The organism is Arcicella rosea, assembly GCF_014204325.1.
GTDB lineage: Bacteria > Bacteroidota > Bacteroidia > Cytophagales > Spirosomataceae > Arcicella > Arcicella rosea_A.
The window spans coordinates 1-48,559 of sequence record NZ_JACHKT010000038.1 but is presented as its reverse complement, the minus strand read 5'-3'; the positions used below and the strand labels follow the sequence as shown (position 1 = coordinate 48,559).

The 48,559-nt window shown below is 34.7% G+C and carries 47 protein-coding genes; 37 read left to right on the top strand and 10 right to left on the bottom strand.

Annotation, left to right across the window (positions count from 1 at the left end):
* Positions 1–95 precede the first annotated feature (95 nt).
* Positions 96–875, bottom strand: a complete 780-nt coding sequence (locus HNP25_RS19085; protein WP_184136890.1) for a hypothetical protein — start codon at positions 873–875, stop codon at positions 96–98.
* A 203-nt stretch (positions 876–1,078) separates the two neighbouring features.
* On the opposite strand from HNP25_RS19085, the gene HNP25_RS19080 reads away from it, so the two are divergent.
* The gene (locus tag HNP25_RS19080; protein WP_184136888.1) at positions 1,079–1,492 is read left to right on the top strand and encodes an OsmC family protein; all 414 of its coding nucleotides are present in this window, start codon (positions 1,079–1,081) and stop codon (positions 1,490–1,492) included.
* A 98-nt stretch (positions 1,493–1,590) separates the two neighbouring features.
* Here HNP25_RS19080 and ytxJ read toward each other — a convergent pair whose 3' ends face one another.
* A complete protein-coding gene (gene ytxJ / locus HNP25_RS19075) occupies positions 1,591–1,929 on the bottom strand; it encodes a bacillithiol system redox-active protein YtxJ (RefSeq protein ID WP_184136886.1) in 339 nt (112 codons plus the stop codon).
* A 111-nt stretch (positions 1,930–2,040) separates the two neighbouring features.
* On the opposite strand from ytxJ, the gene HNP25_RS19070 reads away from it, so the two are divergent.
* Both HNP25_RS19070 and rsgA read left to right on the top strand, forming a co-directional pair.
* The gene (locus HNP25_RS19070) at positions 2,041–3,315 is read left to right on the top strand and encodes a 3-deoxy-D-manno-octulosonic acid transferase (RefSeq protein WP_184136884.1); all 1,275 of its coding nucleotides are present in this window, start codon (positions 2,041–2,043) and stop codon (positions 3,313–3,315) included.
* A gap of 7 nt (positions 3,316–3,322) precedes the next feature.
* Positions 3,323–4,246, top strand: coding sequence for a ribosome small subunit-dependent GTPase A (gene rsgA / locus HNP25_RS19065; protein ID WP_229202910.1), 924 nt, complete (start codon positions 3,323–3,325; stop codon positions 4,244–4,246).
* A gap of 1 nt (position 4,247) precedes the next feature.
* Here rsgA and HNP25_RS19060 read toward each other — a convergent pair whose 3' ends face one another.
* Both HNP25_RS19060 and HNP25_RS19055 read right to left on the bottom strand, forming a co-directional pair.
* Positions 4,248–5,042 (bottom strand): transglutaminase domain-containing protein, encoded by a 795-nt coding sequence (locus HNP25_RS19060; protein WP_184136882.1) that lies wholly within the window; start codon positions 5,040–5,042, stop codon positions 4,248–4,250.
* A gap of 94 nt (positions 5,043–5,136) precedes the next feature.
* Complete coding sequence (locus tag HNP25_RS19055) at positions 5,137–5,298, bottom strand: DUF1328 domain-containing protein (RefSeq protein WP_184136880.1); 162 nt, start codon at positions 5,296–5,298, stop codon at positions 5,137–5,139.
* Between the two features lie 267 nt (positions 5,299–5,565).
* Between HNP25_RS19055 and HNP25_RS19050 the strand changes: the two genes are divergently transcribed.
* Entirely contained in the window at positions 5,566–6,489 is a 924-nt protein-coding gene (locus tag HNP25_RS19050; protein WP_221432511.1) for an ROK family protein, read from the top strand.
* 104 nt (positions 6,490–6,593) lie between these two features.
* On the opposite strand, the gene HNP25_RS19045 is transcribed toward HNP25_RS19050, so the two are convergent.
* Positions 6,594–7,814, bottom strand: a complete 1,221-nt coding sequence (locus HNP25_RS19045; RefSeq protein WP_184136878.1) for an ABC transporter permease — start codon at positions 7,812–7,814, stop codon at positions 6,594–6,596.
* A 166-nt stretch (positions 7,815–7,980) separates the two neighbouring features.
* Between HNP25_RS19045 and HNP25_RS19040 the strand changes: the two genes are divergently transcribed.
* The 17 genes from HNP25_RS19040 (at position 7,981) to HNP25_RS18960 (ending at position 28,619) form a co-directional block, all read left to right on the top strand.
* Positions 7,981–9,159, top strand: a complete 1,179-nt coding sequence (locus HNP25_RS19040; RefSeq protein WP_184136876.1) for an exo-beta-N-acetylmuramidase NamZ family protein — start codon at positions 7,981–7,983, stop codon at positions 9,157–9,159.
* Positions 9,160–9,208: 49 nt separating this feature from the next.
* A complete protein-coding gene (locus HNP25_RS19035) occupies positions 9,209–10,183 on the top strand; it encodes a hypothetical protein (RefSeq protein WP_184136873.1) in 975 nt (324 codons plus the stop codon).
* A gap of 104 nt (positions 10,184–10,287) precedes the next feature.
* A complete protein-coding gene (locus HNP25_RS19030; protein ID WP_184136871.1) occupies positions 10,288–12,243 on the top strand; it encodes an ArnT family glycosyltransferase in 1,956 nt (651 codons plus the stop codon).
* A gap of 92 nt (positions 12,244–12,335) precedes the next feature.
* Positions 12,336–13,811: an MBOAT family O-acyltransferase gene (locus tag HNP25_RS19025; protein ID WP_184136869.1), complete on the top strand. Its 1,476-nt coding sequence runs from the start codon at positions 12,336–12,338 to the stop codon at positions 13,809–13,811.
* Between the two features lie 140 nt (positions 13,812–13,951).
* Complete coding sequence (gene guaA, locus HNP25_RS19020) at positions 13,952–15,481, top strand: glutamine-hydrolyzing GMP synthase (protein WP_184136868.1); 1,530 nt, start codon at positions 13,952–13,954, stop codon at positions 15,479–15,481.
* Positions 15,482–15,704: 223 nt separating this feature from the next.
* The gene (locus tag HNP25_RS19015; RefSeq protein WP_184136866.1) at positions 15,705–16,286 is read left to right on the top strand and encodes a hypothetical protein; all 582 of its coding nucleotides are present in this window, start codon (positions 15,705–15,707) and stop codon (positions 16,284–16,286) included.
* 109 nt (positions 16,287–16,395) lie between these two features.
* On the top strand, positions 16,396–18,267 hold the full coding sequence (locus HNP25_RS19010; protein WP_184136864.1) for a M61 family metallopeptidase: 1,872 nt from the start codon (positions 16,396–16,398) through the stop codon (positions 18,265–18,267).
* Positions 18,268–18,407: 140 nt separating this feature from the next.
* Complete coding sequence (locus HNP25_RS19005) at positions 18,408–19,109, top strand: hypothetical protein (protein WP_184136862.1); 702 nt, start codon at positions 18,408–18,410, stop codon at positions 19,107–19,109.
* Positions 19,096–20,760 carry a S8/S53 family peptidase gene (locus HNP25_RS19000; protein WP_184136860.1) on the top strand — a complete coding sequence of 555 codons (1,665 nt, stop codon included), beginning with the start codon at positions 19,096–19,098 and terminating at the stop codon, positions 20,758–20,760. The genes HNP25_RS19005 and HNP25_RS19000 overlap by 14 nt, the downstream gene beginning before the upstream one ends.
* Positions 20,761–20,946: 186 nt before the next feature.
* The gene (locus HNP25_RS18995) at positions 20,947–21,318 is read left to right on the top strand and encodes a BlaI/MecI/CopY family transcriptional regulator (RefSeq protein WP_184136858.1); all 372 of its coding nucleotides are present in this window, start codon (positions 20,947–20,949) and stop codon (positions 21,316–21,318) included.
* Positions 21,315–22,742: a M56 family metallopeptidase gene (locus HNP25_RS18990; RefSeq protein WP_184136856.1), complete on the top strand. Its 1,428-nt coding sequence runs from the start codon at positions 21,315–21,317 to the stop codon at positions 22,740–22,742. Before HNP25_RS18995 ends, HNP25_RS18990 begins: the two co-directional genes overlap by 4 nt.
* 243 nt (positions 22,743–22,985) lie before the next feature.
* On the top strand, positions 22,986–25,067 hold the full coding sequence (locus tag HNP25_RS18985) for an alpha-L-fucosidase (protein ID WP_184136854.1): 2,082 nt from the start codon (positions 22,986–22,988) through the stop codon (positions 25,065–25,067).
* A gap of 374 nt (positions 25,068–25,441) precedes the next feature.
* Positions 25,442–26,182: a DUF6597 domain-containing transcriptional factor gene (locus tag HNP25_RS18980; RefSeq protein ID WP_184136852.1), complete on the top strand. Its 741-nt coding sequence runs from the start codon at positions 25,442–25,444 to the stop codon at positions 26,180–26,182.
* Between the two features lie 31 nt (positions 26,183–26,213).
* The gene (locus HNP25_RS18975; protein ID WP_184136850.1) at positions 26,214–26,636 is read left to right on the top strand and encodes a VOC family protein; all 423 of its coding nucleotides are present in this window, start codon (positions 26,214–26,216) and stop codon (positions 26,634–26,636) included.
* Positions 26,637–26,638: 2 nt separating this feature from the next.
* On the top strand, positions 26,639–26,992 hold the full coding sequence (locus HNP25_RS18970; protein WP_184136848.1) for an MmcQ/YjbR family DNA-binding protein: 354 nt from the start codon (positions 26,639–26,641) through the stop codon (positions 26,990–26,992).
* 209 nt (positions 26,993–27,201) lie between these two features.
* A complete protein-coding gene (locus tag HNP25_RS18965; RefSeq protein ID WP_184136846.1) occupies positions 27,202–27,696 on the top strand; it encodes a DUF7000 family protein in 495 nt (164 codons plus the stop codon).
* Positions 27,697–27,854: 158 nt separating this feature from the next.
* Complete coding sequence (locus HNP25_RS18960) at positions 27,855–28,619, top strand: hypothetical protein (RefSeq protein WP_184136844.1); 765 nt, start codon at positions 27,855–27,857, stop codon at positions 28,617–28,619.
* 183 nt (positions 28,620–28,802) lie between these two features.
* Here HNP25_RS18960 and HNP25_RS18955 read toward each other — a convergent pair whose 3' ends face one another.
* Positions 28,803–29,021, bottom strand: a complete 219-nt coding sequence (locus HNP25_RS18955) for a hypothetical protein (protein WP_184136842.1) — start codon at positions 29,019–29,021, stop codon at positions 28,803–28,805.
* 353 nt (positions 29,022–29,374) lie between these two features.
* Between HNP25_RS18955 and HNP25_RS18950 the strand changes: the two genes are divergently transcribed.
* The 8 genes from HNP25_RS18950 to HNP25_RS18915 all read left to right on the top strand — a co-directional run bounded on the left by HNP25_RS18950 (position 29,375) and on the right by HNP25_RS18915 (position 34,855).
* On the top strand, positions 29,375–29,830 hold the full coding sequence (locus HNP25_RS18950) for a hypothetical protein (protein WP_184136840.1): 456 nt from the start codon (positions 29,375–29,377) through the stop codon (positions 29,828–29,830).
* A 598-nt stretch (positions 29,831–30,428) separates the two neighbouring features.
* Complete coding sequence (locus HNP25_RS18945) at positions 30,429–30,887, top strand: hypothetical protein (protein WP_184136838.1); 459 nt, start codon at positions 30,429–30,431, stop codon at positions 30,885–30,887.
* Between the two features lie 139 nt (positions 30,888–31,026).
* A complete protein-coding gene (locus HNP25_RS18940; RefSeq protein WP_184136836.1) occupies positions 31,027–31,539 on the top strand; it encodes a hypothetical protein in 513 nt (170 codons plus the stop codon).
* Positions 31,540–31,722: 183 nt separating this feature from the next.
* Positions 31,723–31,995 (top strand): hypothetical protein, encoded by a 273-nt coding sequence (locus HNP25_RS18935; RefSeq protein ID WP_184136834.1) that lies wholly within the window; start codon positions 31,723–31,725, stop codon positions 31,993–31,995.
* A gap of 121 nt (positions 31,996–32,116) precedes the next feature.
* A complete protein-coding gene (locus HNP25_RS18930; protein WP_184136832.1) occupies positions 32,117–32,308 on the top strand; it encodes a hypothetical protein in 192 nt (63 codons plus the stop codon).
* A gap of 104 nt (positions 32,309–32,412) precedes the next feature.
* Positions 32,413–32,880, top strand: coding sequence for a hypothetical protein (locus HNP25_RS18925; RefSeq protein WP_184136830.1), 468 nt, complete (start codon positions 32,413–32,415; stop codon positions 32,878–32,880).
* Between the two features lie 95 nt (positions 32,881–32,975).
* Positions 32,976–33,707 carry a DUF6882 domain-containing protein gene (locus HNP25_RS18920; protein WP_184136828.1) on the top strand — a complete coding sequence of 244 codons (732 nt, stop codon included), beginning with the start codon at positions 32,976–32,978 and terminating at the stop codon, positions 33,705–33,707.
* A 440-nt stretch (positions 33,708–34,147) separates the two neighbouring features.
* Complete coding sequence (locus tag HNP25_RS18915; RefSeq protein WP_184136826.1) at positions 34,148–34,855, top strand: DUF1444 family protein; 708 nt, start codon at positions 34,148–34,150, stop codon at positions 34,853–34,855.
* 99 nt (positions 34,856–34,954) lie between these two features.
* Here the strand turns inward: HNP25_RS18915 and HNP25_RS18910 are convergent, their stop codons facing one another.
* On the bottom strand, positions 34,955–35,146 hold the full coding sequence (locus HNP25_RS18910; RefSeq protein ID WP_184136824.1) for a hypothetical protein: 192 nt from the start codon (positions 35,144–35,146) through the stop codon (positions 34,955–34,957).
* Positions 35,147–35,268: 122 nt separating this feature from the next.
* On the opposite strand from HNP25_RS18910, the gene clpB reads away from it, so the two are divergent.
* The 5 genes from clpB (at position 35,269) to HNP25_RS18885 (ending at position 42,134) form a co-directional block, all read left to right on the top strand.
* Positions 35,269–37,890 carry an ATP-dependent chaperone ClpB gene (clpB, locus tag HNP25_RS18905; RefSeq protein WP_184136822.1) on the top strand — a complete coding sequence of 874 codons (2,622 nt, stop codon included), beginning with the start codon at positions 35,269–35,271 and terminating at the stop codon, positions 37,888–37,890.
* 121 nt (positions 37,891–38,011) lie between these two features.
* The gene (locus HNP25_RS18900) at positions 38,012–38,584 is read left to right on the top strand and encodes a hypothetical protein (RefSeq protein ID WP_184136820.1); all 573 of its coding nucleotides are present in this window, start codon (positions 38,012–38,014) and stop codon (positions 38,582–38,584) included.
* Positions 38,585–38,603: 19 nt separating this feature from the next.
* Complete coding sequence (locus HNP25_RS18895) at positions 38,604–39,362, top strand: glycoside hydrolase family 75 protein (protein WP_184136818.1); 759 nt, start codon at positions 38,604–38,606, stop codon at positions 39,360–39,362.
* 303 nt (positions 39,363–39,665) lie between these two features.
* Positions 39,666–41,411: a GMC family oxidoreductase gene (locus tag HNP25_RS18890; protein ID WP_184136816.1), complete on the top strand. Its 1,746-nt coding sequence runs from the start codon at positions 39,666–39,668 to the stop codon at positions 41,409–41,411.
* Between the two features lie 66 nt (positions 41,412–41,477).
* Positions 41,478–42,134 (top strand): gluconate 2-dehydrogenase subunit 3 family protein, encoded by a 657-nt coding sequence (locus HNP25_RS18885; RefSeq protein ID WP_184136814.1) that lies wholly within the window; start codon positions 41,478–41,480, stop codon positions 42,132–42,134.
* 64 nt (positions 42,135–42,198) lie between these two features.
* Here the strand turns inward: HNP25_RS18885 and lysA are convergent, their stop codons facing one another.
* Positions 42,199–43,443 carry a diaminopimelate decarboxylase gene (gene lysA, locus HNP25_RS18880; protein ID WP_184136812.1) on the bottom strand — a complete coding sequence of 415 codons (1,245 nt, stop codon included), beginning with the start codon at positions 43,441–43,443 and terminating at the stop codon, positions 42,199–42,201.
* A 260-nt stretch (positions 43,444–43,703) separates the two neighbouring features.
* Between lysA and HNP25_RS18875 the strand changes: the two genes are divergently transcribed.
* From HNP25_RS18875 to HNP25_RS18865, 3 genes are all read left to right on the top strand, one after another.
* Positions 43,704–44,126, top strand: coding sequence for an OsmC family protein (locus tag HNP25_RS18875; RefSeq protein ID WP_184136810.1), 423 nt, complete (start codon positions 43,704–43,706; stop codon positions 44,124–44,126).
* Between the two features lie 138 nt (positions 44,127–44,264).
* Positions 44,265–44,471 (top strand): hypothetical protein, encoded by a 207-nt coding sequence (locus tag HNP25_RS18870; protein WP_184136808.1) that lies wholly within the window; start codon positions 44,265–44,267, stop codon positions 44,469–44,471.
* Positions 44,472–44,630: 159 nt separating this feature from the next.
* Positions 44,631–45,425 (top strand): thymidylate synthase, encoded by a 795-nt coding sequence (locus tag HNP25_RS18865; protein WP_184136806.1) that lies wholly within the window; start codon positions 44,631–44,633, stop codon positions 45,423–45,425.
* A 285-nt stretch (positions 45,426–45,710) separates the two neighbouring features.
* Here HNP25_RS18865 and HNP25_RS18860 read toward each other — a convergent pair whose 3' ends face one another.
* Together HNP25_RS18860 and HNP25_RS18855 are read right to left on the bottom strand one after the other, a co-directional pair.
* The gene (locus HNP25_RS18860; RefSeq protein WP_184136804.1) at positions 45,711–47,876 is read right to left on the bottom strand and encodes a xanthine dehydrogenase family protein molybdopterin-binding subunit; all 2,166 of its coding nucleotides are present in this window, start codon (positions 47,874–47,876) and stop codon (positions 45,711–45,713) included.
* 18 nt (positions 47,877–47,894) lie between these two features.
* Positions 47,895–48,383, bottom strand: coding sequence for a (2Fe-2S)-binding protein (locus tag HNP25_RS18855; protein WP_184136802.1), 489 nt, complete (start codon positions 48,381–48,383; stop codon positions 47,895–47,897).
* Positions 48,384–48,559 lie beyond the last annotated feature (176 nt).

The window sequence follows — 48,559 nt, the reverse complement described above, 5'->3', positions numbered from 1 at the left end:
AAGGCTTTACAAGAAACTTTTCAACTACTTTTAACGCCAGATTTGAGAAATTATCAACAATGTTTAATCATCAGCCCAGTTTAAGGGTTGAGCCATTATTTTTTTCCACCAAAAAAGATGGTTAAATATCCTGATGTAAATACACTTCTATTATCTGCCATCGCCATAATATTTACTTTTTTAGAGTAAGCTTCTGCTAAGAAACCAATCTCTAAGCTAATATTTGATTGGCGAAAAGCATCTAATTCAAAGTTTAAAGCAGCTTTCAAATTTACGCCTGGTACAAGGTTTGCATTCCCTAAGCCTTCAAAGAAACCACCACTTCCATAAATATTATTGTAATTATGTTTGGTTGGGTCGTATGCTTCGTCACGAATATTTCCTCTTCCGTAAAATACTTGTACGTAATAAGGTTTTACTACTCCAATCGTTGGTCCGCCAGCAATAATTCCATTGATATTTACGCCGCCATCCGATGATTTATGAAATAAATTAATTTCACGACCATATTGAGGGCGAATCGCAAAAAGGTAATTCTGTTTGCCATCAACATAACTACTTCCGTTCCCTAAGAAACTAATGGTATTTTCTTTTGGATGATTTACATTCACAATTTCAAGATTGAAGTAATGAAACTGGCGATGTAAAGCATTATTATCAATCACGATTTCTTTACGTGCCATTAAACCGCCTAATAAACCAGAATTCGTATTGGTAGTTAAGCCAAAAGATAAAATAGAATGGTAATTTTCTTCATCGACTACTTCTCTTGTCTGAGTAGTTTTAGTCGAAGTATTTCGGCGTTGTGCCTCAGTAGTATGAAACGACAACGAAGCTAAAATGAAGAATAAGAGTGTATTTAGTAGTTTTTTCACAATGGTTTAATCAAAAATTTTATATGAATGAACTAAACATACAATGAATATTGATATTTATCAGACAATCCACAAGTTTTGTTTCTAAAATTGATAATCAATGTCAACAAATTATATAATTATGATAAAAATACGGAATATGATGCTATTTGTTTAAATTTAGGACAAAAATCATCAAATATTTAACACATAACAACAACATAATGCCAACAGTAAAAACTACCTATTTAGGCGACCTCCGTACCGAATCAACACATTTGCAATCTGGTACACAATTACTTACCGATGCACCTACTGATAATATGGGTAAAGGTGAGGTTTTTTCTCCGACCGATTTATTGGCTACTGCTACAGGAACTTGTATGCTAACCACTATGGCAATTTTTGCACAACGTGATGGAATTGAGTTAGCAGGTTCTGGTGTTGAGGTAACAAAAATTATGTCTCAGACACCCCCAAGAAAAGTAGCTCGTTTAGAAATAAACTTAAAAATGAAGACAAATATTGTCTTGACAGAAGAACAAATTAAGAAACTAGAAAACATCGCACACAAGTGTCCTGTTTCACTAAGTTTACATCCAGACTTGGAACAAGCGGTGAGCTTTGAGTGGAATTAGTATTATTGAGTGATTGAGTGAGTGGTGAATTAGTGATTTTTTTTATTATGAAAATAGAAAAATCACTAATTCACCACTCACTCAATCACAAATATTACCTACGCTACTTTTTCTGCTAATTCAGCAAATGAAATATCAAAATGTGAAGCATCATAAATACATTCACCATTTTGAATTACCAATACTTGCGGAGATTGATGTTCAACATCGAAAGTATTAGCAATTTCGGTTGAAATTGGACGAAATTTCAATAAATCTAAGTAATAAGGTTTTAGATCTCCTACACTTTCTTGTTTCCAATTTCTTTCCAAACGATTTAAGGCAGTAGATGAAATTGAACAAGTAGTACTATGTTTCAAAATCAAAATTGGTTGTTGTTTAGATTCCTCTTTGATAGCCTCTATTTGAGACAAATCTGTTAATTGATTCCAGTTCATTGTAATTATTTAGCGCTTCTTCGCTGATTCAGATTATGTAATTGCTTTGTGTTTGTTTTAATATGAAACTAATTAGCTGTAATTTTGATTCAAAATTAATTCAAATTTCATTTGTCAAAGCTACTTTATCATATTTCAATTTACATTTACCAGTTATTAGTCTGGTTTGTAAGTCCTTTCAACAGTAAAGCTAAACGTTGGATTCAAGGTAGAAAAAACTTTCGCAATCAGGTTTATGCTAGTGATTTCTGGATAAAAAAAAATACTTCCGAAGTACCATTGGCTTGGTTTCATTGTGCTTCATTGGGCGAGTTTGAACAAGCCCGACCAGTGATTGAAAAATACAAAGAGAAATTTCCCACACACCATATTTTACTTACTTTTTTTTCGCCTTCTGGCTACGAGATTCGTAAAAATTATGCTGAGGCTGATTATATCTGTTATTTACCTGCCGATACTTCTGCAAATGCCCTTGAGTTTATCGAAATTTTCAAACCATCTGTAGCCTTTTTTGTGAAGTACGAATTTTGGTATAATTATTTGAGAATACTTTCAGAAAAAGGAATTCCAGTAATTTCTTTCTCGACTATTTTTAGAGATAATCAAGTATTTTTCAAAAACTACGGTGGGTTTTATAGGAGTATGCTCGCTTATTTTACGCATATTTTTGTGCAAAATAAAAAATCTTACGAATTGCTAAAAAGTATTGATATTCAGCAGATTAGTGTAGGAGGAGATACTCGTTTTGATAGAGTAAAACAAATAGCAGACGCCAAGAAAGAAATTGAAGTAGTCGCTCAATTCAAAAATAAAAAACCTTTGTTGATTGTTGGTTCGTGCTGGCAACAAGATTTTGATGTGATTGCGCCAATGTTGAACGATTTTAAGCAAGATTTAAAAGTAATTATTGCACCACATGAAATTCATGAGGAAGAAATTACAGCTTGGCAAAAAGTTTTAAAAGGAAAATCTATCAAGTTTTCTGAAATCCAGCATTTGAAAGCTGGAGAATTAGAAACTGCTCAAACGCTTTTTATTGACAATATTGGGATGCTTTCTTCACTGTATCAATATGCAGAATTTGCATGGATTGGTGGTGCTTATCGAAAAGGTTTGCACAATACTTTGGAGGCAGCAACCTTTGGCTTACCTATCTTTTTTGGCAATAATAATTACCAAAAGTTTCAAGAAGCTATGGATTTGATAAGTATTGGCGGAGCGTTTGTGATTGCAGATACAGCTCAATTTAAAAACAATTTTGAGCAACTATATTTTGATGAAACGTTGAGAAAAGAGAAGTCTGCTACGATATTGAGTTATGTGCAAGAGAATTTAGGAGGGACTGCAAAAATTATAAAATTTATCAAGGAATTATCAATATTCTGATACAATAATGAAAGGATTAGTAATGCGTTCAACGGGTTCGTGGTATGAAGTGCTTGATGAAAACAAGCATGTGTGGCAGTGCCGTTTGAAAGGAAAATTTAAAATTCAAGGATTAAAAACATCAAACCCGATTGCGGTTGGTGATAGAGTAGAATTTGAAATTGAAGATAAATTAGAAAACATGGCGACAATCTTCAAAATTTCGCCTCGTGAAAATTATATTATTCGGAAATCAGTTCATAAAACGGCTCATGGGCATATTTTAGCAGCGAATCTTGACCAAGCGGTGATTATTGTCACTTTAAATTATCCGAGAACTTCATTGGGTTTCTTGGATCGTTTTTTAGTTTCAGCAGAATCTTTCAGAATTCCGACGACCATTGTTTTTAATAAAATAGATTTACTTTCTGAAGAAGAAAAAGATTACTTGGCTGATTTAGCGGCACTTTATGAAAGTATTGGCTATCCATGTGTATTTACTTCTGCGGTTGGCAAAATCGGAATCAAAGCTTTTAATGATATTTTGAAAGATAAAATTTCATTAGTTTCTGGGCATTCAGGCGTTGGAAAATCTACTTTGGTGAATCAGATTGCTCCAGAATTAGATTTGAAGACGATGGAGATTTCAAACTTTGCCAATAAAGGAGTACATACCACTACTTTTGCAACGATGTTTAAAATCGAAGAAAATTCCTTCATTATTGATACCCCCGGCATTAAAGAATTAGGGTTGATTGATATTGAAAAGCAAGAATTATCCCATTTCTTTCCTGAAATGAGAGCACTGTTGGGTCAATGCAAATACCATAATTGTAAACATCTTAACGAACCCAAATGTGCAGTAATGGATGCAGTTGGAAGTGGAGAAATTGCAGAAAGTAGGTATAATAGCTATTTGAGTATGATGGGTGATGATGATAACAGAAGATAGTTTACACTGTTACATCTTCTGCTACCGACACCGAAACTCGCATGTCTAATAAAAAAATGCTGCCAAACTGTGTTGCTAAAGCAACATCAGCTGCATCTCTGCCATAAGCTAATACAACTCTATTCCCTTTTGGATAGTCTTGTGTGGCATCAAAAGTGTACCAACGTCCGCCAACAAAAGCCTCAAACCAAGCATGTAAATCCATCGGGTTTAATTCGTGCAAATAACCCACAACCATCCTAGCAGGAATGCTCAAACTTCTACAAAGGGCAATGCCTAAATGAGAAAAATCCCGACAAACGCCAACTTTAGCATAAGCAGTATCTTTGGCAGAAGTAGAAACATTACTAAAGCCGTATTGATAAATGATGTTATGGTGAATCCATTGTCGGATAAGTTCTACTTGGTCATAGCCTGGATAGGCATTTCCTACAATTTGAAAAGCGAGGTTTCCTAATTGGTCAGATTCGCAATATCTACTTGGCAGTAAATAAATCAATTCTTCGGCGGGTAAATCTTCAATCAATACAAATTCTGCATTGGGTGCAACATCAATTTCATCAGCCGTTTGAACAATTGATGAAGTAAAAACTGTGAATTTACCCTGAGGACTTAATAAACGTTGACATAAATTTCCATAAATATCTGTGTATTCTGTAATTGGAACACTTGGTTCAAGAATGTACTCCTCCTTAATAATCCATTGTCCAGAACCACTTCTTGGTCTGAGCATCAGAATTAATGGAGTAGAAGAGTAAGCTTCGTAATCAAGTTGGCAACTTATTTGAAGTTTCATGATTTAGCTTTTATTTATTCTTGTTTAGATATTTGTGAAAATATTTGATTTTGTTTAATTAAAAGTAATTGAATAAACCCAGTATGATGAAAAATTAGTTGTTTCTTCTGCCTCTAAGAAAACTAAAAACGGCAAATATTAAGGCTACAAAAAATAATATTTTAGCGAAATATGCAGCATTAGCAGCAATACCACCAAAACCAAAAACGGCTGCAACTAAGGCAATAATTAAGAATGTGATTGACCAGCGTATCATAGTAATAAAAGTTTAAGTTGAATAAGAATTTATTATTATAAAACTTAAAATTTTTATACCATCATTGATTATCTCATAAGTATTGCCATTTCCACAAAATAGGGATAAATGACAAATTAAATGAGTAAAAAACTACTCATTTGGGGGAGATTGTTTGAATTACAGGGTAAATAAGTGTAAAAAGTGATTTTCTTCCAAAAGTAAGAATAAATAGTTAATTTGCGGTGGTTAAAATTTGTAAACTATAAATTAAATAAATCCAAAAACTTGAAACCATCAATTACAAATCCTACACATCTTTGGGGTATTGATTTAGGAGGTACAAAAATAGAATGTGCCGTTTTAGATAAAACAAATGAATTGTCTGTAATCTGTAGAAAACGCATTCCTACTGAAGCCGATAAAGGCTACCAACATATTATTAGTCAAATAGTTAAATTAGTTAATTTGGTCATAGAGGAAATCGACGAACAGCCTGCTAAAATTGGTTTTGCAACGCCGGGTGTTTTAGACCCAGCTACTCTAACCATGAAAAACTGTAATACTGTTTGTATGAACGGACAACCAATGCACGAAGATTTAGAAAAAGCATTGGGTATTCCTGTGAAATTAGCTAATGATGCCAATTGTTTTGCACTAGCAGAAGCATTGATGGGAGCAGGGAAAAGCTTTCCAAAAGCTGAATTAGTCTTTGGAGTAATTATGGGAACTGGCGTTGGTGGTGGTTTAGTTGTTCATGGGAAAGTAATTTCTGGGCATCATGGAATTGGTGGCGAATGGGGACATAATATTATCGAAGAAGGTGGCGAGCCATGTTATTGTGGAAAAGCAGGTTGTGTAGAAAAAGTAATTGCTGGCCCAGCCCTTGAGAAATATTACCAAAAAATAAGTGGTGAATCGCTAAAGTTGAAAGAAATACTTGAACGTTATTTAGCCAATACCGACGAGTTTGCTACAGCAACCATTGAACGATTATTGGAATATTACGGAAGAGGGATTTCAACATTAATTAATGTGTTGGATCCAGATTTAATCGTAATTGGTGGAGGTGTCGGAAACATAGATTTACTTTACACGGAAGGCTATGAAAGAATAAAGAAGTATATTTTCAATGATAAAAAGATTTCAACTCCTATCGTGAAGCCATTATTAGGCGATAGTGCTGGCGTTTTTGGAGCAGCACTTTTGTAATAAAATTTTATCAATTTCGGAAATGGGATTTTGAACTTGTTTTGTTCGGAATCCCATTTGCTTTTAGATAACAATCAACTTTTTTACTATGATGAAATCTCAAATTACTTTCTAAAAACAATCGCTTTGACAGGTTCTATACGAGTAATAACAAAGGTAGGAATAATTAGTACAAACAAAACCAATGAAACTGTAGCCAAATTCAGTAAAAGTATTACTGGCCAATCCATCATAATAGGCACAGTATTCATGTAGTAATTCACAGGGTCAAGAGGAATGAGTTTAAATTGTTTTTGTAAAAGACAAAGCCCAACTCCAAGTAAATTTCCATAGATTAATCCTCTGAAAATCATCGAAAAACCACTCCATAAAAATATCTTTCTGATTTGCCAATTACTTCCTCCCAAAGCTTTTAAAACGCCAATCATCGGAGTACGTTCTAACATTAATACCAGTAAAATGGAAATCATATTAAAGGACGCCACAAATAAAATAAGGCTCAGGAAAATCACCATATTTCTGTCCAGCATTCCTAGCCAATCGAACAAACCCATGTACAAAGTCGTTACTTTTTCTAACTTCATATCAGGCTGAATTTTACGCTGAATCTTTTTAGTAACTGCATCCAATTGTTCAAAATCATTGATGTAAATTTCATAACTCCCCACAGAATCTGCACCCCAATTATTCATTTTTTGTATCAAACGAATATCGCCAATGATTAAAGTTTTGTCAAACTCTTCCATTTGGGTTTCATAAATACCTTTTACGATTAATTTTCTTGGTCGGTCTGGGGCGTTTAAGAAGTAAATAATTACATCATTTCCAACGCTTAAATTCAGTTTGTTGGCAATAATATTACTGATTAAAATCTCTTTTGAATACTCATCTTTTGAGAAACTAATTTGCTTGCCTTTGATGATATTTGGTTCAAATCTTTTAAAATCAAAGTCACGATTAATGCCTTTCATTACCACGCCCAAAATATCTTGACGAGTTTTCAAAATGCCTGCTTTTGTAGCCGCAGTTTGAATATGAGCAATTTCTTTGATGCTTTTATGATTTCTGAAAAGGTCGCTTTGCTGAGTAATCGGATTTTCTTCGTAAGATTCATTAGCCGAAAATTTTGAAACTTTGATATGTGGTGTAAGGCTAAATAACTTCTGATGAATGGCATCTTTAAAACCAAATAATACTGCAAAAGCAACAATCATCACCGACAAACCAATTGCTATACTTCCCACACCGATGCGAGTAACCGTTCCCGAAAAAGAAGTAGTTTTAGTATTTTGAATGCGCTGAGAAATGAAATAAGGGAAATTCATGCAGTATTTTGTAATTTTGTTTCTTGACTACAAATTAAGTAGTTTTTACTGGTAAAATAATTGATGAGTCGATTTTCGTTCTGTGTAATTTAGTAAAGTGCTTGCTTTTTTATCTTTTAAAAACTTAAATTTCATCATTCAAAACTCTCAACACAAAGCTTACCTTATGTTTCATACAACAAAAATAATTATCATTTTAACAGGTTTTTTGCTGATTTCTTGTGTTTCTATCCAGAAAAATAATGCTCAGACGCTTAAAACTGGTGCAGAACAAACGGCTTTGTATTTGCCCATGTTGAAAGGTAAAACAGTGGCTTTGGTGGTAAATCATACTTCTGTGATTGGGAAAACGCATTTGGCAGATTCTTTGATTTCATTAGGCGTGAAAGTGAAAACGATTTTTGCCCCAGAACATGGTTTCAGAGGAACAGCAGATGCTGGCGAACACGTAGCCAATGGCATTGACAAAAAAACAGGCTTGCCAATTGTTTCTTTATATGGTTCAAATAAAAAGCCAAGCGTAGCACAATTAGAAGGAATTGATGTTGTGATTTTTGATATTCAAGATGTTGGAGCGAGATTTTATACTTATACTTCTACAATGCACTATGTAATGGAAGCTTGTGCTGAAAATGGCAAAGAAATACTGGTTCTTGACCGACCTAATCCGATGGGTCATCTTGTGGATGGGCCAGTTTTAGATAAAAAATTTGCGTCATTTGTAGGATTGAATCCTGTGCCAGTGGTACATGGTTGCACCGTTGGCGAATTAGCTGAAATGATTAATCAAGAAGGTTGGCTAAAAGATGGCGTGAAAGCCAATTTGAAAGTAGTAAAATGTTTAAATTACAAGCATTCAACGCCTTATACTTTACCAATTGCCCCTTCGCCAAATTTACCAAATTTACAATCTATACTTTTATATCCTTCTATTTGCTTTTTTGAAGGAACAGAAGTAAGCGTTGGACGTGGAACTGATACACAATTTCAAGTAATTGGTTCGCCAAATCCTGCAAATGGGACTTTTACTTTTACCCCTGTAGATAAACCTGGTGCCAAAAATCCACCACAAAAAGATAAACTTTGCTACGGTTTAGATTTAACCAAAGTAGATGCCCGAAAAGAAGGTTTTACTTTAAAATATGTTCTTTATTTCTATCAAAAAGCGACGGATAAAACTAAATTCTTTACCAGTATTTCTTCGTTCGACAGATTAGCAGGTTCAGATGATTTACGCAAACAAATTATTGCAGGAAAAACAGAAGCAGAAATTCGTGCTACTTGGCAAAAAGATTTAGAAGCGTATAAAGTAATCAGAAAAAAGTACTTGCTCTATGCTGAATAAGCCTTTGAGTAATTATGACGATTAATTAACATTAAATAAATCACACATTTTGAAACTCCTAAAGTTCTTCATAAAACTGTTTTTGATTGGTTTTTTGCCATTAATTGCCATTGATGGAGCAAGGAAATTGGATTTACGCCTTGACCCTCGCTCACAAAATGCGTATATCGCAACCATTATAGACAAAACTAAGATGCTGGCTACCGTACCAACTCCTAGATTGGTGTTGATGAGTGGCTCAAGTATGGCATTTGGAATCGATAGCGATTTACTTGAAAACGATTTGAAATTGCCCGTAGTCAATGCCGCTTTGCATTACAATTTCGGTAGTCGCTACATGATGGAAGAGCTGAAAACGTATCTAAAAAAAGGCGATGTCGTATTGTTAAGTTTAGAGTACATGGTTACTTCTGAAGGAAAATATGATGAACAATTAATTGCTGCCGATTTTTATCCGCCTTCAAAAGAGTGGATTCACTTTCTATCCATTACGGAAAAAATGGGAGCTTATGCTGTACACCGGCTGACGGATTGTAGATTAATTATCGGTGAAGCCATCAATCATTCAAGAAGTAAACCAATTAGTATTGCCGATACTACTTCTATTTTTTATAGAAACTGTTTTTCGCCCAAAGGTGATTTACTCTGCCATTTGAATAATCCTAAAACTGAAATTGTCTATCCAATCTTATCATCATCAGATTTTACTGAACAAATTAAAGATTTGAACGATTTTTATGCTTTTGCACAAAAAAAAGGAGCGAAAGTGTATTTTACTTTTCCATGTTTAGCACAAAAAAGCTATGAAGAAAATATGGACACGATTCGTAAAATAAGTCAACAGCTTCAAAAAGAACTAAAAATTCCGATTTTAGGAACAGCAGAAAATGCTTTGATGGACGATGCTTTTTTTTATGATAATGCTTATCACCCAAATGCAAAAGGAAGAGAAATTTTTACAAAAAGACTTTTAGAGCTATTTGAGAATAACGGATTTCCTCAAAAAAATGAGATTCCAGAATAAGTTATTATCACTAACTTCGCATCGAAATCAATGATTGTAGTGAAAAACAGGTACAAACACACCTCCTTACTGCCTTTGTAAAGTACCTTAAAATATTCAAATCAATGCTTAATTTTATTATTTTACTTGCCATTACTTTAGTTTTTTTTGATGGATATTTTACTTCAAAGCAAATCAGGGAATCTTTGATAAAAGCATTGTTACTGAACTCTGTTGCGATGGTTTTTAGTACAGAAATTTTAAATCTTTGCTTCAAAATCAACTTCGCTTATATTTTTGGTTTTTGGATTTTGCTCATAGCTTTCTTACTATTTCGTTTAACAAAACACGTAAATCGAAAAGAGAAAGTAATTGAATTGATTGAAAAGATTAAAAAAGAAAGTGCTGGCGTAAGTCTTTTTTTAATTCCTATTTTTATCATTTTGAGTATCACGCTTTTCTTGGCACTGATTTCTCCAGTCAATAATACAGATTCTCTTACCTATCATTTATCAAGAATTGTGTATTGGCTTCAAAATGAACATCTTACTCATTTTGCAACCAACAATCACCGACAAGTAGCCTACAATATTTTTTCAGAATTTGTTATCCTTCATTTGTATGTTTTGGGTAAATCTGATTTTGCAGCCAATTTGGTACAATGGTTTAGTTTTTTGGGCGGGATTGCAGCTTGTTCATTGTTGATAAAACAACTAGGTGGAAGTATCAAAACCCAATGGTTTGGTGCATTGATTGTAGCAACAATTCCGATGATTGTGCTTCAAGCTACTTCTACACAAAATGATTTAGTCGTTTCGTTTTTTGTAGTTTGTGGAGTTTACTTTTCTTTCAAATATGTTCAAGAATTTTCGCTAGAAAATGCCATTTACTTCGGGTTGAGTTTAGGTTTAGCAGAGTTGACCAAAGGAACGGGTTATATTTTTCTTTTTCCATTTTGTCTTTGGCTGGCTTTTCGTGTTTTGTTGGAAAAAAAATGGTGGAAATCATCTAAGATTTGGATTGGGCTTATCCTAATTGTAATGCTAAGTGTTACGATTAATTTGGGATATTATGCCAGAAATTGGGTGATTTTCCATGACCCACTCGGTCATGCTTCTGACAGAATTTCTTTGGAAAATCACTCTCCAGCGGCTTTAATTTCAAATATTACTCGTCAAATTGCTTTGCATATTGGAATGCACTCACCAGGAAATATTTGGAATAATTTTTGGATGAATATTTTACTGACACTTCATGATTTTTTAGGAATTAGCATTTCAGACCCTCTGACTACTTTTGGCGAAGACAGTGTTTTTAAAATTCCAAGATTCACTACTACCGAAGATTTCTCTGGGAATTTCCTACATTTTTTACTCATCGTATTTGTTTCATTTTTCTATTTTCTGAAAGTAAAAAAACAACAAACACTTAGTTTATTTTGGTGTGCTTGTGTGTTGGGATTTATCATGTTTTGTGCTTTACTGAGATTTCAGCTTTTCGGGAGTCGTTTGCATAGTCCTTTTTTCTTGTTAATTTCATGTTTTTGTGCCTTAGTAATTGGCGAAAGAAAGGTGATAAAACCAATTGCTATCGTATTAAGCTTGGCTACTTTACCTTTTTTACTCTTGAATTTTCAGAAACCAATTCTTTCGTTTCATGGACTGACGATGCTTGCTAAGAAATTTGTACCATTAAACGAAAAATCTGGGGCTTTGTCTTTGTATCAAAAAAAGAGTATTCTTGATGCTACTTACCAAGATGTACTTACGCATGAAGGTCTGGATATTCAAGCTGCAGATTTTTTGGCAACTAATGATATTATCCTGAAAAATCATTTCAAATCGGTTGGCTTAGAATTACTTGAAGACGACAAAGATTATTTAATGCTCAGAGTATTAATTCCCGAAGGCATAGAAGTACGCCAAATTGCTGTGAAAGGCATTTTAGGAAAGTTAGAAAGTAAAACATTCTTGCCAGAAGCCATTGTTTCAAGTAGAAGTACAGCTCAAGAAATACAATATCATCAACATATTTATCAGAAAATATCGTCAGGTAAATATTTAAGTATTTATAAAAGATAATAAATTGGGCATAAGCCTTTAAAATATCAACATATCTCGTTGAAAAATCTTTATACCAAAGCACGAAAAACTGATTTGGGCTTTCAAAAATTATGTTATTTAATTCATTAGAATTTTTAATCTTTTTTCCCGTCGTAACGATACTCTATTTTTTAATGCCGTATCGTTTTCGTTGGCTGTTATTGTTGGTAGCGAGCTGTTATTTTTACATGGCTTTCGTGCCGATTTATATGCTGATTTTGGGTTTCACGATTGTGATTGACTATTACGCTGGTATTTACATCGAGCAGTCGGAGGGAAGTAGGCGGAAAATGTTTTTAACAATGAGCCTCATTACCAATATTGGTGTGTTGGCTGTGTTTAAATATTATAACTTTTTGAACGAAAATATCAGCTTTTTACTCAAAGGTTTTGCCCTTGAAAATCCGATTCCATATCTCAAAATTTTATTACCAATCGGTTTGTCATTTCATACTTTTCAGGCGATGTCTTATACGATTGAAGTATATCGTGGCAAACAAAAAGCAGAAAGACATTTTGGTATTTACTCTTTGTACGTGATGTTTTACCCGCAATTAGTAGCTGGCCCGATTGAAAGACCACAAAATGTATTGCATCAGTTTTATGAGAAATTTGATTTCGATTATCAAAGAGTAACCGATGGATTAAAATTGATGGTTTGGGGAATGTTCAAAAAAGTGGTAATTGCCGACCGCTTGGCGGTGATGGTGAATCAAGTGTATGATAATCCTTTTGAGCAAAAAGGTATTCCACTTTTGGTAGCGACTTCGCTTTTTTCAATTCAAATTTTTTGTGATTTTTCAGGATATTCCGACATCGCTTTGGGTTCTGCACAAGTAATGGGTTTTGATTTAATGAAAAATTTTGACCGTCCTTACTTTTCAAAAACTATTTCAGAATTTTGGCGTCGTTGGCATATTTCGCTTTCTACTTGGTTTCGTGACTATCTGTATATTTCAATGGGTGGAAATAGAGTTTCAAAATGGCGAAGAGAATACAATGTTTTCATCGTTTTTTTAATGTCAGGCATTTGGCATGGAGCGAGTTGGAATTTTGTTATTTGGGGAGCTATGCACGGTTTTTTCTTGATTTTTGCTAACCTTACTGTTGACTATAGAAATAAAATTGTAGCAATAATCGGGATTAAAAAGTCACCTTTTTTCTATAAAATTATTCAGATTTCAACTGTTTTTTGCTTGACAAGTTTTGCATGGATTTTCTTCCGTGCAGTTGATTTTAAAACGGCTTATTATATCGCAACTCATTTATTTACAGGAATTGGTGAACAGCTTTCGCAGATAAGTAATAGAGGTTTTATTGAAAAAAATATCTTTTTGGGTCAAGGCATTTCCAATTTTGCAATGGTAGTTTTTGCTTTAATTGTTATGGAAACGGTGCATTATTTCCAAAGAGGACAAAGTTTAAGAACGGTGTTGAATCAGCAACCAGTTTTGTTTCGTTGGATACTCTATTATGGTATCATTTTGGCGATACTTTTCTTAGGAATGTTCGATGCACCGTCGCAGTTTATTTATTTTCAATTTTAAGTTCTGAAGAGATTTTTCAAAAAAAGTAAAATATATTACTCCAAAACCGCAAATTTTCCCGAAATTTGCGGTTTATTTTTTAGCATAGTTTTCGGGTCGCTTCTTTCTGCTATCCGAATTCAGCAATCCGAAATCGAAAAATGTCCGAAAAAATTCTTATCCTCGACTTTGGTTCACAAGTCACTCAGTTAATTGCCCGTAGAGTTCGTGAACTTAATATTTATTGCGAAATCCATCCATACAATAAAATTCCAGCGATTGGCGAAGACGTAAAAGGCGTAATTCTATCAGGAAGCCCATGTTCTGTGCGTGATGAAGACTCTCCACGAGTGGATTTGAGTCTTTTTAGAGGTAAATTACCTGTATTAGGCATTTGCTATGGAGCTCAATTATTGGCTTTTACAAGCGGTGGAGAAGTTTATAATGCTGGACATCGTGAGTACGGAAGAGCTAAATTGCAAAAAGTAGCCGAAAATCCATTGTTGAACGATGTTTCTGAAAACAACCAAGTTTGGATGTCGCACGGAGATACCATCATGTCGATTCCAGAAGATTTTGAAATCATTGGTTCAACAGAATCAGTAAAAATTGCCGCTTTCCATATCAAAGGAGAACAAACTTACGGTATCCAATTTCACCCAGAAGTAACGCACTCTTTAGAAGGAAAAACGATGTTGAAAAACTTCGTAATTGGCGTTTGCGGATGTTCTCAAGATTGGACGGCAGATTCATTCGTTGACATAACTGTAGCTGAATTGAAAGCACAATTAGGCGACGATAAAGTAGTTTTAGGACTTTCGGGTGGAGTAGATAGCTCTGTTGCAGCGGTTTTGATTCACAAAGCGATTGGCAAAAACCTTTACTGTATTTTTGTTGACAATGGTTTATTGAGAAAGAATGAATTTGAAGACGTTCTGGATTCATACAAAAATCTTGGTTTGAATGTAAAAGGTGTTGATGCGAAAGAACAATTTTATACCGCATTGGCAGGTTTAAGTGACCCAGAAGCAAAACGTAAAGCGATTGGTAAAGTATTTATCGACGTTTTCGACCAAGAATCTCATTTAATTGAAGATGTAAAATGGTTAGGACAAGGAACAATCTATCCGGATATTATTGAATCTGTTTCAGTTAGTGGAGGTCCTTCACAAACGATAAAATCTCACCACAATGTTGGCGGTTTACCTGATTATATGAAATTGAAAATTGTTGAGCCACTAAAAACTTTGTTCAAAGACGAAGTACGTTTGGTGGGAAAAACATTAGAAATTCCACAATTTATTTTGGGTCGTCATCCATTCCCTGGACCAGGTTTAGGAATTAGAATTTTGGGTGATGTTACGGCAGAAAAAGTACAGATTTTACAAGAAGTTGACCATATTTTTATCAATGGATTGAAAAATAAAGGCTTCTACGATAACGTTTGGCAAGCAGGTGCGATGTTATTACCGATTCAATCAGTAGGTGTGATGGGCGATGAGCGTACTTATGAAAGAGTAGTAGCGTTGAGAGCGGTTTCATCTGTTGACGGTATGACGGCAGACTGGTGTCATTTACCTTATGAGTTTTTAGCAGAGATTTCTAACGAAATTATCAATAAAGTAAAAGGTGTAAACAGAGTAGTTTATGATATTTCGTCAAAACCACCAGCAACGATTGAGTGGGAATAATCAACAAAATTCTTTAAAAGCAGAGAGCTCGATAAATTGTCGGGCTTTTTGCTTTTGTTTTACAGAAGTACTTATCAGAATCTAGTTTTACTAATCATCAATCAATGGCAAAACTATTTGTCAATCACTCATTTCTAATTACTTCTTACCGTTTAATAATTTTTTAGCTTGATATTTTTACATATTTATTAAATTTGATTTTAAACTCTAAAAGTCTAACAAAATGAACAAAATCACCTTATTCCTCCTCTTAGTAATTTCAACTATTTCTCTTGTTTCTTGTGAAGAAAAATTTGGTCCAGATGTTGACCCAACACCAGCAGCAGCTACTATCATAGGTAAGTGGTCGTTTAAAAGTTTGGGTACAATCACTAACAAAAAAAGCTACGAAATGTTACCTGCTGACTTTTCGAAAATTCCTGGTGCTACCTCGTCGAGTGGAGATTCAATTTCAAGAGCGTTGACTTATGAATTCAAAACTGATAGTACTTATATTGCTGGAAATGATTCAGGAAAATGGAAATCTTCAAGTGATGGAAAAACAATCGTATTGACTTCAAAGGTATCAAGAGGTTTTGATGGAAAACTTCAGGTACTTACTTTCTCTGTATTAAATTTAACAAAAAACGAACTTATGTTTGGCTTAAAGAAATTTGTTGCAGATGCAAATGGCAAATTTGAGGACGGAAGTTTTGAAGATTTATTTGATTTACTCTTGGGAACGCTTGCTTTGCAATATAAGGGAACTGAGCAAGAAATTAAAGAAGTAACCTCTTTTCAAGGTACAATTAATCTTAAACGCTAGTTAGCAAAGTAATCAGCCATTACTTTATTAATCATACTTTTACATTCAATTTTGCGTTTTCCAGAAATTGAATGCTAATTGATTTTATTTTAACTGAAAAATTCAACCCATGAAGATTAAATTCTTGCTGTTTTTGGCATTGATAACATGCCTACCTACTTTCGCTCAGAAAGTAACTCAAAATGCCAATTACCAGTTTTTTATTGATTTAACAAAAGTTCAAAACGATAAATTAGAAGTATCCTTAACTACTCCTAAAATCTCGAAAGATGAAGTAGTTTATAATTTTCCTAAAATTGTTCCGGGTACTTATGCCAATTATGATTTTGGTCGTTATATTTCTGGATTGAAAGCTTTTGATGAAAAAGGTAAAGAATTGTCTGTCACGAAGGTTGATGTTAATAGTTATAAAATAAAAGGAGCGAAGAAACTCAATAAAATCACGTATTTGGTAGATGATACTTGGGATTCACCTGAGATTTCTGGCGAATACGTTTTTGAACCTGCTGGAACGGATATTGAAGAAAATAAACTTTTTGCAATTAATACGCATGGTTTTTTCGGTTACTTCGATGATTTTAAACGTAATACTTACGAACTTACTTTCAGTAAACCAACAGGTTTTTATGGAGCTTCGTCGTTAACGGCTTCTAAATCAGACGATAAAAAAGATGTTTTCAGTGTGCCAAACTACAATGATTTGGTCGATGCTCCAATCATGTATTGTAAACCTGATACAACAATTTTGAAAGTGGGTGGTGCTGATATTTTGATTTCGGTTTATTCTCCAAACAAAAAAGCTACTTCTGCTGAAATTGCTGAAAACGTAAAAACTTTGTTGGAAGCCCAAAAAGAGTATTTAGGAGGTACTTTGCCTATCAAAAAATATGCTTTTGTAATTGTACTTTCTGACAATTTGAAAAACGGAAGCTACGGTGCTTTAGAACATTCTTACTCTTCTTTTTATTATTTGCCAGAATCTTCTTCAGAGGAGCTTTCGCAAACAATAAAAGACGTTTGTTCGCATGAATTTTTTCATATCGTAACACCGCTAAGTATTCACTCGAAAGAAATTGGAGATTTTGATTTTAACAAGCCGAAGATGTCTAAACACCTTTGGATGTATGAAGGAATGACAGAATATGCGGCTGGACACATGCAAGCGAAATACGGTTTGATTGAATTGCCAATGTACATGAATATGCTTCGTTCAAAAATTGGAAATATGTACGACCGTTACAAAGATGATATTCCTTTCACAGTAATGTCGGCAGATGTATTGGAAAAATATAAAGACCAATATCAAAATGTATATGAAAAAGGTGCTTTAATTGGACTTTGCTTGGATATTAAACTTCGCCAATTGTCTGGTGGAAAATATGGTACTCAGAATTTGATGAGAGATTTATCAAAATATTATGGAAAAGATAAATCATTTAATGATGATGAGCTTTTCGATAAAATTGCTGAGGTAACTAAATTCCCAGAAATTCGTGAGTTTTTTGCAAAATATGTAGAAGGAAAAGAGCCACTTCCTTTAGAAGAAACCTTGAATAACGTTGGAATAAATTTCCAAAAAACGAATAAGAGACTTGAAAAAACTTTAGGTTTCTCTGTGTATAACCTAGGTATCAATCCAGAAACAAAAGGTATTTTTATCATTGATGAAGATGGAATTGATGCTTTCGGGGCGAAAATGGGTTTCAAAGCTGGTGACGAATTGGTTTCTTTAAATGGAAATGCTTTAGGTTTAGAAACGTTCAGAGCTACTCGCTTAGATTTTATCAATAATGCCAAAGAAGGCGATAATGCTGATTTTGTGGTGTTGAGAAAAGACGGAGATAAAAAAGTAGAAACGAAACTTTCGGCAAAAATCTTTATTCCAGAGGTAGTTGAGAAAAACCTTCTTTCTCCGATGGAAAATCCAACTGAAGCACAAGTTACTTTGCGTAAAGCTTGGTTAACACCAGAAGAACAATAATCAAAATAATCAAAGCCAGTCATTTTATATTCGACTGGCTTTTTTTATTCTTAAACCCATGCAACGAAAATAATGCCATTGATGTCTATTCTTTAGTTTCCTATCACTTTATATTTAACCGAATTTAAACTCTTCCAACTATGAAACCTAAACAAACCTATTTGTTCCTAATTTTCAGTTTCTTATTGCTCCAAGCTTGTAACAATAATGATTGTGGTTGTGTTACTCCACCTCAGAGCGGTTATGGCTTTTTCTATCCAATTTATAAACAATATGTTGAATACGAAGTAGAAGAAACACAATATGCTTTAAGCCAAGAACCTTTGGTAAAAACCTACCAAATAAAAGAATTGGTAGATAGTTTTTTTACAGATATTGATGGAAAAGAAGCCATACTTATTAAAAGATTTCATCGCAATAATGAACAGCAAGCTTGGAAATTAGACTCTGTTTTTACCTCAAAAAGACTACAGGATAAAGCTTTGAAATCAGCCAATAATATTACCTATTTGAAGTTTATATTTCCTTTAAAAGATAAAATGACTTGGGATATAAATCAATTTAATGATTTAGGGAAAGATGAAGTAATCGTTGAAAATCTTTATAAGCCTTATACTGTCAACAATCAATATTTTCCGATTACGGTTGGAATTGTTCAACAAAATGATTCTACCTTAGTTGATTTAAAAAAGAAAATAGAAGTTTATGCAGATGGAGTAGGTTTGATTTATGCAGAAAAAACAGCACTCGCTTATTGTAATACTCCTGATTGTATCGGCAAAAGTAAAGTTGATTTTGGAACACGTTTTATCATGAAATATAAAAAGAATGGAAAAGAGTAATACTTATCAATTTGTATCACCCTGTAAAATACTGATTTTAATACTCTTTTTTGAGGGCTTACTGAGCTTTCAAACTGCTTTTACACAAGCTTTATCTGCCAAATATCTTTTAGTTTTTAAAGACAAAAACAATTCTCCTTATTCAATTACTCAGCCTTTAGCTTATTTGTCTGAACGCTCACTGGCTCGTCGCCAGAAACAGAAAATTGCTTTTACAATGAAAGATTTACCCGTTAATCCTAGTTATATCGAAGAAGTAAAGAAGAAAGGAGCAAAAGTAATTTATACTTCACGTTGGATGAATGCCGCTTTGATAGAATGTTCTTCCACCGTTTTGAATAACATTCTACAATTATCTTTTGTGAAGGGTTTAGAAGTTAATACTTCAATTGATAATCCGAATAATAGAACAGCCCGAAAATCATCTAAGTTTGAAAGTTATGAAACCAATGCCCTCAATTATGGTTTATCCAAAACTCAAATTGAAATGATTGGAGCAGATAAAATGCACGAGCAAGGTTTTCATGGCGAGGGAATGTTGATTGCAGTATTGGATGAAGGTTTTAATAATGCCAATAATATTGCAGCCTTAAAGCCCCTTTTTGATGAAAATAGGATTGTTGGTACTTATGATTTTGTGAAAAACGAAAAGCCTGTTTATGAAGATGGCGGACATGGAACATCTGTTTTATCATGTATGGGTGCTTATTTAGATGGACAAATCGTTGGAACAGCCTATAAAGCTTCCTTTCTATTATTACGTTCAGAAGATGCTTTTTCGGAATACTTAATTGAAGAAGCCAATTGGCTTTTTGCGGCAGAATATGCCGATAGCGTTGGGGTTGATTTAATCAATTCGTCGTTAGGGTATAGTACTTTTGATGATGCTAGTACCAATCATAAATATTCAGACCTAAATGGAAAAACTACCATTGCTGCTAAAGCGGCTACATGGGCGGCATCTGTTGGGATTATTTGTGTAATAAGTGCTGGAAATGAAGGAAATAGTGCTTGGCGATATATTTCAACACCTGCGGATGCCGATTCAGTTCTTACTGTAGGTGCAGTAGATGCGTTGAAAAATTATGCACTGTTTAGTTCTATTGGTCTTTCAGCAGATGGAAGAATAAAACCTGATTTAGTTGCGATGGGGCAAAGCTCCGCCATTGTTACTCCTAGTGGAACGGTTAGCACAAGTAGTGGAACTTCTTTTTCTTCGCCTATTTTATGTGGAATGGTAGCGGGTTTTTGGCAAGCGAATCCAACGCTTACGGCGATGGAAGTGATAAATAGGTTAAGAAAATCTGGCAGCCAATATGAAAGTCCAGACGAACGATTAGGTTATGGTATTCCTGATTTTACTAGAGCCAATACACCTACTGTAGTTTTATCTACCCAAGATGAGAGTAATGCCATTTTTAAAGCATATCCGAACCCGACTTTTGGAGAAATTACAATTCAACTTAACGAGACTAAAGTAAATCAATATTTTACCAGTTTAATGGACATTACTGGCAAAACACTACTTTATCAGCCCATCAATTCCCCAATCTTCAAACTATCATTAGCACATTTAAACACAGGAACATACTTTCTTCGCATTGGGAATCAAAGTAAAAGTACTTTGATGAAGGTTTTGAAAGTGGAGTAAATACTGTTTTTCATCTCTTGATGAGACACTACAAACAACAATATGCTCCGAAATTCAAACTAATATCCCTTATTCTTATACTCTTACTGAACAAGTAAGCCAACATTCTAAATATTTTTTACAACACTGTTGTTTTATTGAAATTTTACTCTATATTTGTAGAGTAAACTACATAAACATAGAGCAATGCAATTGTCGAAATCAGAAGAGCAATTAATGGAAGTAATCTGGAAGCATGAAAAAGTTTTCATGAAAGATTTAATTGATAGTTATCCAGACCCAAAACCCGCTACAACAACCTTAGCCACTTTACTAAAAAGAATGCAAGACAAAGGTTTTGTAGCTTATAACCTGTTTGGAAACTCCCGACAATATTACGCTTTAGTGAAAAAGTCAGATTACTTTTCGAAGCATGTAAAAGGTATGATTGAAAACTTTTTTAACAATTCACCCATGCAATTTGCTTCGTTTTTTACAACCTCTACAGATTTATCATCCTCAGAATTAGAAGACCTTAAAAAAATTGTTGAACAAGAAATCAAAAGAAAAGAACAATGATAACCTACATCATCAAAATAGTTCTCTGTTCGGCTGTGTTTATTTTTACTTATAAACTACTGCTTGAAAAAGAAAAGATGCACAGTTTTAATCGAGGCTACTTATTGCTAAGTATGCTATTGTCATTGGTGATTCCCCTATTAACCTTTCATTATGCTACACCTACATTACCCATTTCAGGAGATGAAATCTTGCCAACTAACTTTATAAAGGAGAATAACATCGTTCAAGAAGTATCAACTATTGAAAAGACAGATTACACTTTATTAGTGTTACCAATACTCTATGGCTTGATTAGTACTTTTTTCTTGCTACGTTTTATCATTAATCTTAATAAAATTCTTGCTAAAACCCGCAACAGTAAAACGATTCCTTTTAATAATTCCCAAATAGTCTTAACCAATGAAGCATTGAGTCCTCATAGTTTTTTGAATTATTTATTTGTCAATAATCAAGAATATATCTGTGGAGGAATTGAAAAGGAAATTTTATTGCATGAATACGCACACATTCAGCAGAGGCATTCTTATGATATTCTGTTGATAGAAATACTACAAATAGTTTGTTGGTTTAATCCATTCCTATTGATGTATAAAAAAGCAATACAGCTAAATCATGAATTTTTAGCAGATGAAGCCGTGATAAATACATATCCAAACGTAGCCAGTTATCAGTATCTACTGATTGAAAAAGCCAGTAAAAGTAATACGTATCATCTATCAAGTTCTTTCAATTATCTCATAACTAAACAACGATTAATCATGATGACTAAATCAAAATCACCTCAAAAGGCTTTATTCAAGCAATTGGCTGTTATTCCAGTGTTGGCAATAGCTATATTTGCATTTAGTACAAAATCTTTTGCACAAGAAAAGCCTAGCAGCTTTCCAAAAGCTAAACAAATAGCTGTACCTGCTACTCAAGATGGCGTTTCGCAAGCATTATTAGATGAGTACGAGCAAATTGTTAACAGTAAAAAAAATAAAAAAGGGATTCCTTCGGCATTAAAGTTTACAGAAATAGATAGAAAAAGGTTAGAGACTATTTATTTATCAATGAGCAAAGCTCAACAAGCCAAACAGCTTGTAACATTTGTGCCAAGTCTCCCACCATTTCCAAAGACTGTTCCAACACAAGAGCAAATCGAAGCTTGGAAAAATGATAAGATTTATGGCGTTTGGATTGATGATAAACGAGTAAATAACGCCGTATTGAATAAATACAAAAACACTGATTTTGCACATGAATTTGTAAGTAAGCTAGAGAAAAATGCAATCAATTATGGTAAGCATTATTATCAGATAGACTTAATGACGAATGAAGGCTATGAAAAATATTATAAAGAGGAGACGACAGGAGGAAATAGGTATTATATGTCTATTTACGTAGGAATTAAACCTCGTAAAATGATTAAGAAGAGCTGACCTTCTGAAGGTTAAGAGTAATATGAAGAGCTTTGTTAAATTTTCAAAATTTAGCAAAGCTTCTTTTTTTAGAAGTTTCAAAAGTCCTAAAATCTACAAATTCTAAAGTCGGAAATAAATGTTGAGTAATTATCTCAGTTGAAAAAATAGCTTTTGATAAAGTATTTTCTAAGTAAATTTACTTTAATCAAAGAGCTGTTTTTGAAGGAGACAGCGATAACGTTATCCAAATCTTACAAAGACATGAATTTTAAAAACTTGATTTTAGGATTACTCATTTTTACCAATTTTTATACATTTGGTCAAGTGAAAGCTCCTTCCCCTCTTTTTCCGATACCAAACCAAAACCAATTGAGATGGCAGCAAATGGAATATTATTCTTTTGTCCATTTTTCAGTGAATACTTACACTGATATGTCGTGGGGAAAAGGGGATGAAGACCCCAAAATATTCAATCCTGATAAATTAGATTGCCGTCAGTGGGCAAGAATATGCAAAGCCGCAGGTATGAAAGGCATTATTCTTACCGCAAAACACCATAGTGGCTTTTGCCTTTGGCCATCAAAATACACGGATTATTCAGTAAAAAACAGTCCTTGGAAAAATGGAAAGGGCGACATGGTGCGTGAGATGGCGGATGCTTGTAAAGAGTATGGTTTAAAACTAGGAATTTACCTTTCTCCGTGGGACAGAAACCATCCAGACTACGGAAAACCTGAATACATTACTTATTTCAGAAACCAATTGCGTGAACTTTTAACCAACTACGGAGAAATCTTTGAAGTGTGGTTTGATGGTGCAAACGGTGGCTCTGGTTATTATGGCGGAGCTAATGAAACCCGTAAAATTGACCGCACTACTTATTATGATTGGGAAAACGCGTATAAACTTGTTCGTTCTTTACAACCTAATATCGTAATCTGGAACGATGGTGGCGACAGAGCAGACCTTCGTTGGGTTGGAACAGAAGCAGGCTATATTGGCGAAACCAATTGGAGTTTATTGAACGACAAAGGCGACGTTCCCGAAGAAATGCTTCGTTATGGTGTTGAAAATGGCAATGCTTGGGTGCCTGGTGAAGTAAATACTTCTATCAGACCCGAATGGTTTTATCATCCAAAAGAAGATAGCCAAGTAAAAACGTTGCCACAATTGATGGATACTTATTATAATTCTATCGGTAGAAACGCTACTTTGTTATTAAACTTTCCCATCATGCCAAATGGCTTGATTCACCCTTTTGACGAAAAAGCTGCCTTAGATTTTGGTAAAGCCGTCAAAGAAGCATTTGCTATAAACCTTATCAAAGAGGCAAAGGTGGTAGCTTCCAATGTGCGTGGAAACGACCCGAAATTTGGAGCGAACAAGGCAATTGATGTAAGTACCGAAAGTTATTGGACAAGCGATGATAAGGTAAAGTCTGCTAGTTTGACTTTCAATTTTGCAAAACCCACTACCTTCAATCGCTTTTTGGTTCAGGAGTATATCAAATTAGGACAAAGAGTAAAAGCCTTTACTTTAGAAGCCTTCGTGAACAATCGGTGGGAGGAAATCGCCAAAGAAACAACGATAGGCTATAAACGTATTTTACGTTTCAAAACGGTTAAAGCTACCAAACTCCGTTTGAATATTATAGATGCCAAAGCTTGTCCATTGATTTCAAATGTTGGCATTTACGATGCTCCTCAAATATTAGTGCCACCCGTAGCCATGCGTGAGCGTTCGGGAGATGTTCGTATTATTCCTGCGGACATGGAATCACAAATTTATTATACGCTGGATGGAAGTACGCCAACCTTGAAATCGAATCAATATACCGAGCCTATCAAAACTGACGATGGTAAAGTAGTATTAAAATGTATTAGCTACGACCCAAAAAGTAAAAAGACAAGTGCTTTGACAGAAGCAAAATTTGATGTTTCAAAAAGAAATTGGAAAATTGTTGGGATAGAAGACAAAGAAGCTAATAATTTGTTGGACGGCAATACTGACACGCAATGGTATCAGAAAAATACGCTAAAACTGCCGATAGACCTTGTGATTGATTTAGGTAAAATTCAGAATATTAGCGGATTCAAATACTTGCCAGACCAACATTGGTGGGGTTCAGGAATTATTACACATTACAGTTTCTTTGTATCTGAAAATGGGAATGATTGGAAACAAGTAGATGAAGGCGAGTTTTCAAATATCAAGAACAACCCTTTGTGGCAAACAAAAACCTTTAGCCCAAGCAAAGCACGCTATATAAAACTAAGAGCTTTGAAAAATACCGAGGACAATGATAGAGTTGGTTATGCAGAGATTGATGTTATTACGGAATAGGTAGGTTATTACGAATCAAATTTTTCCACTTATCAGGCGAATTAATTCGCCTGATAAGTGGAAATTTATTTTTAGGAAGATATTCTAAATGATGCTTGAGAGATGTTTTGTGTCAATGATGAGATGTTAAGTGACTATGGAGATGGGCTAAAAACACGCACAACATTAGAATTTAGGAAAATGCTTGCAAAGCAAAAGCCCTTTAGATGAATTGGATATTTAGAAATAAATACTTAGTTTTAAAACAAAACTGAACTAAATAGAAATGTACTAACGAGTTCAGATACATGCAACATAACCGCCATAAATTATAAAAAAACAGGGCTTTATTGCGGTTATATACTCGTTGTATGCCATTTTAGAACGACACTGCAATGAAATATAGAGAAATTGAACCGAATGGATTTTTAAACAACTTTGTGAAGTGTTTTTGGTTTTACGAAACTACCACAGAAATTCAACACACCATTTTACCAGATGGTTACTTTGACTTTATTGCAGAGTTTGAGAATGATAATTTGACAACTGTTAAACTGACAGGAATTTGGACAAAACCTAAAGAAATACAAATTTCTAAAAACACCAAATTACTTGCCATTCGATTTAAACTTTTAGCCATTGAATATATCTTCAAAAAAGAGATAAAATCTATTTTAGATGCAACTGTAAATTTATCGTTTTCATTTTGGAACATTGACAAATACAAAAGTGATGAATTTGAAAGATTCATTACTGAAATATCAAATAATTTAGACACTTCGATAAAACATTTGAAGCAAATTGACAATAGAAAACTAAAACTGTTTGACTTCGTTTATGAACAAAAAATTAAAACTGTTGCTGAAATTTCAAAAAAAGTGTTTTGGAGTAGCCGACAAATAAACAGGTATTTTCAAACACAATTTGGTATTAGACTAAAAGAGTTTTTAAACATTGTGCGTTGCAACGCTACGTACGAAGAAATATCAAACGGTAATCTAAATCCTAATGCTGAATATTTTGACCAAGCCCATTTCATAAAAGAAATTAAGAAATATACAGGTGTAACGCCAAAAGAATTAAGTCAAAACAAAAACGACCGATTTTTACAATTATCAAAGATGGATGAAGCGTAATTTTGCGACTTAATTTTAAATTCAAATAAAAATGAAGATAAGCAAACTTTCGCCAAACTTTGAAGTAACCGACATTAGAAAAACAGTTGCATTTTATGCAGAAATTTTTGGTTTTAACTTAATTATGGCTGTTCCTGAAACACAAGACGGAATAGACCAAACTTTTGCAGAAAATAAAGAATATGTTTATGCAATGATGCAAAAAGACAATGTAGAGTTTATGTTTCAACGTTCAGACACATTTAAAAATGATGTTATTTTTTCAAGAGGGCAAAATATTGGTGCAACAGTTTCATTTTATATGGACGTAGAAGGCATAAAAGAATTTTATCAAGACTTAAAGAATAAAAACATTGAATTAACCGAACTAAAAACAACTTGGTACGGTATGCAAGAGTTTTACCTAAAAGACTTAAACGGATATATTCTTGGATTTGCTGAAAAAGCCCAATAAATATGAACATAGAAGACGTAAGAAAATTTTGTTTGTCGCTTAAGGGAGCAGAAGAGAAAATGCCTTTTGACGACAAAACACTTGTGTTTTCAGTTAAAGGGAAAATGTTTTGTGCAACGGACATTACAACTTTCGAGTTTTTAAACTTAAAATGCGACCCAGAAGAAGCCATAACTTTAAGAGAGAAATATAGTGATGTAACACCAGGTTACTATATGAATAAAAAACTTTGGAATAGCGTAAAAACGACAGGAAAAATAACTGACAAACAAATGAAAGAATGGATAACAAACTCTTATAATTTGGTCGTAGCAGGACTTCCGAAGAAAACGCAAAAAGAACTGACTGAAGAATAAAAACGGCATACAACATGGGTTTGCCAAAATGGGGGCAGAAGTGCTAAATTGAACATTTGGAATTCTATTGAACTTTTGTGCTAAATTTGAACATTCGTGCCTTGAAATCCCCCACTTCGGCAAGCCCCGAAACGTTAGGTGCAAGTTAACCAGATCAACCGGAAACCGACTGTATGACCAGGAAGATATAACAGAAATAAAAATTTAAAATGAAAGACTTAAACCACTACGTTGACAAATACAAAGAGCAACTCAAAAATGGCGACATTCAAGAAGCATACGTTGGACTTGTTAAGTATGTAACAAGACTTGGGACAACATTATCCAAAAACCTTTCAGAACACTATTCATTCGGAAGTCTTTTCCAAGGGTATATGGACTATACCTATTTTTACTACTCAAATGACTTCCTGAAAAAGAGAAAACTGAAAATGGGACTTGTATTGAACCATTCAAAAATGCAGTTCGAGGTTTGGCTTCTTGGACAGACAATTCCAATTCAAGAAAAATTTTGGGAGTATTTTAAATCGACAAAGTGGAATAAGGACAGAACGACCAGACCTCAATATTCTATTCTTGAAACTGTACTAATAGAGAAACCAAACTTTAATGACTTGGAGAAACTATCAAAACAGATTGAGAACAAATTAGTTTCAGTTACTGACGAAATAATTGAAGACATAAAAAAGAGTAAATTGACATAAAAAACCTGCTCCTAACATGGGTTTTGCGTCAGGCAGGCTGACGTGCAAACATAGATCTTTGTGCTTCTATTGAACTTTAGTAATAAATTGAAACTTTGTGTTTCGAAACCCGCCCGAACGCAAAGCCCAAAACCGTTATAAGCCATTTTAATACGACCATGATAAGACAATTTTTAATCATATTCATTTTGACGATTTTCTTTTCGTGCGGGCAGAGAAGCAATATTAGTGAAAGTAAAATTGACACCATTGATAATTCCTCAGTTGACACTCTTTCAACACAACCTATTAACAAACAAATCGACCAAGACAACGATTGCAGTTATGACAATCAAGTATCAAGTCTAGGTATTGGTTTAATCATTGCACCACCAAAATTTGAAATTTATAATGACAGTTTACTGAACGATAAAATCGCAAGTTGGGATATGTATGAAGATGAAAGCAAAATAAATTTATGCTCAAAATTTTTCAAGCCTGACTACGGAATAATGCATTTTGTGTGTATAGCAAAAAGTGAAAAAGCATATAAGGTTTTAGTGAACTTTTCCGATATTAAATATTTACCTAAGACAAAAAATTATGACTTCAAAACTTGGGACGAATACATATCTCAATCTTTCGGAATAAGACGGCTTACAAATGATAATGGAGACATTTCAAAAAAATACACATTAAGAATTAAACCCGAAGACAACGCAGACACATTGGTAATTCCTAAAGGACACGAGCTATTTTGTCCAATGGAAATTAAAGGTGATTGGATAAAAGTGAGATATGATTGTTTCTACAATGACGAAAATAATTCATATGAAGGTGAACCTTGCCACAATTATATTGACAAATGCAAAAATCCATTGACAGGTTGGTTACTATGGCGACAAGAAAACCATTTACTTATTGACATCTTTTTGATGCCATGACCAACGCTAGTCCAAGTATTTTTTCAATAGACCCCCTCGCTGGTCTAAGTGTTTTTTCAATAGACCCACAAATAAATGCTTCTCTGACTGCACATTTTGCTACCTTAATTATTCTCATAATTCCTTGTTGCTAATAATCAAAAGTTGTCAGTAAGACACTGACAACGGCAAAGAGGCAATCCCTTATTGTTGCCTTTTGTAGGTACAAAAAGCCAAACAGTAAAGCAAGAGTTTTGCAATACAAACAACGGAAAGTATTCTCATCATTGGTTCGTTGCTTTCGCCCGTCTCGTTGGTAACAATACCAACGATGGCTAAACGGAAAGTAATCACTAATCTCCAATCTTGTTTCTTGCCTCTTGCTTCTTTAGTCTTTTCTAAAGTCCCAAATCCCCAATCCAAAATCTTGCCTCTTGCTTCTTTAGTCTCCCCTAAAGTCCTAAAGTCTTCAGTCCTAAAGTCCCAACAAAATACCGTTTAATAAAAAAGCGATTAAATTTTCCTCCATTTTTTACGTCCCAATCGAATTTTTCTTTATGTTTGAAGTATCGCAAAATTTGGTAGTTGCACCTGATATTCGACACCGATAAACCATCTTTAGCGAAACCCTTTCGTTGCCATTATCATTCAGAAAATTTACGTTCCAGCTTCTTTTTGAGAGAAGAAATTCTTACAAAACGATTGCACCTTTCTGGAGATTTCGCCCCGAAAACAGCATACTCTTACACTTTTGTAAATTTTAAACATCCAATAAAATGAGTAACACAAACAAAATCTCAGCCGTTTTGCCCGAAGCAGACAAAACCGCAACCCTCGCTTTACTTGAACAAGTAAAAACCAAATTGCCTTTTTTGATTAGTACGCCTATTGGACAAAAACCTAAACATAAAATGGGACCCAGTAGTGTAGAGTATGTTGGACTTTGCTTGGAAGGAGTTAGAACATATCCAACCAAGATGAGAGCAGATTTTGATGCACCCGAATTTGAACGGGATGTGAATTTGATTAGTCAGCTATGGAGTGTACGCATAGCGGTGGCAGATTTATTAGCAAGAATTGATGATACGATGGATGCCGCAAGTGCTGATGCAATGGTTACTTCTGATAAAGTGTATGATTCACTAAAAGGAGCAGCCAAGGAAGACGGAGCGATTAATGAGCTTTTAGCCAGAATAGCCTTGAGATACAAAAAGAAAAATAAGAAAGGTTAAAGTCCTTTAATTATTTTTGGAATGATAAAGATGGCTAGTGAAGTCAACAACCACTAGCCATTTTTTGTGTCTGATAGATGAAATGTAAAGTGATTCCCGAGAGATATATTGTGTCATCGAAGAGATAAAAAGTGATTCCCGAGAGATATATTGTGTCATCGAAGAGATAAAAAGTGATTCCCGAGAGATATTTTGTGTCATCGAAGAGATGTAAAGTGATTCCCGAGAGATATTTTGTGTCATCGAAGAGATAAAAAGTGATTCCCGAGAGATATTTTGTGTCATCGAAGAGATGTAAAGTGATTCCTGAGAGATATTTTGTGTCATTGAAGGAAAAATTAGTTTCAATGAATGAGCGGACGCTCATTTTAATTTTAAGTCGTAGGAGAGCCTACGACTAGTTGGGGGAATGTCGCTCATAATCAAGTACATGGCTATTATATACATGGAAAAATGCAGGAACATAATTGGACTCACGGTTCCGTTTGCGATAAAACAAATACCGTATTTAATTACTTTTGAAAGGTAAATGGACAAGATGTAAGAGGGAATGTGCCAATGGCTGTAGATGTTCCAATCATCATAGTAGATTAATCTCATGAAAAAATACTTATTTATCGTTTTACTGTATTTGGTAGGTTGCCAAGATTCAAAAAAACAAGTTGAAAATTTTCCTAATGGCATTTGGATACCAGCAAAATTGCCCAAAGATGGCGATTTTTCGATAGTATATATTAGAGACACTTCTTATTCAAGTGTTTTAACTCAAAATTTAGTTTTAACTGATTCTATATATTTAATGACAGAGCCTGGGTTTATACTGGAAAAAGGCAAAATTGACATTCTCTCATCTAATGAATTTGACATATCACACAGAACAATATACAAGACGATTAGGCTATTTGGAGAATCCTTACCTAGTAGTTTGAAGAAATCGGAATGTATATTGCTATCCGACACACTCAAAATAAATCAAATTAAATATATACAAAGTAGGAGAATAACAGATGAATCTATAAAAAAAATAATCAGTGCGAGTGAAAACGTAAGTTTTTAAAATTTTCCCTCGCTGGTCTAAGTGTTTTTCTCTTAGACCCACCAATAAAATGAAGTCTCAGACTGCACATTTCCGACACTATTGGTATTTGTCATTTTGACCAACCATATTAGACGATAAACCAACATAGAGAAATAAAATGAAGCGACATATAATTTTACTTCTAACCGTCTTTACAGTATTATCAAGCTGTAATAATTCTAATTCTGAAAAACAAAAAGAGTTGGAGCTGAAAGAGAAAGAATTATCTCTCAAAGAACAAGAATTAAAACTTAAAGAGAAAGAGAATACTACACAAACTAATACTCCTCAACTACCTGTTGACAAAGTTGAACCTGCTAAAAACAGCGAACTATCCAATGTTGAAAATTTAATCGGTTATTGGTTTGTACCACACGGGGCGACAATAAACATTAAATTTAAACGTGACGGAAATTTTGAATTTAACGACTATAAGGTTAAGCTCGATAAAGAAGAGTTATTAAAAGGTACTTATCAATTAGAGAATGGAACATTGACACTTTTTTATGATGACAGACCTAAGCAAAAATTCAAATTTTATAAAGGTAAAAACGGTGATGAAAATTACTACATAAAAAAGACAGGTTACTATTTTGTGAAAGGTGAAAATGGGTATGACTATCAAAACTAAATTCTCGCTGGTCTAAGTGTTTTTTTCACTTAGACCCACAAATAAATGCAGTCTCAGACTGCACTCAGAAGCAAAGCGTCACTTGTTTTACATGAAGTATTTTTCAAATAGCCTCTTAATACAAAAATTAGATTCAAATTTAACATTACCTAATTGATAAACTTTTTTAACGTAGCAATGAAAATGAATGCAAAAAAGAAATTATCAGAAATGACTGTGGATGAGCTTTATGCTGAAAAAAGAAGGTTGGATGATGCAATACCCTCTGCCAAGAACACCAAATACTTACTGGCTAGTATTTCTTTCATGGTTATTACTATTGCATTAGCTATTTACGCCATGAAAGATAGTTTTAGCTATATCTTAACAGGGATAATTCTTTGGATGGTTTACTCTTTTATTCAAAAAATTAAAGCTGGCAATGAAATTATTAAAGAAATAAAATCACGTCGCTAAATATATTGGTCTCGTTGATGGTAGATAATTTTTACAAATTTCTGACAGCTTATAAAAGTTTGGTTTTGTTAGACGGTATTTTCAAAACATTGGATGATTATAAATAGTAAAAACGTAAAAAATGAAAGATAAAATAGGTTTTAATATTGTTTTTGCCATCATAGCCTTCCCAATAGGCTTGGGATTGCTTAGAGAATTTGATTTTCACAGTTTTGTATTTAGAAATCCAGCATTAGGTTTTATTTACCTCACAACATTTGTTTTCAGTTTATTTATGACATTTAAGAAAAAAAAGGACGAAACTGAGAAATAAATCCCCGTTGGTCTAAGTGTTTTTTAATTAGACCCAACAAAGAATGTAGTCTTGGACTGCAATATTAGTATCAAGTGATTTTTGAAAAGTAAATGATTTAACCCATGAAAAAGATAGGTCTAGTTTTGGTATTTGTATTATTTAATATGGTTGTTTTCGGTCAGGAAAGTATGACTTTCAAGCAAGCTGAGGAAATTGGAATTTCTAAAAAACTTGATAGTTTGTATCGTGGTGGGATAGATAGCGATTCAACAAAATCTGTTTTCAAAGACCAAAAGAGTTATATTCAGTCGTATCAAAAGTTTATATTTCAATTGGCAGATTTCTTAGCAAAAAACAATTTCAAATGGGGTAAGCAAGTAAGATGTTTTAACAGAATATATTTTTCAAAACAAGGCACAGTTGACTATTTCTTATACAACTTTAAGGAAGGGGAAATTACACCAGAACAAGAAAAAGAATTCAGGAATTTACTTCAAAAATTCATTCAGCAGGTGAAGTTTGGACTTAAAACGGATACACAATTTGCTCAATGTAGTCCTGTGAGATACACTGATTTGCCAGTAAAATAATTGTTGTGACTAATATCAGACCTAGAATCATATTTATAGTACTAAAAAGAATAATTGCCAATCCTTTAAACAAACGTAACAATAAATTTACCATAATGGGGCTATTAAAAAAACTTTTCGGACAGTCTGAAAAATCAACACCAACAGACAATCAATCGCAACAAGCACTGACACCTTGCAAAACAGAAGAAGAGCTTCTTGAGCGTTATGGAGGCATTGCACTTGATAAACAAATCGATTTTGGGACTGTAATCGGCAACAATAGTTGGGAAGTAGATTTACATAAAGGGACAATTAGTTTCGGAGAAGATTTAACCTTTCCAATGCAGGCACTTGGCACAATTTCTCATTCATCACAGACGTGGCTTTGGGCTTGGGCAAATACAAAATCAGGATTATCTGAAAGTATCGTTGAGCAATCTCTTCACTTAAAAAAGTATGGGGTAGAAAATGACATCGACCTTTTAACAAGCGAGAAGTTTGATTTTTCATCTGAAGAACTTCACCTAATTGGAATGATTGCTTCTGGAATGTTCAATTCAAGTGGCTACTATATTGCAGACTATGGACAAGGTGCAATGCTTGTAACCATCAAGGATAGCAAATTTGAAGGCGTAAATAATGAAAGTCACCAAAGAATTTTAACCGTTTTTCCTCAACTGATTTCACTCTTCGAAATGAACCATAAAAGTGCTTTCAAAAATTATTTGATGGCAAAAGGTTACAAACTGACGGAAACAGAAAATTCTATTGTAGGGACTAAAAACAGTGAATCAGTTTCTGGTCAGTTTGACGAATATTCCCGTCTAACAAACCTAAAAGGCTAAAATTAGCCATTTTTAGACTGAGATTTTCACTAGTTAAACTTAGGGATTATTGATGGTTATATTATACAAACACAAACATTGATTGTTAAAATAGTGAAAACTCAAATCAAATATCTAGTCTGGTTAAGGAACACGCTTATTGTTCTGTTTTCTATGTTGCTCATAGATTTTGTAATGAAAAAATTCTACTATGCTGAATCCACTTCTGAAATGCAGTTACCGATACTTATTAGCATATTTTCAATGATAGCCTTGCATTTACAAATTAGAAAACAAAAGAAGGCTAATCAATAATTTAACTTCCACCCGTGTATACACTCATAAAAAACAAGAAATACTTTAAGTCAATTTTTATAAATAATAAGTAGAATATTTACAAAGATTTGACAATACTAATCAGAATTCTATCATCAGTACCATAAACAAAATTAAATTAAAACATGAGACTATTTAACAAACTCTTCGGAAAAAAAGAAAGTATTCCAACAGAACAATCCATTGATACGCCCATCTCAGAGGTACAAAAAGACAGAGAAAGTTATCTAAATGTGGGTCAGAGTATTTTTCCTATGATTAAGTCGATTGATGACCCAAGAATTTTGATGGTATCAAAGAGTAATCCATTAATCACCGAGACATTGAGTGAGGGAATTGTAACTTGCTATGCCTTGGATACGGGCGATAATTATGAAATGCTTTCACAGTCGCACTTACTAAATTTTGGACTAACTATAGAAGATATTCAACAGGCGGCGATGAGGAACTTAATCAAAAAAGTTAATGAAAATTGTCAAATTGGTGTAATTGACTTATCTGAACAAAACCCAGAAATCAAACCATTTTATCAAATAGAAATGGATGCCGATTTTAATCCATCGATGATGCTTTTAGACCAATTTTGGGAGACAACCGCCAAAGACATCCTCAAGTCAGATACTATCGCCGTTTCTATTCCAGCCAAAAATCTATTGTTTTTTTCAGACATGAAATTAATGGAAAGTTTCAGAACAATGCGACCAATAGCAAAACAAATGTATGAAGCATCTATCAGTGACGGCATTGCTTTGACGAACAACACTTACATAAGAAAAAATGGAAAATGGGTATTGTTCTTAGATACACCAGAACAAATGGAAGAGCTTTGGTAGAAGAAAAGAGCAGATAGTTAATCATAGGAAAATAATGTAATGACAACACCTTGGCGTTGTCATTACATCAATATGAATATAAGTATTTTCTTCACTAGTTTAAGTATTAAACAAAGCATCACTTGTATTTATAATGAAGTATTTCTTTTCGAAAAGAAATACTTCAAATGTCCAAGCCACAGGCTTGAACAAATAAATACCTCTTGTATCTTTCATCTCAAAGTCCTCCAGTTCTAAAGTCCAAAACTCCAAAACTCTTGTCTCTTGCTTCTTCTGTCTAAATCCAGTCATTTTGGCTTGAAAAAATCAATTCTTCTTTGAAAAATCCGCCATTATTTCCGAAAAAATAGCTTGGCTTGGCTTTTGTTAAATAAGGTGTATCAGTGATTGAAAAAATAAAATCATTTTACACAATGAATTTTAATAAATATACAACCAAGACTCAGGAGGTAATCCAACACGCTGCTTCGATTGCCTCTGCCAATGGACAACAAGCCATTGAAACGGGACATTTGCTAAAAGCCATTATCGACGAAGAGCCGAATACTTCGGAGTTTTTGATGAAAAAATTGAATGTAAATCAAGTACTTTTTTCTTCAAAACTAGGAAATATTGTAAACGCCTATCCAAAAGTTTCTGGCGGAGGACAGCCCTATTTAGCCAACGATGCTGCCGCTGCCTTTACCAAAGCAGAAAGTTTATTAAAGGAGTTTTCGGATGAATTTGTATCCATAGAATTATTATTATTGGGAATCCTTTTAGGGAAAGATTCTGTGGCAAGTTTGATGAAAGATAGTGGATTCAGGGAAAAAGAATTAAAGAGTGCCATCAAAGAACTAAGAGGAAACACAACCGTGAAAGACCAAAACGCAGAAGCAACTTATCGTTCATTAGAACGCTATGCTCGAAACCTAAACGAATTAGCCAAAGCTGGAAAGATAGACCCAGTGATTGGTAGAGACGAAGAAATTCGTAGAGTATTACAAATTCTATCAAGACGTACCAAAAACAATCCGATGTTGGTCGGTGAACCGGGTGTAGGTAAAACCGCCATCGTAGAAGGTTTGGCTCAAAGAATTGTGATGGGCGACGTACCCGAAAACCTAAAATCTAAACAGATTTATACGTTAGATATGGGTTTGCTGATTGCTGGAGCAAAATATAAAGGTGAATTTGAAGAAAGATTAAAAGCTGTCATCAAAGAAGTAACCGATGCCGAAGGCGAAATCATCATGTTTATTGATGAGATTCATACCTTAATTGGTGCAGGCGGTGGCGGAGATTCTGCGATGGATGCTGCCAACTTATTAAAACCAGCTTTGGCTCGTGGCGAACTCCATGCGATTGGTGCAACTACATTAAAAGAGTACCAAAAGTATATTGAGAAAGACAAAGCTTTGGAACGCCGTTTCCAAATGGTAATTGTGGATGAACCAGATATTACTGATGCGATTTCTATCTTGAGAGGGATTAAAGAAAAATATGAATTGCACCACGGTGTAAGGATTCAAGATGATGCCGTGATTGCAGCTGTTGAATTATCAAGTCGCTATATTTCAGACCGTTTCTTGCCCGATAAAGCCATTGATTTAATGGACGAAGCTGCTGCAAAAATGCGTATGGAAATAGATTCAGTGCCAGAAGAAATTGATGCTTTGAAACGTAAAGTCATGCAATTAGAGATTGAACGTGAGGCAATCAGACGAGAAAATAACGTAGAGCGTGAAAATATTATTAGCAGGGAATTGGCAGAACTCACCGACAAGAAAAATAACTTGATGGCGAAATGGGAAGGTGAGAAATCTGTCTTAGACGAAGTACGCAAAGAAAAAGAAAATATCGACCGCCTAAAATTAGAAGCAGAACAAGCAGAACGTGCAGGCGATTATGGAAAAGTAGCAGAAATTCGTTATGGAAAAGTAGTTGAAGCTGAAAACAAACTTAAAACATTACAAAACGGAAAATCTGCCAATAAAAATGGTGAAGCTCCGATGTTGCAAGAAGAAGTAACACCAGAAAACATTGCCGAAGTAGTAGGTAAATGGACGGGCGTTCCAGTTTCAAAAATGATGCGTGCCGAACAAGAAAAACTTTTGCATTTGGAAGTAGAATTAGGCAAAAGAGTAGCAGGACAAGAAGAAGCGATTGAAGCGATTTCGGATGCTGTTCGTCGTTCTCGTGCAGGAATGCAAGACCCAAAACGTCCGATTGGTTCGTTTATTTTCTTGGGAACTACGGGCGTTGGTAAAACAGAATTAGCGAAAGCTTTAGCGGATTACTTGTTCAACGACGAAAATGCGATGGTCAGAATTGATATGTCTGAGTACCAAGAACGTCATGCGGTAAGTCGCTTGGTGGGAGCTCCTCCGGGATACGTTGGTTATGACGAAGGCGGACAATTGACCGAAGCCGTTCGTAGAAAACCTTATTCTGTTATTTTGTTGGATGAAATCGAAAAAGCTCACCCAGATGTTTGGAATATTTTGTTACAAGTATTAGACGACGGTCGTTTGACGGACAATAAAGGTAGAATTGCTAATTTCAAGAATACCATTATCATTATGACTTCTAACATTGGTAGCCATATTATCCAAGAAAAAATGGGTGAAATGGAAGGTTGGAACAACCATATCGTCATGGAAAAAGCCAAAGAAGAAGTAATGGTTTTATTGAAACAAGTAGTAAGACCAGAATTTTTGAACCGTGTGGATGAAATTGTGATGTTTGAACCTTTGAGCAAAGACAACTTGAGTCAGATTGTAAAAATTCAATTCAAACAAATTCAAGACCGTTTGAAAGAACAAGGTATTACGCTTGAAAGTACAGACGAAGCATTGGTTAAACTTGCAGAAGAAGGTTATGAACCAACGATGGGTGCAAGACCTTTGAAAAGAGTAATGCAAAGAAGAATCTTGAATGAATTATCGAAACAAATCCTCGGAAATTATATCAATAAAGATTCTGTTGTGATGATGGAAGTAGATGACGAAGGAGCGATTAAGTTTGAAAATGTAGGCAAATTAGAGGTAGAGTAAACCTTGATTGACCGAATAATAAAAATAGGATAAATATTTGTAAGCCAGCCTTTTAAAGGGCTGGCTTTTTTGTTATGTTTAAGTTTAAAATTAATCAACCAATTTAACTTGAGATAACATCATGAACATCGTATGCAATGTATTAGCTCTGTTGATAGTCTTCGGAGCAATTTATTTATCCTACAGTACCAAAATTCTAAAAGACCCAGAAGTTGACCATCCACTTTATGGCAAAATTGAAATGTATAGCTTTGCCAGAACACAAGGGTTATGGTGGACAACGCTCATTGGTGCTTGTTTTGTAATTGGTTTCGGAGCGAATGGGGAAGTAATCAATTTGAATGCAACTTGTTTGGTGCTATTGAGTATTGGCGTAGGAACTACCGCCATTGGTGGTATTATTGATACGCCAAAAGATGATGATAATGCAACGGATGGTGTTATTCCTCAAAATATTTTCAAAAAGAGAATACCTCATTTTTTTAGAGATATTCTTTCAGATTCTACAGGAATAACCGTTTATCGTTATCAAGCATTAATTTTTAATCTTATCTTTAGTATCGTTTTCTTGGTTGAGTTTCTTGAAAATATTTCGAATAGCAAGATGGAATTTCCAGTATTTGAAAAGGAAACTTTAGGATTGATGGGCATCAGTGCCGCTACTTATTTAGGTATGAAAGCGAATGAGAAATGAAATGATTAATTTCTGTAGAATGAAACTATTGATAGTATTTACTTTAATAATTTTATTAGTAGAAAGTAAAGCAGATTGTCAAGTAAAAATAGAATGTAATAAAGTAGATACAGGGCTCAATTATAAAAAGAATCCTAACACAAAAGTCTGGAAAATCAATGATGCAGTTGTTGCTTATGAATCTGAAATGACTATTGATGTAGATGGTTCTCCGCAGGCTTATCATCCACAAAATATAGGATTGGATAATCTTTCAAGTGCTGGAGGAATTACTAATTTGAGCAAAAATGTGATCGTTTTTGAGGGAGATAAACCTTATATTCAAACAGAAGAAGACCCATTTCCGGGATATTATCTTTCTCAAACTTCTTTGCAAGATGCTACAAAAAAAGTAACAGATTATAGAAGATACGTTAATTCTGAGGAAATTCCCTACATCGCCATTCCTGCAAATCTTAGAACAATTGGTGTGAAAAATGGCGATTTAGCTTATGTTTTTAGTAGAAAAACTGGAAAAAGTTGTTTTGCTATCATCGCTGATACAGGAAGTAATACGCACATTGGCGAAGGTTCAATTAAGTTAGCAGAAAATTTGGGTATTAAATTGATTTATAAAAAGACTATAAAACAGATTGTAGGCTCAGACTCAAGCGGAGGAATTGTCTATTTAATTTTTCCCAATTCTGGTATTAAAAAACCTTTGACACTAGCTCAAATTGAAGCCCAATCTCAACAATTTAATATGGCTGAAATTAATAATATTTTAGAATGTTTATAGCAGCAAAAGATTTAGCTAATTTAGCCACTTGTTGTTCAGGTGGCTATTTTTATGAGGACTTAATTTTAGCGAAAGGTTTTTATTACTTGTATTCTTTTAAAATTTATTCTTGCAAAAATTGTAAATAATTGTAGTTTTTTAGATAGATTATACTGTTTTTTCTGCGGTATTTTTATGTAGAAAGATTAATTGCCTAATGATTTAACATTGATTTCTTACAAAAAAGGACATGAAGTAGATTTTTAAGCATTACTTTCATTTTCCGATTCAATCATTCATTTCAACCTAAAAAATATTTTATAAATGTTGGACTTTCAAATCAAGGAGCAATCAACAGTTTATGATGTTGTCATCATTGGCTCTGGTGCTGGCGGTGGTATGGCAGCTTATGAGCTTACCAAAGCTGGTGCAAAAGTTTGTGTACTCGAAGCAGGGCAATATTATGACCCAGCCGACCCAAAATATATTACTCAATTAAAAAGTCCTTGGGAATCTCCTCGTCGTGGTGCTTCAAGTACTCGTGCTTTCGGTGATTTTGATGCCGCTTATGGTGGTTGGGACATAGAAGGTGAGCCATATACTCGTAAAGACGGTACTAAGTTCGACTGGTTTCGTTCAAGAATGTTAGGAGGAAGAACCAATCACTGGGGAAGAATTTCCTTGCGTTTTGGTCCAGATGATTTTAAAAGAAAGTCTATTGATGGTTTGGGCGAAGATTGGCCAATTGGTTATGATGACGTAAAACCATATTACGATTATGTAGATAAATTGATTGGTGTTTTCGGAACAAATGAAGGAAGAAGAAACGACCCAGATGGTTATTTTTTACCTCCTCCAAAACCCCGTTTACATGAATTGATGCTTAAAAAGAGTGCAACGAATATTGGTATTCCAGTGATTCCTTCACGTCTTTCAATTCTGACAAAACCTATCAATAAAGACCGTGGACAATGTTTTTATTGCAGCCAGTGCAATAGAGCTTGTCAGGCTTATGCCGATTTTTCTTCTTCATCAGTTTTGATGATTCCTGCTATGAAAACAGGAAATTGTACATTGATTACCAATGCAATGGCTCGTGAAGTACTGACAGATCCAACAACAGGTTTGGCAACTGGAGTATCTTACGTTGATACTCGTACAATGACGGAGAAAGTAGTTAAAGGTAAAATTGTAATTTTAGCAGCCAGTGCTGGTGAAACGGCTCGTTTGTTATTAAACTCAAAATCTGCTCGTTTCCCGAATGGTTTAGCCAATTCAAGTGGTATCGTTGGGCGTTACATCAATGACTCTACAGGTGCTTCTCGTTCAGCAATTATTCCAGCTTTGTTTGATAGAAAACGTTATAACGAAGATGGAGTAGGAGGAATGCACGTTTATACGCCTTGGTGGGGAGATAATAAAAAATTAGATTTCCCAAGAGGTTATCACATCGAATATGGTGGAGGTATGGGAATGCCAGCTTATGGTTTTGGTTGGGGTATTGAAGGAATTAATGAGAAATTCCCAACTCGTGAAGGTATCAAAAAAGCGGCTGGTGGTTATGGTGCATCTTTGAAAGAAGATTATCGTCGTTTCTACGGAGCATATATCGGTATGGCAGGTAGAGGCGAACCTATTCCTGACTATAATAATTATTGTGAAATTGACCCAACAGTAGTTGATAAATTTGGTATTCCAGTATTGCGTTTCCATTACAATTGGTCGGATTATGAAATCAAGCAAGCAAAACACATGCAGGAAACTTTTGAACAATTGATTACTGAAATGGGCGGAACTCCGCTAGGTAAAAAGCCAGATGCAAGCACTAATTACGGTTTAGCTGACCCAGGAAGAATTATCCATGAAGTAGGAACTGTGAGAATGGGTAAAGACCCGAAAACATCGGTATTGAATTCAAATTGTCAGGCACACGATGTGAAAAACTTGTTTGTAGCAGATGCTGCACCATTTGTTTCGCAAGGAGATAAAAATGCAACATGGACAATCTTGGCATTATCTGCTCGTACTTCTGAATTTATTATTAATGAAAAGAAGAAAGGGAATTTGTAAAGAGGGGAAAGCTCCCATATCTGATTTTCAAATTTTCAAATCATCAAATTTTCAAATCATGTTCTTATGAAAAGAAGAGATTATTTAAAAAATATAGGGCTTTCATCATTGGGTATGGCCGTGGTGAGCCAAGAAGCAGTAGCCATGGAGCTATTGCAAGGTCCAAAGCCTAAACCGAAAGCTGCTAAAGCAACTACTCCTGCTGTTCCTAAATATAATTATGGTAGAACAGAAGATGAAATTGCTCGTGATGCTAAATTATTAGCAGAGAAATTCTTCAATGACCATGAAATGAAAACTATCACGGTGTTGGCGGATATTATTATTCCTGCTGATGAGCATTCAGGAAGTGCTTCTCAGTCGGGAGTACCAGCTTTTATAGAATTTATCGTCAAAGATCAACCAACTTTTAAAACGCCTATGCGTGGAGGTTTACGTTGGATGGATTCTGCTTCGATAAAGCGTTTTGGGAAGACTTTTATTCTTTGTAGCAAAACGGAACAAATCAGTTTAGTGGATGAAATTGCTTATCCAAATCAAGCAAAACCAGAAGTATCGCAAGGAGTAAATTTCTTTTCTTTGATGAGAAACCTTACTGCATCAGGTTTTTATTCTTCAGAAATGGGACATCATGATATTGGCTATGTTGGTAACAAACCAAACAATTGGGAAGGAGTACCAGAAGAGGTTTTAAAACAGTATGGTTTAAGCTACGATTCTTAATAAAAAAATGGACGGGATTTACATCTCGTCCATTTTTATTTTACGGGATGAAATCCCGTTTTACTTATATTTCTACACTGACTAAATTTCTTACAATATCATCAAAAGTCTCTCTTCTACGAATCAATTTTGCTTCTCCATTTATCACTAATACTTCGGCAGGTAGCAATCTTGAATTGTACTGTGAAGCCATCGAGAAACAGTATGCACCAGCATTTTTCATGGCTATAATGTCGCCAGAACTTACTTTGTTCATCAATCGTTCACCTTGTTTTCCTTCTGGTGTCCACGAAAAAGTGTCCGTTTCGCAAATATACCCCACCACACGATACTCTTCTTGAACAGATTCGTCTTCGTTTGAAGCATTGAAAATATCATGATAAGAACCGTACATCATCGGGCGACCGAGGTGATTCAATCCAGAATTTACACAAACAAAAGTTTTGATTGGGTCACGTTTTACCGTATTGGCAGTTGTCAGGAAAGTACCTGCTTCACTTACTAAGAATTTACCCGGCTCAAACCAAAGTTGTAGTTCACGACCATATTTTTTAGCAAAATCCAAGAAAGCATTACTCAATACTTCGCCTACTTCTTCCATATCAGTCACAATGTCGCCGTCTTTGTAAGCAACTTTGAAACCTCCGCCCAAGTCGATAATTTCTAAGTCTTTAAAACTAAAAGCCATTTCCAAAATCGCACTGGCAGCTTGTGTAAAAGCATCTGCATTTTTCACATCCGAACCCGTGTGTTGGTGCAAACCGATAATTTTCATATCGTATTTTTCAACAATTGCCAAAATTTCAGCTTTTTGGTGAATCGAAATACCAAATTTAGATTCTGGATGAGCCGTCATAATTTTTTCATTACCACCTCCAAAAACGTGCGGTTTCAAACGAATCAAAGCTCCTTTGGTATTGCCAAAACGTTGTCCGAATTTCTCAAGTACGTCCAAATTATCCAAATTTATTCTTGTACCTAGCTCAGCCGCCAATTCGATTTCGTCAAAAGAAACACCACTTGGCGTAAAAGTAATTTGCGAACCTTCGTAGCCAGCCATCATCGCCAATCGCAATTCTTCGGGCGAAACCACGTCGATTTCCACACCATGTTTACGCATCAACTTCAAAATCGCCAAATTAGTATTGGCTTTACAAGCATATTTAATCTTGAGATTAACATTCTTGAAAGAATCACGAAGAATGGATATTTTTTCGATAATTTTGTCAGCGTCATAGACGTACAAAGGCGTACCGAATTGATTAGCTAAATCAGTAAGTTTGATGTTTTGGATGGAGTAATAAGACATATTTTGAATTGGAATTGCGAAATTCAGCTTTATTTACCTTGATTATTTAGGAATTTTAACCTTAAAATGAAAATTTGAACTACAAAGATACTCCCAACAATTTACCAACTAAAAACAAATGCCTTTAAAAGTTAATTTTATTCTTTCAATGATGGTGTTTTTTAAATAAACCCTAAATTGAACTTTAAATTTTCAGCAAAAGTTAAATCTATAATTAGCCAAAGAACCAAGTTCTTTATTATTCATAAATTTTAGAAAAAATGCAAGTAGAATTAGTTAGAATAGATGATGCCTTTCACTTTCAGGCAAATGGAATGTCGGGCGTACCAGTTGATATTGATGCTGCCGAAAATATTGGCGGACATAATGCGGGTTCTCGCCCAATGGAATTATTATTGATGGGCTTAGGTGGCTGTACTGCTATCGACGTGATTCTAATCATGAAAAAGCAACGTCAAGTAATCGAAGATTTGAAAATTTCGGTTTCTGGTGAACGTGAAAAAATTGAAGGAACTGAAATGACTCCTTTTCGCAAAATCAATATTCATTTCAAATTCAAAGGAAATGTCGTTGAGGAAAAAGCTAAAAAAGCGATTGAATTATCTATGGAAAAATACTGCTCGGCAACGGCTCAGTTTAGTGGCTCGGCAGTAATTACACATACTTTTGAGATTGAGTCTTAATTGAGTGAATGAGTGATTAATTTACATTTTCAATTACCTGTAAAGAAAGCTTTCCTACATTTCTGGAAATATATCGTAGTTTCGCTCGTTTTCTATTTTTAACATTCAATAGCATTTTAACATTCAATTTTTATACACATGAAAAAGGTAGTTTTAGGTTTATCCTTGTTAGCTTTTGTAGCAAACATTTCTTTGGCACATGACAAAGAAAAAGGTTCTAAATGTTGTAGCCCCAAAATGGCTGCGGCTCACAGTAAGTCAAAGTCGAAATGCTGTGCAGAAATGACTAAATCTGCTAAAGTAGAAAAAGTAGCAGACAAAAAAGCGGTTAAGAAAACAGCCTAAGCCTATTAGGAATTTCATTGCAAGACTCATCAATCCTATCAAAGGCTATTGATGAGTTATTTTTTTATGTAATTTTGGAGTCGAAAAATTAAATCTTCGTTTCAATCTTCTCTTTTTTCACAAAATTTAAAGCTCATTACTTATAGCTTACAGCCAACAATGCAACAATATCATACGCTTTTAAAACATATTCTTGAAAACGGAACGCAAAAAACCGACCGCACTGGTACAGGTACTACCAGTATTTTTGGCTACCAGATGCGTTTCAATTTGCAGGAAGGTTTCCCCTTGGTAACTACTAAAAAAGTACATTTAAAATCTATCATTCACGAATTACTTTGGTTTATCAATGGCGATACCAATATCAAATATTTAAAAGATAATGGTGTAGGAATCTGGGACGAATGGGCGAATGAAAATGGCGATTTGGGACCAGTTTATGGAAAACAATGGAGAAGCTGGACTGCACTAAATGGCAAAGTAATCGACCAATTAAAAGAAGTAATTGATACTTTAAAGAAAAGTCCAGATTCAAGGAGAATCATTGTGAGTGCTTGGAATGTTGGTGAATTGTCGGAAATGGCTCTGATGCCTTGTCATGCACTTTTTCAGTTTTATGTTGCCGACAATAAATTGTCTTGCCAATTGTATCAGCGTTCGGCGGATGTATTTTTGGGTGTGCCTTTCAATATCGCCTCTTATGCTTTATTGACGATGATGGTTGCTCAAGTATGCGATTTGGAAGTTGGTGATTTTATTTGGACTGGAGGCGATACGCATATTTACTCGAATCACTACGAGCAAGTAGCTACTCAGTTAGCTCGTGAGCCACGTGAATTACCCACAATGAAAATCAATACAGCCGTAAAAAGTATTTTTGATTTTAAATTTGAAGATTTCACTTTAGAGAACTACAACCCTTATCCGGGAATCAAAGCTCCTGTGGCAATTTAGAGATGATCTTAGAGAATAATATAACAAACATGAGTCATCCCGAATTTTAAAATCACAAAAAAGCGGTCGAAAAACTAATTTCGACCGCTTTTTTGTGATTGATGAACAACGAATTCCTACTGTTTGAGCGGAGCGAGTTTAGGAATTCTTGATTTTTTTGTTACTTTTTGCATCAAGGCAAAAAGTAAGGACGAGAACAAATCCAAAAAACTTTTAAATCTTCTAAAACTCGCTATTTTAGAAGAAAATTCGGGATGACTCATGTTTTGTTAACGCTAGTTTTACTTATCCAATATTATCAATATCAAAAGGTAAAGTTCGGATTCTAGTACCTGTTAAATTATAAATCGCATTACAAAGAGCGGGTGCAAATGGAGGTAAACCAGGTTCACCAACTCCGCCTGGTAATTCTTGATTATCAACAATATGTACTTCAGTAGCAGGCATTTCGTTAAATCTCAATACATTGTATTGGTGGAAATTACTTTGTTCGGCTTGTCCGTCTTTGAAAGTAATGCCGTTTTTAATCGCAGCTGTCAAGCCCATCACAATATTTCCCTCGGTTTGGGCTTTGATATTGTCTGGATTCACCGTCATTCCGCAGTCGATTACCGAAACTACTTTTTCAATTTTAACGCCTTTACCACTTTTTGAAACCGTAACCGCATGAGCGACAATCGTTCCAAACGAACGAGCAATAGCAATTCCTGTGGCTTGTCCTTCTGGTAATTTCTGATGGTAATTAGCCTTTTTCGCTAACGTTTGCAATACTCTACTGAATCTTGAAGCATCTGCCAACATATCCAAACGGAAAGCCAATGGGTCTGTTTTTGCCGCATGAGCTAATTCATCCATAAAACTTTCTTGTCCGAAAGCCGTCGTTGAAGAATAAACCGAACGCCACCAAAGAATTGGAATATCTGTTTCTGCTAAATGGAAACTCGCTTTACGACTCGCAAAATCATAAGGACTATCTTCTGTATTAGCGGTTTCAATCGCCCAATCGTCTGGAGCATTTTTCAATGGATTGCCAAATACTTGGTGTTGAATTGAGCTACCCACAATTTTATGATTGTGTGCTACAATATTTCCTTTATCGTCCAAACCACCTTGCATAGCTGACAACATTCCCGGACGGAATGGTCCTTGCGTAGTATCATCTTCACGTGTCCAAATTACTTTTACAGGAGCATTTACTTGTTTGGAAAGATTTGCTGCTTCCAACACGTAATCGAAATAAGCTTTTCTTCCGAAAGCACCGCCCATAAATGGCACGTTTACTTTTACATTTTCAGGTTTGATTTTCAAATATTGTGCTACTTGTGGAATCAATCCGTCTGGTCCTTGAATAGGTGCCCAAATTTCTACTTTATCACCTTGTACCCAAACGGTAGCATTTTCTGGTTCTAGTGGAGCATGTGCCAAGAAAGGTGTTTCATATTGTGCCTCTACTTTTTTGGTAGCACTTTCAAAACCTTTGTTGAAATCGCCTACTTTTTCATTTTTGTACTCAATCCCTTCTGTTTTGGCTAAAGCTCTTAGGTTTTCAAAGTACGCATCTGTTGAAATTTTATCCGAACCTTGTGCATCCCAATTGATTTTCAAAGCTCTTCTTCCTTTCAACGCTGCCCAATATGTATCAGCAATTACGGCTACTGCTTCAACAGCTTTATGAGGCATTTTACGTTCTGTTTTTACCACATATTTTACGCCTTTTACTTTCATTGCTGCCGAACCGTCGAAGCTAACCACTTTTCCATGAATGGTTGGAGAGCGTTCGATACTTGCATACAACATTCCCGGAATATCTGAATCTATCCCGAAAACGGCTGTTCCATTTACTTTTGAAGGAATTTCTGGACGTGGCACCGATTTCCCCAACAATTTAAAATCCTTTTGGTCTTTTAATTTTGGTTCTTTCGGAATTTCTAATTTCGAGGCTTCTTCTACTAATTCTCCATAAGTATAAGATTTGCCCGACGGTTTATGAAATACTTTCGCTGCTGAAGCATAGCATTCAGAAACAGGTACTTGCCATTTTTTACTGGCAGCGGTAATCAACATTTCTTTGACTGCTGCACCTGCTTTACGCATTGGTAGCCAACGAGTACGCACAGACGACGAACCGCCCGAAAGCTGTGCACCATATTTCCCTTGTCCGTCTGTATTTCTGATTTCTACTTGGTCTAAAGTAACTTCTAATTCTTCTGCAATTAAAAGCGGAAGCGATTGATAAGTACCTTGTCCCATATCTGGGCGTGCATTGAAAAGGATAATTTTACCATCGTCATTAATTAAAATATATGGATTCAATTCTATTCCTAAAGCACTTGCACTACTTGTATCAATTTTGTGAAGGCTTTCGGCTTTACCGATTGATGGTAATGAGAACCCAATTGCCAACATGGTGCTGGCTTTTATAAATTTTCTGCGTGAATTGTTCTGTGTCATGTTTTTGTGGTTTTGAGATTACTTACCCGAAGAATTTGCTCCATCTTTCATCAATTCGGCGGCTCTGTGTATTGCCTTACGAATACGTGGATAAGTACCACAACGACAAATATTTCCCGACATCGCTTCGTCTATATCCGCATCGGTTGGATTACTCTTTTCTTTCAATAAAGCTACTGCCGACATGATTTGTCCAGACTGGCAATAACCACATTGCGGTACTTGTTCTTCAATCCAAGCTTTTTGAACTGCACTATCCGTATTCACAGAAATACCTTCAATTGTTGTGATTTTGTTAGCAGCTTTCAACGTAGAGATTGGCGTTGAACATGAACGAATCGGTTGGCCGTCCAAATGAACTGTACAAGCTCCGCAAAGTGCCATACCGCAACCAAATTTTGTTCCTTTCAAACCTACGTGGTCACGAATGACCCACAAAAGGGGAGTATCGGCATCAGCATCAACATTATACTTTTTGCCATTTACTGTGAGATTATATTTTGCCATGTTTTTTTGATTTTTTGATGTTGGCTGTCAGCTTTCGGACTTCGGATTTCAGCCTTCAGCTTCCATAGTTTTTGTATTTTTTTTGGCTCAACCCTTAAACTGGGCTGATGATTAAACATTGTTGATAATTTCTCAAATCTGGCGTTAAAAGTAGTTGAAAAGTTTCTTGTAAAGCC

Coding starts and splice junctions, on each gene's coding strand:
- HNP25_RS18980 (WP_184136852.1), top strand. CDS start 25,442: ATGAAATATAGAGAAATTGAACCGAATGGATTTTTAAACAACTTTGTG.
- HNP25_RS18920 (WP_184136828.1), top strand. CDS start 32,976: ATGGGGCTATTAAAAAAACTTTTCGGACAGTCTGAAAAATCAACACCA.
- HNP25_RS18960 (WP_184136844.1), top strand. CDS start 27,855: ATGATAAGACAATTTTTAATCATATTCATTTTGACGATTTTCTTTTCG.
- HNP25_RS18940 (WP_184136836.1), top strand. CDS start 31,027: ATGAAGCGACATATAATTTTACTTCTAACCGTCTTTACAGTATTATCA.
- HNP25_RS18915 (WP_184136826.1), top strand. CDS start 34,148: ATGAGACTATTTAACAAACTCTTCGGAAAAAAAGAAAGTATTCCAACA.
- HNP25_RS19045 (WP_184136878.1), bottom strand. CDS start 7,814: ATGAATTTCCCTTATTTCATTTCTCAGCGCATTCAAAATACTAAAACT.
- HNP25_RS19080 (WP_184136888.1), top strand. CDS start 1,079: ATGCCAACAGTAAAAACTACCTATTTAGGCGACCTCCGTACCGAATCA.
- HNP25_RS19010 (WP_184136864.1), top strand. CDS start 16,396: ATGAAGATTAAATTCTTGCTGTTTTTGGCATTGATAACATGCCTACCT.
- HNP25_RS19060 (WP_184136882.1), bottom strand. CDS start 5,042: ATGAAACTTCAAATAAGTTGCCAACTTGATTACGAAGCTTACTCTTCT.
- HNP25_RS18935 (WP_184136834.1), top strand. CDS start 31,723: ATGAATGCAAAAAAGAAATTATCAGAAATGACTGTGGATGAGCTTTAT.
- HNP25_RS18990 (WP_184136856.1), top strand. CDS start 21,315: ATGATAACCTACATCATCAAAATAGTTCTCTGTTCGGCTGTGTTTATT.
- HNP25_RS18975 (WP_184136850.1), top strand. CDS start 26,214: ATGAAGATAAGCAAACTTTCGCCAAACTTTGAAGTAACCGACATTAGA.
- HNP25_RS18890 (WP_184136816.1), top strand. CDS start 39,666: ATGTTGGACTTTCAAATCAAGGAGCAATCAACAGTTTATGATGTTGTC.
- HNP25_RS18900 (WP_184136820.1), top strand. CDS start 38,012: ATGAACATCGTATGCAATGTATTAGCTCTGTTGATAGTCTTCGGAGCA.
- HNP25_RS18985 (WP_184136854.1), top strand. CDS start 22,986: ATGAATTTTAAAAACTTGATTTTAGGATTACTCATTTTTACCAATTTT.
- HNP25_RS19030 (WP_184136871.1), top strand. CDS start 10,288: ATGCTTAATTTTATTATTTTACTTGCCATTACTTTAGTTTTTTTTGAT.
- HNP25_RS18950 (WP_184136840.1), top strand. CDS start 29,375: ATGAGTAACACAAACAAAATCTCAGCCGTTTTGCCCGAAGCAGACAAA.
- HNP25_RS18930 (WP_184136832.1), top strand. CDS start 32,117: ATGAAAGATAAAATAGGTTTTAATATTGTTTTTGCCATCATAGCCTTC.
- HNP25_RS19025 (WP_184136869.1), top strand. CDS start 12,336: ATGTTATTTAATTCATTAGAATTTTTAATCTTTTTTCCCGTCGTAACG.
- HNP25_RS18945 (WP_184136838.1), top strand. CDS start 30,429: ATGAAAAAATACTTATTTATCGTTTTACTGTATTTGGTAGGTTGCCAA.
- HNP25_RS18875 (WP_184136810.1), top strand. CDS start 43,704: ATGCAAGTAGAATTAGTTAGAATAGATGATGCCTTTCACTTTCAGGCA.
- HNP25_RS18995 (WP_184136858.1), top strand. CDS start 20,947: ATGCAATTGTCGAAATCAGAAGAGCAATTAATGGAAGTAATCTGGAAG.
- HNP25_RS18885 (WP_184136814.1), top strand. CDS start 41,478: ATGAAAAGAAGAGATTATTTAAAAAATATAGGGCTTTCATCATTGGGT.
- rsgA (WP_229202910.1), top strand. CDS start 3,323: ATGAAAGGATTAGTAATGCGTTCAACGGGTTCGTGGTATGAAGTGCTT.
- HNP25_RS18860 (WP_184136804.1), bottom strand. CDS start 47,876: ATGACACAGAACAATTCACGCAGAAAATTTATAAAAGCCAGCACCATG.
- HNP25_RS19015 (WP_184136866.1), top strand. CDS start 15,705: ATGAACAAAATCACCTTATTCCTCCTCTTAGTAATTTCAACTATTTCT.
- ytxJ (WP_184136886.1), bottom strand. CDS start 1,929: ATGAACTGGAATCAATTAACAGATTTGTCTCAAATAGAGGCTATCAAA.
- HNP25_RS18895 (WP_184136818.1), top strand. CDS start 38,604: ATGAAACTATTGATAGTATTTACTTTAATAATTTTATTAGTAGAAAGT.
- HNP25_RS19005 (WP_184136862.1), top strand. CDS start 18,408: ATGAAACCTAAACAAACCTATTTGTTCCTAATTTTCAGTTTCTTATTG.
- HNP25_RS18870 (WP_184136808.1), top strand. CDS start 44,265: ATGAAAAAGGTAGTTTTAGGTTTATCCTTGTTAGCTTTTGTAGCAAAC.
- HNP25_RS19000 (WP_184136860.1), top strand. CDS start 19,096: ATGGAAAAGAGTAATACTTATCAATTTGTATCACCCTGTAAAATACTG.
- HNP25_RS19040 (WP_184136876.1), top strand. CDS start 7,981: ATGTTTCATACAACAAAAATAATTATCATTTTAACAGGTTTTTTGCTG.
- lysA (WP_184136812.1), bottom strand. CDS start 43,443: ATGTCTTATTACTCCATCCAAAACATCAAACTTACTGATTTAGCTAAT.
- guaA (WP_184136868.1), top strand. CDS start 13,952: ATGTCCGAAAAAATTCTTATCCTCGACTTTGGTTCACAAGTCACTCAG.
- HNP25_RS18910 (WP_184136824.1), bottom strand. CDS start 35,146: ATGACTGGATTTAGACAGAAGAAGCAAGAGACAAGAGTTTTGGAGTTT.
- HNP25_RS18865 (WP_184136806.1), top strand. CDS start 44,631: ATGCAACAATATCATACGCTTTTAAAACATATTCTTGAAAACGGAACG.
- HNP25_RS18965 (WP_184136846.1), top strand. CDS start 27,202: ATGAAAGACTTAAACCACTACGTTGACAAATACAAAGAGCAACTCAAA.
- HNP25_RS18970 (WP_184136848.1), top strand. CDS start 26,639: ATGAACATAGAAGACGTAAGAAAATTTTGTTTGTCGCTTAAGGGAGCA.
- HNP25_RS19055 (WP_184136880.1), bottom strand. CDS start 5,298: ATGATACGCTGGTCAATCACATTCTTAATTATTGCCTTAGTTGCAGCC.
- HNP25_RS18855 (WP_184136802.1), bottom strand. CDS start 48,383: ATGGCAAAATATAATCTCACAGTAAATGGCAAAAAGTATAATGTTGAT.
- HNP25_RS18925 (WP_184136830.1), top strand. CDS start 32,413: ATGAAAAAGATAGGTCTAGTTTTGGTATTTGTATTATTTAATATGGTT.
- clpB (WP_184136822.1), top strand. CDS start 35,269: ATGAATTTTAATAAATATACAACCAAGACTCAGGAGGTAATCCAACAC.